At 42.4% G+C, this 51673-nt stretch carries 26 protein-coding genes and 1 pseudogene (1 of these 27 running past the window's edge); 18 read left to right on the top strand and 9 right to left on the bottom strand.

Going from position 1 to position 51673, the window contains the following annotated elements; translation table 11 throughout:
* The 5 genes and pseudogenes from H6G14_RS15980 to H6G14_RS16000 form a co-directional block, all read left to right on the top strand.
* Nucleotides 1–70, top strand: partial view of an alpha/beta hydrolase gene (locus H6G14_RS15980; RefSeq protein WP_190568341.1) — the 3' end only. The gene continues 1571 nt to the left of window position 1, outside the view; the window shows 70 of its 1641 coding nt (coding positions 1572–1641); its start codon lies beyond the left edge, outside the window; its stop codon occupies nt 68–70.
* Nucleotides 71–678: 608 nt separating this feature from the next.
* Nucleotides 679–1560, top strand: coding sequence for an SDR family NAD(P)-dependent oxidoreductase (locus tag H6G14_RS15985; RefSeq protein ID WP_190568342.1), 882 nt, complete (start codon nt 679–681; stop codon nt 1558–1560).
* 171 nt (nt 1561–1731) lie between these two features.
* Nucleotides 1732–3228, top strand: a complete 1497-nt coding sequence (locus tag H6G14_RS15990; protein ID WP_190568343.1) for a glycosyl hydrolase family 57 — start codon at nt 1732–1734, stop codon at nt 3226–3228.
* Nucleotides 3229–3316: 88 nt separating this feature from the next.
* On the top strand, nt 3317–3493 hold the full coding sequence (locus tag H6G14_RS15995; protein WP_190568367.1) for a hypothetical protein: 177 nt from the start codon (nt 3317–3319) through the stop codon (nt 3491–3493).
* 26 nt (nt 3494–3519) lie between these two features.
* Nucleotides 3520–3652, top strand: a pseudogene (locus H6G14_RS16000) (transposase); the annotation flags it as partial.
* A 63-nt stretch (nt 3653–3715) separates the two neighbouring features.
* Here the strand turns inward: H6G14_RS16000 and H6G14_RS16005 are convergent.
* The 3 genes from H6G14_RS16005 to H6G14_RS16015 form a co-directional block, all read right to left on the bottom strand.
* Complete coding sequence (locus tag H6G14_RS16005; RefSeq protein WP_190568344.1) at nt 3716–11158, bottom strand: type I polyketide synthase; 7443 nt, start codon at nt 11156–11158, stop codon at nt 3716–3718.
* 46 nt (nt 11159–11204) lie between these two features.
* Nucleotides 11205–18602, bottom strand: coding sequence for a type I polyketide synthase (locus tag H6G14_RS16010; protein WP_190568345.1), 7398 nt, complete (start codon nt 18600–18602; stop codon nt 11205–11207).
* A gap of 79 nt (nt 18603–18681) precedes the next feature.
* Nucleotides 18682–22323, bottom strand: a complete 3642-nt coding sequence (locus tag H6G14_RS16015) for an AMP-binding protein (RefSeq protein WP_190568346.1) — start codon at nt 22321–22323, stop codon at nt 18682–18684.
* Between the two features lie 419 nt (nt 22324–22742).
* Here H6G14_RS16015 and H6G14_RS16020 point away from each other — a divergent pair, with 419 nt between their 5' ends.
* The 7 genes from H6G14_RS16020 to H6G14_RS16050 all read left to right on the top strand — a co-directional run bounded on the left by H6G14_RS16020 (nt 22743) and on the right by H6G14_RS16050 (nt 36887).
* Entirely contained in the window at nt 22743–23420 is a 678-nt protein-coding gene (locus H6G14_RS16020; protein WP_190568347.1) for a peptidylprolyl isomerase, read from the top strand.
* A 71-nt stretch (nt 23421–23491) separates the two neighbouring features.
* Nucleotides 23492–26428 carry a peptidase domain-containing ABC transporter gene (locus H6G14_RS16025; RefSeq protein ID WP_190568348.1) on the top strand — a complete coding sequence of 979 codons (2937 nt, stop codon included), beginning with the start codon at nt 23492–23494 and terminating at the stop codon, nt 26426–26428.
* A 107-nt stretch (nt 26429–26535) separates the two neighbouring features.
* Complete coding sequence (locus H6G14_RS16030; RefSeq protein ID WP_190568349.1) at nt 26536–28059, top strand: beta-barrel domain-containing protein; 1524 nt, start codon at nt 26536–26538, stop codon at nt 28057–28059.
* Between the two features lie 227 nt (nt 28060–28286).
* Nucleotides 28287–30908: a TonB-dependent siderophore receptor gene (locus H6G14_RS16035; RefSeq protein WP_190568350.1), complete on the top strand. Its 2622-nt coding sequence runs from the start codon at nt 28287–28289 to the stop codon at nt 30906–30908.
* A gap of 125 nt (nt 30909–31033) precedes the next feature.
* Nucleotides 31034–32347: an MFS transporter gene (locus H6G14_RS16040; protein WP_190568351.1), complete on the top strand. Its 1314-nt coding sequence runs from the start codon at nt 31034–31036 to the stop codon at nt 32345–32347.
* A 59-nt stretch (nt 32348–32406) separates the two neighbouring features.
* Entirely contained in the window at nt 32407–33288 is an 882-nt protein-coding gene (locus tag H6G14_RS16045) for an ABC transporter ATP-binding protein (RefSeq protein WP_190568352.1), read from the top strand.
* Nucleotides 33289–33290: 2 nt separating this feature from the next.
* On the top strand, nt 33291–36887 hold the full coding sequence (locus tag H6G14_RS16050; protein WP_190568353.1) for an ABC transporter permease/M1 family aminopeptidase: 3597 nt from the start codon (nt 33291–33293) through the stop codon (nt 36885–36887).
* A gap of 10 nt (nt 36888–36897) precedes the next feature.
* Here H6G14_RS16050 and H6G14_RS16055 read toward each other — a convergent pair whose 3' ends face one another.
* Together H6G14_RS16055 and H6G14_RS16060 are read right to left on the bottom strand one after the other, a co-directional pair.
* Entirely contained in the window at nt 36898–37740 is an 843-nt protein-coding gene (locus H6G14_RS16055) for a DUF6683 family protein (RefSeq protein ID WP_190568354.1), read from the bottom strand.
* A gap of 195 nt (nt 37741–37935) precedes the next feature.
* Nucleotides 37936–38352 (bottom strand): Rpn family recombination-promoting nuclease/putative transposase, encoded by a 417-nt coding sequence (locus tag H6G14_RS16060; protein WP_422394078.1) that lies wholly within the window; start codon nt 38350–38352, stop codon nt 37936–37938.
* Between the two features lie 201 nt (nt 38353–38553).
* Here H6G14_RS16060 and H6G14_RS16065 point away from each other — a divergent pair, with 201 nt between their 5' ends.
* Both H6G14_RS16065 and H6G14_RS16070 read left to right on the top strand, forming a co-directional pair.
* Nucleotides 38554–38775: a hypothetical protein gene (locus tag H6G14_RS16065; protein ID WP_190568355.1), complete on the top strand. Its 222-nt coding sequence runs from the start codon at nt 38554–38556 to the stop codon at nt 38773–38775.
* Nucleotides 38772–39197: a type II toxin-antitoxin system VapC family toxin gene (locus tag H6G14_RS16070; RefSeq protein ID WP_190568356.1), complete on the top strand. Its 426-nt coding sequence runs from the start codon at nt 38772–38774 to the stop codon at nt 39195–39197. Before H6G14_RS16065 ends, H6G14_RS16070 begins: the two co-directional genes overlap by 4 nt.
* 138 nt (nt 39198–39335) lie before the next feature.
* Here the strand turns inward: H6G14_RS16070 and H6G14_RS16075 are convergent, their stop codons facing one another.
* Nucleotides 39336–41036 (bottom strand): ABC transporter ATP-binding protein/permease, encoded by a 1701-nt coding sequence (locus tag H6G14_RS16075; protein ID WP_190568357.1) that lies wholly within the window; start codon nt 41034–41036, stop codon nt 39336–39338.
* Nucleotides 41037–41049: 13 nt separating this feature from the next.
* Nucleotides 41050–41769 (bottom strand): VOC family protein, encoded by a 720-nt coding sequence (locus H6G14_RS16080; RefSeq protein WP_190568358.1) that lies wholly within the window; start codon nt 41767–41769, stop codon nt 41050–41052.
* 652 nt (nt 41770–42421) lie between these two features.
* On the opposite strand from H6G14_RS16080, the gene H6G14_RS16085 reads away from it, so the two are divergent.
* A complete protein-coding gene (locus tag H6G14_RS16085; RefSeq protein WP_190568359.1) occupies nt 42422–43402 on the top strand; it encodes a DUF3102 domain-containing protein in 981 nt (326 codons plus the stop codon).
* 18 nt (nt 43403–43420) lie between these two features.
* On the opposite strand, the gene H6G14_RS16090 is transcribed toward H6G14_RS16085, so the two are convergent.
* Nucleotides 43421–44485, bottom strand: a complete 1065-nt coding sequence (locus tag H6G14_RS16090) for a sucrase ferredoxin (protein WP_190568360.1) — start codon at nt 44483–44485, stop codon at nt 43421–43423.
* Nucleotides 44482–45198 carry a COG4280 domain-containing protein gene (locus H6G14_RS16095; protein WP_190568361.1) on the bottom strand — a complete coding sequence of 239 codons (717 nt, stop codon included), beginning with the start codon at nt 45196–45198 and terminating at the stop codon, nt 44482–44484. Before H6G14_RS16095 ends, H6G14_RS16090 begins: the two co-directional genes overlap by 4 nt.
* A gap of 128 nt (nt 45199–45326) precedes the next feature.
* Here H6G14_RS16095 and H6G14_RS16100 point away from each other — a divergent pair, with 128 nt between their 5' ends.
* From H6G14_RS16100 to H6G14_RS16110, 3 genes are all read left to right on the top strand, one after another.
* Entirely contained in the window at nt 45327–46160 is an 834-nt protein-coding gene (locus H6G14_RS16100) for a sterol desaturase family protein (RefSeq protein WP_190568362.1), read from the top strand.
* 242 nt (nt 46161–46402) lie between these two features.
* Nucleotides 46403–47644 carry a serine hydrolase domain-containing protein gene (locus H6G14_RS16105; protein ID WP_190568363.1) on the top strand — a complete coding sequence of 414 codons (1242 nt, stop codon included), beginning with the start codon at nt 46403–46405 and terminating at the stop codon, nt 47642–47644.
* 636 nt (nt 47645–48280) lie between these two features.
* A partial coding sequence (locus H6G14_RS16110; RefSeq protein ID WP_190568364.1) for an Ig-like domain-containing protein occupies nt 48281–51673 on the top strand: 3393 nt, incomplete at its 3' end.

Consider the following 51673-nt stretch of genomic DNA (forward strand, 5'->3'; position numbering starts at 1 on the left):
TCTGAATCTTAGTATTTTGCAGTCATTAACTGCTGAACAATTAATGGAAATTAGGGGGAGTGGGGAGTAGGGAGAAAAGAATTATTGACTGTTGGATGTTGAATGTTGACACTTCGACAAGCTCAGTGCGGCGCTGTTGACTGTTGACTGTTGACTAATAACAATTTCAGTAATATTGCTGACGACAAACTAAATAAAATTATCCTTCAAGAATATATTTTTTTGTGTCTTATTTGTGTCTTTCGTATAACAAGTTTCTATTAATTCAAAACCTTTGATTTAATTGTCAGGGGATCACCACATTGATGACAAAGTATTCATAAAAACTTATATAGAAAAGGATTGTTTATATATCTGATTGTTAACAAATATTAAGAAATACTTATTAAAGAATATTGCAAGTCCTTGATTTAATTGCTAACGTGTGTAGAAGCAACGATGCTGATGAACGCTCTGATATTAGAAGAGGTAGAACCTATGAGCCATATCGATTCAGCCAAATATGTAAGAACTTGATTGCAATCTGCGAACTACAACCAATGCAGATTAGCCCATATATGTCGTTGCTAGAGGCTAATTGCTGTTGTGACATTGAATGCAACTAAAAATTTGTTTTACCTCACGGTGATTAGTTAACGATGAACTGAGGTAAGACTGGGACTCTGGAGGATAAAATCCATGAATATTCGAGGTAAAGTAGCCCTGGTGACTGGGGCTTCCCGTGGAATTGGGCGAGCGATCGCTTTAGAATTAGCACAACAAGGAATACACAGATTAATTTTAGTGGCACGCGATCGCCAAAAATTAAGAGAAGTCGCCCAGGAAGTCGAGGCGATGGGGGTTCAAGCCACAACATTGGCGATTGATTTAACGCAAGCGACAGAGGTAAACATCGCCATAGCGCAATTATGGCGCAATTACGGCCCCATTCACTTACTGGTTAATTGTGCCGGCGTTGCATACCAAAGTTCATTCTTGCAATCAAAACTTCCCCAGGTGCAAGAAGAACTTTCTGTGAACTTACTGGGAATGTATACCCTCACTAGCCTCATCGCCAAACGCATGGCAAGCCAAAGACAAGGAACCATTATCAATGTTTCCAGCTTAATGGGGAAAGTGGCTGCACCAACAATGGCGACTTATTCAGCCACAAAGTTTGCTATTTTAGGCTTTACTCAAGCCTTGCGCCGTGAACTCGCTGAGTACAACATCCAGGTAAAAGCCTTGTTACCATCCCTCACCGACACGGATATGGTGCGTGACTTAAAACTATTTCGCTGGGTGATTCCCATGACACCCCAGGAAGTGGCCAAAGCACTAATTGCTGGACTAGAAAAAGATGCACCAGAAATTTTAGTAGGATGGCAAAGTCATTTAGCCGTGTGGTGTCAACGTTTAGCCCCTTGGTTACTGGAATTGGTTTTAAAAATTGCCACGCCACCAGCTATTAAACCACAACAATCTGACGAAAACTTGAGCTTTTGGACAAAAATCCAGCGTGTTGGGGATTTCTTATTTTCTGGAAACAAGTTTCCCTTTGTATTCGCCCGCAAAACCTAACGTCAATCTCTAATTAGTTCCCAAATTCCCTCAGTCACAAGCTGATGGAATTTTTTGGCGACATCACACTAATTCAAATTGGTATTACGAATTACGAATTACAAATTACGAATTAACAATGACCCATTACCAATTACCATAATCAATACTCATTGTTGCGGAGCAACTAAAATGCTGTCCTTACAAAATACTCCCTTGCCAGAAATGATTGATGGTTTGCCAAATATATCTGGTTGGGAGGCTGAGGTTCTCTCTGTTGTTAACAATGATGCGCCAGTCTTCTTACCCACAACGAATATTAAGTTAGAAGATGTGAATGCAGTATTTGCGATCGCTCTACATATGCACCAACCAACTATACCAGCAGGTGATGGTGGTGAACTGATCAGCAATCTGCAATATATGTTTGCACATCCCCACGAAGGCGACAACCACAACGCCGGGCCTTTTGCCTATTGTTACAGCCGTATGGGGGAATTCATCCCCGAACTTGTCAGCCAAGGTTGCAATCCCCGCGTGATGTTGGATTACTCTGGTAATCTCCTGTGGGGACTCCGACAAATGGGGCGCAATGATATCCTAGATAGTCTCAAGGGCGTTACAAGCACCGTAGGCGATCGCACATATCAACCTCACGTAGAATGGCTAGGGACAATGTGGGGTCATGCTGTTGTTCCTTCCACACCAATCAAAGATATTAAATTACATATTTTGGCATGGCAACAACATTTTGCAGCAATTTTTGGCTGGGGAGCATTAGCCAGAGTTAAAGGTTTTTCTCCGCCAGAAATGCACCTCCCAAATCACCCTGATACATTATTTCAATTTGTCAAAGCCCTCAAAGAATGCGGTTATCGTTGGTTACTTGTCCAAGAACACACTGTAGAAACAATCGACGGGCAATCTCTAATTGATAGACATTTACCCCATCGTTTGATTGCCAGAAATTCTCAAGGTGAAACTATTAGTATCATTGCCTTAATTAAAACCCAAGGTTCTGATACTAAATTAGTTGCTCAAATGCAGCCATACTACGAAGCGAAAACTTTATCAAAGCGTCGATTAGGCAATGTAGAAATTCCTCCCATAGTTAGTCAAATTGGTGATGGTGAAAATGGCGGCGTGATGATGAATGAATTTCCCAGCGCCTTCAAACAAGCATGGTGGGATATGGTAAATCATGGTGGTGGAAAATCTGGTGTTGTGGGGGTATGTGGCACAGAATATTTAGAGTTAATTGCTGCGGCTGGTGTCAAATCTGAAGACTTTCCCTGTTGTCAGCCAATGGGACAACATCAAATCTGGCAGAAAGTCTCGCCAGACAATCATCAACCGGAAGCTGTGGAGAATGCCATTCAAGAAATCAAGCAAGTTAATCCTAATTTTCATGTAGAAGGAGCTTCTTGGACTAATCATATCAGTTGGGTGAGGGGATACGAAAATGTTTTATCTCCTATGTATGAATTAAGTAGTTTATTTCATCAAAAGTTTGATAATTTATTACTCAATGATTCATCTTCATCTATTACCAAACAAGCTGATTATCGCCAAGCACTGTTATACAATCTTCTTTTACAGACAAGCTGTTTTCGCTATTGGGGGCAAGGTGCTTGGACTGATTACGCCCGTGAAATTTATCAACGTGGTAAGAGTTTGTTGACATCATGATTTTATTTAGATGACTATTTATAAAGTAAATCTAAGAGGATGTTTGAAAAGTCGGAAAGGTGGTAAAAAAGCTCTCTCAGTATAAGCTGTGATTCGTTGGATTGTACAGGTAGTTTTGCGCCCAGAACAAACCAAGGGATTTGTCTTGCTCAAAAAACGTTGGGTAGTAGTTCACCAACCCAAAATTGCTGGGCTAGGGCAAGCAGGGGGAGCAGGGGAAGCAGAGGGAGCAGGGGGAGAAAGAGATTTTTTTTGCTGCTATTAACCTTGCAAAGTTCTCTTGGCAGACTAGTAGTAGAACGCAATGCATGGATGGTTGATGGGCTGTCGCCGTTTGGTCAGAGATTATGAATTATTGCCTGAAACTTCTGAAACTTTTATCTACCTTGCCATGATCCGTATTATGGTTAGGCGACTTGCCTAAATTTTGACTGCCAAAAACTTTTCAAACACCCTCTAAGTCTCTGATTAACTCAGCCCTGCTGGGTCATTTTGCATGGTTTAGTCTAAACTCCAGTAAAGATTCTAGGGCTGCTAATTCTGCTGTGATTGACGTTTCAATTTTCTGTTCAGAGATAACATCTGAAAGGCTTATATCCGGCTGTTCATTCATTGCGGAAATTACAGTTTCCTGTGGTAATAACTGAGTGGCAATATATTCCGCTAAAGCCTGAATGGTCGGATGTTCAAACAACACTGTAGAAGGAATCGTTTGCTGTAAGCTTGTTTCTAAACGACTCCGCAACTCTACCATCATCAGTGAATCCATGCCCATATCAAAAAATCCTAACTGCACATCTGGTAGGTGAGAAGAGGACGCACCTAAAACTTGACTTACTTCTGTTTGTAGGTAATTTCTCAAATAGGAAATACGTTCTTTGATTCCTAAAGATTGGATGTGTTGGATTAGCTGAGATATTTGATTTTCTAATGTAGTATTTGCGGTAGACTGATAAAAATCTGCCAAGAAAGTTGAGGATAATTTCTGTTTAAGCAATTCTGACCAATTAATAGGAATTACCCCTACTTGTATAGAAGATTGAGTGAGGAGAAATTCTAAAATATCTATACCTTGGTCGGGAGTAATTTCACCGATACCCTTTGAACTCATCTGATTAGAAACTTGTCTTTTTGCGGCTGCACCAATATCAGACCATACGCCCCAATTTATACTCAGTGCTGGTAATCCTTGGTGGCGGCGATATTGGGCTAAAGCATCGAGAAAGGTATTTGCAGCTACGTGGTTCGCCTGTCCTGGAGAACCTAACAGGGAAGCTGCGGAGGAAAACATGATGAAATAATCTAAGGGGATATCTTGGGTTAATTGATGGAGATTCCACGCGCCTGTGACTTTGGGATTCATGACACGGTGCGATCGCTCTGGAGTTAATTGCTGTAAAATGCCATCATCTAAAACTCCGGCGGCGTGAATCACTCCCCGTAAAGGAGGATGGTTTTCCTGAACATCTGTCAAAACTGCTGCTAGTTGGTCTTTTTGGCTGACATCTGCCTGAGTTATGATAACTTTCGCCCCGGTTGCTTCTAAGGCTTGAATTTGTTGCTGTGCGGCTATATCTGGTTGGTTACGTCCCAACAATACGAGATGCTTTGCACCTTTTTCTACCAACCAACGGGCTACACGCAAACCTAAACCGCCCATTCCCCCTGTGATTAAGTAAGTTGCTTGGGGTTGTACTAACTCTGTTGGTGTGTGGGTAATGACAATTTTGCCGATGTGTCGGGCTTGTTGCATCATCTGCAACGCTTCTACTATTTTGGTGGCGGGGAAAATGGTTTGAGGATGCGATGACCTACGGTCGGTCGGAGACCAACGCAATTCTCCCCTTTCAAACTCTGCCATGAGACAATGTAACAAGGTTTGGATTGTCTGGGGTTGTTGTTGAGCAACACTCATCAAATCCACCAAATGATAAGCCACATCAGGCTTGACTCCAGCAACTTGTTGTGCATTCCACACTCCCCGTTTACCAATTTCAATAAATTGTCCTTGGGGTTGAAGTACCGATAAACTAGCCGGGATAAATTCACCAGATAGGGAGTTAAATACAATATCAACTCCTTCCCCTTGGGTGATTTTGTGAATTTCCTCAGCAAAATCCAAGGTACGAGAGTTAAAGATATGTTGCACACCTAAAGCGCGTAAAATCTCCCATTTCCCAGGACTAGCTGTTGCAAAGACTTCTAACCCTGCTTGTTGGGCGATTTGCAAAGCAGCCATTCCTGTTCCCCCAGTCGCCGCGTGAATGAGGATGCGTTTTCCTGGTTGAATTTTGGCAACTTCCCGCAAAGCATAGGTAGCCGTGAGGAAATTGGCGGGAATTGTCGCAGCAGCAGCAAAACTCAAGGAATCTGGTTTTTTAATTACATAATTAGCGTTAGTTGTCACATATTGACTAAAACTATCAGCCGCCAGTGCAACAACAGCATCACCCACATTTAAATGTGTGACTCCTTCACCAACGGCGACAACTTCACCGGCACATTCTACACCAAACCAATTACGTTCAAAAGATAGTAATCCTAAAGCGTCGAGAACATCAATAAAATTTAAGCCGGTGGCTTTTACTTGAATTTCTACCTCTCCAGGTTGGGGTTGACGACGGGGTGAAGATTGCCATTTTAAGGATGCAATTACACCACGTTTAGCAATAGTTAAACGGTAAGGTTCATCGGGGAGAATTTGATAATTGCAGCGAGTTAATCTGGCTACCTTACGTTCAGATTTGTGTAAGGTAATTTGTGCTTCTTCCCCAGGATGGGTAATTTCGGTGACGAGGTTTTTAAATTGGGTAAACAGTTCTTGTGTGGGATCTAAATCAACACAACGACAATTTAATTCTGGGTGTTCTAAACGAATGACTTTACCCATACCCCAAACAGAAGATTGATTTAATCCGGTGATGATGTGGGGATTGACAGCACCTTGAGTTACTAACCAAAAGTTGATGGGGTAATGTTGGGTTTTAATTAAGGTTTGGACTATGTGAAGAATATTATTACATTCAGTGATATTGTCTTGACATCCAGCAATATAAATGATGTGTTTGATAGATTGATGCAGAAATTCGCCAATGTTATCTGAAGGTTTCAGGTTAAAAGATGGGAATGATAATTGTTGATTTATAGCTTCTCCCCATGCTGGTAAATCTGTAATAATTAAGCATTCTTTTCCCTCTTCTTTATAAGGGGAGGGTTGGGGTGGGGTATTTTGTGCCACGATGACACTTTGTTGGGCTAATGCTTCTGAGGGAATTGAATCAGGAGCAATATTTACAACGCTGGTAAAGCCATGTTTTTGTAGTAAACTTTGCCAAGCAGTAGTAGAAATCAGGGGATGATGGGGGCGTAAATCTTTATCTTGAAAACGCCACCAACCTTCAGTTAAACCAAAAATTAAATCTATCCAAACACTGGGAATTGTCCCTTCTAAAAGAATGAGCAAACCCTGATTTTTGAGTAATGATTTAGCATTAGTAATTGCGTGACTTAAATTTTCAGTTGCGTGTAAGACGTTAGCTGCAATTACTATGTCAAAACTATGAGGTGTAATATCTTGATTGGTTAAAGGTTGTTCAATATTCAGGGTTTGGTAACTTACAAATTCATACTCTGAAAATTGTTGACGCGCGTTTGCTAAAAATAAAGGTGAAATATCTGTAAATACATATTCTACAGATTTGTTGACGAGTTGGGGTAAAACATAAGCTGTTGTTCCCCCAGTACCCGCACCAATTTCTAAAATTCTTACCTTTTCCCCTGGGGGTAAATCTTTTAAAGCTGATTTTACCGCTTGTTGTACTAAGGTATTCATTACCTTTGCACCAGGGGAGTTTTGATAAAGTTGGGTGAGGGTGGTTAAGTCTCCGTTGGGAAATAACAAATCTATAGGATTACATTCTCCTTGCAAAACTTTAGCTAAATTTGTACCACAACGTTCTATGAGAGTTAATTCGGCGGTTATTTGTGGGTGCTGTGTTGGGGAAAGTTGGGGTTTTTCGTATTCACATTGATTTGTAATGAAAGAAAGTAGGTGTGTATATAATCGCTGATGTTGCGGGGCGATTTCTGGTGATGAAACATCTATATTTTGTAAGGCTTGAGCGATATAATAAAGACTTAAAGCTTCTAGCTCTGGTAGAAATTTAGCATAAGTTGTAATTTCTTCTGTTGTTAATAATTGAGCGAATTTTGGTGCTAATTCTTGGGCGATTTCTGCTGGAGAGGTGAGGGAAATATCAGAGGGGATGCTTAAAGGTTGGGTTCTCCATTCAATTTCATATAACCAGTTTTGCCAATCTTTAATATTTGGCGATTGGATTTTTTTGAGTTGTAATCCTTCAAATACAGCGATTACTTGTCCTGATGGGGACAAAATTTGAATATCTGCTACAAGAACAAAGCCGGTTTTGTCTTGAGTACGTAATTTAACTAAACTCCAAACCGCTTCGCTAATGGGTTGATAAATTGTCAATTTATCTACGCCAATAGGTAAGTAAACAGAGGGTTTAGGTTGATTGTAAAAAATTGCTGCTATGGTTTGCAAGCAAGCATCGAGAATAATGGGATGGAATTGATAGTTATCCCGACAATTACAAGCTAATGGTAAGTGAATTTCTGCTAAAGCTTGGTTATCAAGATACCAAATATTGGTAATCGCTTGAAAGATTTCGCCGTAGTCAATTCCTACTTGGGTGAGGGTTTGATAAAAATCGGTAATATCGATAATTTGGGTGAATTGGTTTTGCAGTTCTCCAAGATTTATCTGCTGGTGTTGAGGAATATTGTTGTGAGGTTTTATTTTACCAGTAGCATGAGTTATCCAATCATGATTTGATGTGGTACTGACAATTTCAAATTCATGATTATTTTTCAAGATGAATTGGATATTTTTGGGATTATCTGGAGTTAAAACACACGTCTCTTGGAAGGAAACTGTTTCTACAGAAATACTATTATTTTTAAATATTGTCTTCGCCGCAGCTAAAGACATTTCTAAATATGCTGCTCCAGGTAAGATGATTTGGTTAAATACTTTATGGTCTTGGAGATAATCAGGGTTATTATTAGTAAGTTGTTGCTCAAAGTAAATATCTGAAGATTTAGCTAAGTTTAATTGCTGTCCTAATAAGGGATGAATGTTATTAGGTGAAGATGAATAGTAATTTTTATTTACTGGTTTAATATCTATCCAAAAATTCTGTCTTTGGAAAGGATAATTTGGTAAGTCTAAGCGTTGATGGTGGTAATTTTGCTCAAATTTATGCCAATCAATTTTTACTCCTCTGCCATAAATTGCGGCTATGCTTGATAGCATTACTTGCCAATCTTGTTGTTTTGGGTGTAAGCTTGGTAGCCATAAATATTTATCGGCTTGGGAGGTAATAGAGCGTGCCATTTGTAATAAAATTGGCTTTGCTCCGACTTCTAAAAATATGCTGCAATTTTGTTGAATTAGCGTTTCGATACCAGCAAGAAACTGTACTGGTTGGCGAATGTGACGACACCAATATTCAGGAGTTGCAATTTCTGAATTAATTAAGCTACCTGTGACGTTAGATATAATTGGATATTTCGGGGTATGGAAATTAATATTAGCAGCAATTTTCTCAAATTCTCCTAACATTGCTTCCATCATGGGTGAGTGGAAAGCATGGGAGACTGATAGAGGTGTGGCTTGAATATTTTGGGATGCTAAAACAGCAATAATTTGCTCGATTGCAGCAGTTTCACCGGAAATTACTGTATTATTAGGTGCGTTAATTGCGGCAATAAAAACTTGTTGATGATAATGTAATAAAAGGCTTTGTAATTGAGATGCACTGGCTGCTACTGCTACCATTTTACCTTGTGGTAGTTGCTGCATTAAACGAGCGCGAGTAGCAATTAGTTTTAAGCCGTCTTCTAAACTGAAAACTCCCGCAATGCAAGCGGCGACATATTCACCAACGCTATGTCCCATGAGGAAATCAGGTTTGATTCCCCAGGATAACCAGAGTTGACAAATGGCGTATTCTAGGATGAATAATGCGGGTTGCGTGTAGAGGGTTTGGGAAAGTAATTGGTGATTATTTTCTTTGTCTTCTTGAAATAATACTGAATGTAAGTCTAAGCCTGAGTTAGCTAATAGTAATTCAAAGCATTTATCTATTGTTTGTTTAAAAAATGGCTCAGTTTGATATAGTTCCCAGCCCATGTTTTGATATTGTGAACCTTGTCCGGTGAAGAGGAAGGCGATTTTGGGACGAGATGGAGAATTTACTTTATTTGTAAATAGATTTGTGGTGGCTTCATTATTGATGAAACAAGTTAATTTTTCTTGGGCTGTGGTGATGGAATTTGCGATGATAGATAGACGATGTTCAAATTGCGTTAGCGAAGCGGCTCCTCTGGAGCTTCGCCCAGTATTTGCACTATAACAAATATCCGCCCAGTTATTATCCTGGAGATGGTTGATATAGTTTTGCGCTAGTTGTTTTAATGCTGTCTCGGTTTTCGCTGATAAAGTTAAAATTTGTAGAGGACGTTCTGTTGTATTTGCTTTGTTTTGATGTTGAATTTCTACGCCTGCCAAGATAATATGGGCGTTAGTTCCACTAAACCCAAAGGAACTCACCCCAGCTAATTTTTTACCATGCCAAGGTGTGCAAGTAGTAGGAATTTGAATTGGAAACTGTTCCCAAGGAATATGGGGGTTTGGTTGTTGAAAATGCAGATGTGGCGGAATTTCTCCATGTTTCAACGCCAGCACTACTTTCATTAACCCGGCTATACCCGCAGCTGCTTCTAAATGTCCGATGTTGGTTTTGAGTGAACCTACTAATAAAGGCGATTTTTGATGACTTTCGCCAAATACAGCCCCTAACGCGCCAATTTCAATGGGATCTCCCAAGGCTGTACCTGTTCCATGTGCTTCTATATAAGTAATATCACTAGGTTCTACAGTCGCATTTTTTAATGCTTGTCTAATTACAGCTTGTTGTGAGGGGCCATTGGGAACTGTTAAGCCGCTACTGCGTCCATCTTGGTTGACGGCACTACCCCGAATTACTGCTAGTATAGGATTTCCGGCGGCTTGGGCATCGCTAAGTTTTTGCAGAATGATGACACCACAGCCTTCACTCCGCACAAAACCGTCAGCTTTAGCATCAAAGGTTTTACATCTTCCATCGGCTGCTAACATCCGCGCTTGGGAAAAGTTGATGGTAAATTCTGGGGAAAGGATACGATTTACACCACCAACTACAGCGAGTTGACATTCGCCTTGGCGGAGGCTTTGACAGGCGAGATGTACGGCGACTAGGGAGGAGGAACAGGCGGTGTCTACGGCTAGGGAGGGGCCTGTGAATCCTAAGATGTAGGAAATCCGACCGGCTGCGGTACTGTGGGAATTACCTGTGGCTAAATACGCATCAATGTCTGTGACTGGGCGATTTAATAGATGGGTGGTGTAGTCGTTGCTACTGATGCCAATGAAAACTCCTGTGTTAGTACTTATGAGTTTTTCGGGTAAGATGTGGGCGTTTTCTAAGGCTTCCCAAGTGACTTCTAATAATAGTCGTTGTTGGGGGTCTAGGGAAATGGCTTCTTTTGGGGCGATACCGAAAAAGTCTGCGTCAAATTCTTTTAGGTGTCCAATAAAACCGCCGTAGCGGGTGGACATTTTGCCAGGGGTGGCGGGGTTGTTGTGGTAAAAGGTTTCTATTGACCAGCGATCGCTCGGCATTTCAGTAATTCCATCATCTCCGTTGCGTAATAATTGCCACAGTTTTTCGGGGGTGTCTGCACCTCCAGGGAAGCGACAGCCCATCCCAACTATGGCTATGGGTTCGGTTTGAGCTTTTAGTTTTTCCCGCAAGTCTTGGATTTGCTTGAGGGCGTTTTGCATTAGGGTGTGGTAGTCTTGTGTCATTATGTTTTTCTCACGCAAAGGCGCAAAGGCGCAAAGAAGAAGATTGTTAAGAGTTGAGTTGTTCTAGTTCTTGGGCTAGTAGTTGGGCTATTTCTGCTGTGGAAAGTTCGGTTTGGGGTTCTGGGGTTGGTTGTAGTTCATTGTTTAGGTGGTGGGCTAATGTTTGAATGTTGGGATAGTCGAAGGCGATTGTTGAGGGAAATGTGATTTTTAGGTCGGTTTGCAGGCGGTTTTTAAATTCGATGGCTGTGAGTGAGTCCATTCCTAAGTCGAAAAATCCGGTTTGGGGGTTGATTTCATGGGGGGCAAAACCTAAGACTTTGGCTATCTGTTCTTGAAGATAGGTTTCTAGTAGTTCGTAACTTGCTGTTTTGTCTAGTTGGGATAGTTTTTCAAGTAAGTCTGTGTTGGGGGGTGGTGTTTGGTGGGTTTCTGGGTTGTTGGTTGGGTAAAAATTCTCGAAAAATGGTGAGTTAATCGGGAATTTTTGCCAATTAATGGGTACTACTCCTACTTGGGTGAGGGGTTGGGTCATGAGGTGTTGTAGAATTTGGATACCCTCATTAGGTGCGATCGCTTCGATTCCTCTTTGCTGCATTTGCTTGGTGGCTTGGGTGGCTGAACCAATTTCTGACCAAATTCCCCAGTTAATACTCAGTGCGGGTAAGCCCTTGGTGTGTCGGTAATGGGCTAGGGTATCAAGAAATGTGTTTGCAGCAACGTGGTTTGCTTGTCCAGGTGAACCAAATAAGGCGGTGGCTGAGGAGAAAAGGACGAAGAAGTCTAGGGGTAGGTGTTGGGTTAATGTATGCAAATTCCAAGCCCCCATGACTTTCGCCGCCATGACTTTTTGAAAGCGTTCCCAGTTCATTTGTAGTAACGCGCCATCATCTAATACTCCCGCCGCGTGGATAATTCCGGCTAGGGGATATGCAGAGTTTTCGATTTCTGTCAAGATGTTGCTTAAAGCTGCGGTTTGGGATACATCTATTTGGGCGATCGCTATTCTCGCACCACTAGCTTCTAATTCCTGAATCTTTGATATTGCGTCATCTGTAGGCGCATTGCGTCCCAATAGCAGCAAATGACAAGCCCCCATTTTCACCAGCCATTCCGCTACGAGTAAACCTAAACCACCCAAACCACCAGTAATTAAATAAGTACAATTCTCTTTGAGAGGATAGAGAGAATTTCCCAGTCCCCAGTCTACTACCACTTTCCCAATATGCTTACCTTGCTGCATATACCGGAAAGCATCTACTATTTGAGTCATGGGGAATACTTTTGCAGCTAGGGGTTGCAAGCGATGTTGCTCAAATTCCTCCACTAACTGCTGTAACATATTCTGTATCAGTTCGGGTTGTTGCTGGCACAAGTCAACTAAATCTACTAAAAAGTAGTCTGCATTTGGTTTAACTTGTTTTACCTGTTCCTCTGTCCACACATCTATTTTGCCAATTTCTACAAATCTTCCTTGGGGTTTGAGAACGGCGAAACTCGCAGGGATAAAATCACCACGGAGGGAATTGAGGACGATATCTACACCTTGTCCTTGAGTTTGGGCGATAATTTCTTCAGCAAAATCTAGGGTGCGTGAGTTGAAAATATTGGTTACGCCTAAGTTTCGTAGGGTTTCCCACTTTTGGGGACTGGCGGTAGCAAATATTTCTGCACCTGCTAGTTTAGCTATTTGAATGGCTGCTTGTCCGACACCACCCGCAGCAGCATGGATGAGAACTTTGTCACCGGGGCGAATTTTTGCGAGATGGTGTAGGGTGTAAAAGGCGGTGAGGAATGCGGCTGGTATGGTTGCGCCATCGATGATATTTAAGTTTTGGGGTAGAGGAATTGCGATCGCTGCTTTGACGGTGACATACTGGCTAAAGCTACCACTGGCTAAGGCTATAACTGTTTGTCCGATTTGTAGATGGTGTACGTCTCTACCGATGGCTACGATTTCGCCGACGCACTCACAGCCTAGCATTCCTGGTTCGCCTGGGTATAAGTCTAAGGCGTTTAATACGTCGCGGAAGTTTAAGCCGGTGGCTTGGACGCGAATTTCTATTTCTCCTGGGTTGGGAGGGGTGCGGTTAACTGTTTGGAAGGTTAGGTTTTCTAGTGTTCCTCTTTGTTGGATGGTTAGGCGTTGCATTAAGGAATTATTTTTCTCACGCAAAGGCGCAAAGGCGCAAAGAGAATTGTGGCTGAGTCTTGGGGTGTATCGGGTTTTGGTGCGCCAAGCAATTTGTGTTTCTCTTGAGTTGCTGAGGAGTTCTTTGAGGAGGATATCTATCTGTTCTGTGGCAGTATATGTGGTATCTAGGTCTAAACAGCGACAATTGATCTCTGGATGTTCTAGTTGTATTACTTTACTGATTCCCCATAATGTTGTTGCTGCAAGTCCTTTTAGAGAAGTGTCCTGACCTGTGTTTACTGCTCCTTGGGTGACTAGCCACCATTGATGTAATTGCTGAGATTTGCTATTGTTTTGTAGCGAATACAACAGGCTTTCGTAGAGGATCTGTTGTTGTTTAATTAATTCTGCGGTGGTTAATTCGTCGGGGTGGGGTACGTCTAAACCCCAGAGGTTTATTAGGTGTGATGCTGCTGTGGGAAGGGTGGGAAGTTGGGAGTCAGCAAAAATTAGATGACAAGTTACTCCTTGGGTTTGTAGATGGGTGGCGAGTTTTTCTCCTAATCCTTGCTTATCTGCTAAAATTAAGTATTTATCTGGTAAGTTTGAGGTTCGCGCTGTAATTACTGCTTGGTTTCCTATGGTTTCGAGTAAGGTTGGAGATTTAAAACCCTCTTGTGTTAATAATTTCTGCCATTGTTCACTGGAAATTAGCGGATGATGGGGACGTAAATCATAGTCTTGGAAACGCCACCAGCCTTCAGTTAACCCAAAGATTAAGTCTAGCCACCATACAGGCTGTACTCCTTCTAATAAAACAAGTAAGCCGCCTTTTGACAAGAGTTGCTTAATGTGTATTAGGGTTTGGCGTAAATCTTGGGTGGCGTGGAGTACGTTAGCGGCGATGATGATATCAAAGCTATTTTCTGTGAAGCCTTGGGTAGCGGGAGGTTTTTCAACATCAAATAATTGATATTGTACACAGGAATAATTGGCGAATTGTTGCTGGGCTTTGCTGAGGAATAAGGGTGAAACGTCGGTGAAGAAATATTCGATGTTTCTTTGTGCGAGTTCTGGTAACAGATGTGCGGTAGTTCCCCCAGTTCCCGCGCCTATTTCCAAAATTCGCAGGGGTTGTTCTGGTGGAATGTCGGCTATGGCTGTGGTAATTGCTTGTTTTACCAAGGTATTCATCATTTTGGCAATGGGTGAATTTTGGTAAAGGTGCGTTAAGTCGCTGAAGTCTCCATTGGGAAACAATAATTGTAGTGGATCTGTGTTTCCTTGTAAAACTTCTGCTAAATTACTGGTGCAGCGTTCGAGTAAGTTTAATTCGGATGTGGCGTTGGAATATGTTTGACGTAATTGGGCAAAGTTGGGGGGTGTTTCTCTGTTTTCTTGGGTTTGGAGAATTTGCAGTAAATGCTGATATAGTTTTTTATGTTGGTTTACTATACCAAATTTTTGCATTGTTTCTTTTACTGACAATTCTTCACTAGCTTGTAATGGTAGTTGTAGTTTTTGGAATGTCTGTAAGATGCAAGCTACACTCAGCTTTTCGAGTTGGGATGATAGGGATAAATAATTATCTAATTCTGACTGATTTAATATTGATGAGTTTATGGTAGGAGTTAGTAAGTGATGGTGAGTTAGGGGGTTTTCTTGCCATGCAATACTATATAACCAATCTTGCCAGTTATTTAATTGTTGGACTGGCTGAACTTTTAAGCCTGTGATAGTGGCGATTAGTTTATTATCAGCATTGAAGATTTGAATATCGGCGAGATATTTTTCTCGTAGTTTAACGTAACTCCAAAGGTGTGTTTGGTGTTTTTTTCCATACCATTGGAATTGTTCTATGGCTACGGGTAGGTAAGCTGTGAGTGGTTGGGAGTCGAGGAAAATTGCTCCCGTTACTTGTAAGCAAGCGTCTAAGATTATGGGGTGAATTTGATAGGGGGTTGTGTCGATTTCTGGTGATAGTTTGATTTCGCCTAATGCTTGGTTTTCTCCTCGCCACAGTTGTTGAATGGCTTGGAATGATTTTCCGTATTTTATTCCTACTTTTTCGCAGGTTTGGTAGTAGGTGGTGGGGTCGATTTTTTGGGTGCAGGTTGTTGGGAGTTGGGGGGAGTCTGGCAGGAATGAGGGGGTTTGGATGATTCCGGTGGCGTGGGTGGTTTCTTTCTCACGCAGAGGCGCAGAGGCGCAGAGAGAGAGGATTTCAAATTGGTAGGTTTGTTTTTCTAGAGGGGTGAGGATTAGTTGAAGGGTGGTTTCGTTGGTGGTGGGTAAGGGTTGGATGATTTGGATGTTTTGTAGGTTGTAGGAGTTGGTGGGAAATATTTGTGTTGCGGCTGCAATGGCTATTTCTATATAGCCGGCAGCAGGCATGATACTATTACCCATTACTTGATGTTGCTGTAGGAAGTCTGGGTTGTTTGGGGAAATTTGACTTTGAAAATATATGGTTTCTAATTTGGCTAGTTGTAGTTTATGTCCCAGTAAAGGATGTAGGTTAGGAGTTGGGGAGGGTGGGGTAAATTCAAGTTTGTCTACCCAAAATCTCTGGCGTTGAAATGAATAGGTGGGTAAAATTACTCGTTGATGTGTTTGGTTGTTGTTGAAGTTTTCCCAGTTGATATCTATACCTTGCATATATAATGATGCGAGGCTAGATAAGATTGTTTGTCTGTCACTTTGTCCGGGACGTAAACTGGGTAGCCATGAGTAATTTTCTGCATCTGGTAAGTAGGTTTTACCAATACTTAGTAAGGTGGGTTTTACGCCAATTTCGAGAAAGATTTTGCAGTTCTCTTTGGCTAATGTTTCTATCCCCGCCGCAAATTTTACTGGTTGTAAAATGTGATTACACCAATACTCGGCGTTCGCAATTTCTGCACCAATCAGTTTACCTGTGATGTTAGAAATTATTGGTGTTTTGGGAGGATGAAAGGTGATACTCTCGGCGACTTGTTGAAATTCTTCTACCATTGTCTCCATTAAGGGAGAATGGAAAGCATGGGAAACGGATAAGGGTGTCGTTTTGATTCCCTGATTTTGCAAAATTTCTGCTAGTTGTGCAATGGCTGTCTGTTCACCGGAAATTACTGTATTATCTGGAGCATTGATGGCAGCAATACCCACTTTTTCTGAATAGGCTTGAATATATTCGGCGATTTCTGTGACTGATGCACTCACAGCTAACATTTTGCCATTCTCAGGTAATTGTTGCATCAACCGAGCGCGGTTAGCTATTAGTTTGATTGCGTCTGGTAGTGTGAAAACACCAGCAACACAAGCTGCTACATACTCCCCTAAACTATGTCCTATGAGAACATCAGGTGTAATTCCCCAATGTCGCCACAGTTGAGTTAAGGCGTATTCGATGACGAATATGGCGGGTTGAGTGTAGATGGTATGGGATAATTCGTAATTTGTAATACCGCTACGCGGAAGCAAGCTACGTAATTCGTAATTACTACTATTTGGCGTTTCTGGTGTGAATAAAATTTCACGTAAATCTACATCTAAGTAAGGATGTAATAACTCACAACATTTATCAACTTGTTGGCGGAAATAAGGGTGGGTGTCGTAAAGTTCTCTCGCCATGTTGAGATATTGGCTACCTTGTCCGGTGAAGAGAAAGGCGATTTTGGGTACTTGACTAGGTGATGTTTCTGCGGTATTGTGCAGGTAATTAAATAATTGCTCATAAACTGAATTATAACAATTGGCGGGTATCGTCACGCGGTAAGGGAAGTGCGATCGCCCGACGTTAGAAGTAAAGCAAATATCACCTAAGTTATCTTCCGGCTGTGAAGCAAAGTATTTAATGTATTCTTCTACAAGTCCCCGCAATACCTGGGGTGTTTTGGCGGATATGGTTAGTAGATGATATCCGGTGTCTGGTTGGGAATGTGGAACAGGGGTAAATTCTTCTAATATTAGATGTACATTCGTCCCACTCATCCCAAAGGAACTCACACCGGCGATGCGTTTACCGTTTTCACTTTGCCACGGAGTTAACTGAGTCGGGACGGTGACGGGTAATTTCTCCCAGGGAATGTAAGGATTTGGTTTTTGGAAGTTGACATGGGCTGGGATTTGTTGGTGTTGCAGTGCCAAAATGACTTTAATTAACCCCGCCACCCCAGCAGCACCTTCTAAATGTCCGATGTTGGTTTTTACCGAACCAATAGATAAGGGTTGATTTTTACTTCTACCTTCACCTAGTACCTTAGCTAATGCTAAAACTTCGATGGGGTCGCCGAGAACTGTACCTGTCCCATGCAATTCACTATATTGGACTTGGTGTGGTGCGATTTGGGCATTTTGTAAAGCTTGGCGAATGACGGCTTCTTGGGCTGTGCCGTTGGGTGCTGTTAAACCGTTGCTGCTACCGTCGTGATTAACTGCCGAACCACGAATGACTGCTAAGATGGGGTCACGGTGAGCGATCGCATCTCGCAATTTTTTCAAGACGACAATGCCACAACCTTCACCCCGTCCATAACCATCCGCCGTTGCATCTAAGGTTTTACAACGTCCATCTACTGCTAAGGCTTTCAATTTACAAAAGCCAATCATCGGTTCTGGGGATAAAATTAAGTTGACTCCTCCCGCCAAAGCCATATCAGACTCACCATTCCGCAAACTTTGACAAGCTAAATGTACTCCCAGCAAAGAAGAAGAACAAGTTGTATCTAGTTGCATCACCGTACCTTGCAACCCTAAAACATAGGCGATACGTCCGGCGGCGATGCTGCGAGTGTTACCTAAACTGCTGAAAGCATCAATTTGTGTGGGATGAGCAAGGCTGTGTTTGGCGTAGTCATCAAAACATAGTCCTATATATATAGATGTCTGACTACCTTTGAGTTTTTCGGGAGATTGTCCAGCACGTTCTAACGCTTCATAGCTAACTTCTAATAATAGACGTTGTTGGGGGTCGAGACTTTGGGCTTCGCGGGGAGAAATGCCGAAAAATTGAGCGTCAAACTCATCTACTTTTTCGAGAAAATGCCCGTAGCGAGTGTACATTTTCCCTGGGGTGTCGGGATTGTCGTCGTAGTAGTTCTCTATATCCCAACGTTGGGAGGGAATTTCACCGACTGCATTCACCCCATCCCGCAACAATTGCCAAAAAGCTTCGGGGTTATTTGCACCACCGGGAAATCTACAAGCCATGCCAATAATAGCGATGGGTTCAGTTTGTTGTGCTTCCAAAGCTGTGATTTCGGCTCGTAGTTGTCGCATTTCTACGAGTGCGTCTTTGAGCAATGTTTGGTAGTTGGGTGAGTTAGTCATAGGATTTTTTAAACGCAGATGGACGCAGATGGACGCAGATGGACTAAAAACTTTGCGTCTTTGCGCCTTTGCGTGAGGCTTATTTCATCTGAGGTTTACGGTGACGAGCGATCGCAATTTCTTGGCTTAAGAGTTGTGCTATATCTGTAGTAGACAAGTCATCCAAGTTGTTATCCGAAGGTACAGGATTTTCCTGGGAAACTTCCCCCAAATAATTAGCTAAGGCGTTAATGGTGGGAAAATTCCAAGCGATAGTTACATCCAAAGGTTGGGAAATCTTTAACCAATCTTGTAAATCTTGGGTTAATTCTACCGCCGTTACTGAATCCATACCGTAATCAGCGAAGGCTTTATTTACATCTATAGTAGAAATTGGTTGACGTAATTTTTCCGCTATCCAATTTTTTAACCAATTTTGAATCTCTGAGGATGCGGGTAACTCTGTTGTTGTGGGAATAAACTGGGGACTTTCTCCAGACTGACGGAGTAATTCATCTAACTTCTGCGCTTCCCCAGCTAAACTTTGTTCAATGTCACCGATGGTTTTTGTGTATTCGTTGAGGTGATGAACTAAACTTTGACCATTGAGAAATAGTAAGTTATCGGTGTTAAAACTCAATATTTCTTGCAGTTGTTCATCAAAGCGATGTTTTACCCAATTTATTGCAGATTTATCGTCTAATACTGCCCATAATATCGCCTCAGTTGCGAGTTTACCGACTTGATGATAAACCCAACGCTGCACTGTGATATTAGCACCATCAAAACAGCGTCCTCTAATTTTATCAACCGCATCCCTTAACCTCGTACCGACTTCCACCGCACCCAAAGTTTCACAGAGGAAATTTTGCAATGTCTCCCCCTGTTTCAACACACGCGCACCCAAAAACCCACACAAAGTTTCTGTCGGCCCTTCAAATATCCTGAGAACTCGTGCATCTCTAAGAATTTGCGGTGCAATATTACTTTCTATATATCCTCTTCCCCCTAATGTTTGTACCAATAAATCTGCTGCTTGCCAATAAAATTCCGGTGCAGAAATTTTACAAGCTGCATAAACTTCTGCCGGCACAGTCTCACCAGTGTCGAGTAATTTTCCTACCCGCATCACCAAACTCTGCACGGCTGTAATTGCATTCGTCAATTCTTGCAGACGATGTAAAACTATGGGATGGTCGAGTAACTTCCCTGTAGCGATTTGTCGCCGTTGACTATAACGCCACATTAATTGTACACAGCGTTGCATCCCACCGACACAAGCAGATGCGATCGCTAATCTCCCATACATCATGGCATCTTGAGCAACATTCATCCCCTTCCCGACTTCACCCAAAACTTGCGCGGATGTCACCGGAATATCTTCCAAATAAACCGTATTCTGTACCATTCCCCGCATTCCCATCGTCAACGCTTCCGCACCTTGACGCAAACCAGGAGTACCACGACGCACCACAAAACCGCTAATACCCTGCTGATGTTTGACAAACACATTAATTACACCAGCCCAAGCCGCCGAACCACTCCAAATCTTTTCCCCCCGCAACAACCAACCATCACCATCACCAATAGCCTGGGACTGGATAGCTTGCGGATTCGCCCCAGCACCCGTTTCCGTCAATGCAAAAGCCGCCAATTCCCGCCCCGTCGCCAAAATCGGTAAAAGTTCCGCCTTTAAAGCATCCGTCCCGTACATTAATATCGGACGCACCCCCAAAACATTATTCAACCCCACAAACAAAGCCAAAGTCGGATCAATCGCCCCAAGCTGTTGTAAAATCCTGATGGTGTCCGTATTTCCCAAACCCAAACCACCATAACAACACGGGACTTGCATCCCCAACAAACCCTTATTCCCAAAATCCAAAACCACATGAGGCGAAATACAACGCCGTTCATCCATCAACCGCGAATTAATATGATGATTAGCATAATCCCGTAACCACCCAATCAACCCATCTACCTTTTCCTTCTCTTCTCCCCTCTCCTCTTTGCGCCTACCCTGCGGGAACGCCAAGGGCGAATGCGCCTTTGCGTGAGCTAATTCCCACCCAAACACCACATCCAACCCCTGATTAACAAACCCCTCCCGACAAGCAAAACGCTGCACCTTCCCACTAGAAGTCTTCGGAATACTCCCAGGCTTCAGCAAACAAACCCCATACACCTGCAACCCAAACTCACGGGAAATAGCCCCCCGAATTGCCGTAATAATCCCATCTTCATCAAGCCTACGCCAACTATTACGCTCAACCTCCTGCACCACCACCAACCGTTCTTCCCCGTCTACTTCCACAGCAAACGCCGCACCCCAGAAAGGACTCAAAGCCGGATGACACTGGGAAACAGCCGCTTCAATATCATGAGGATAGTAATTTTGTCCCCGAATTATCATCACATCTTTTATTCTGCCGGTGACAAACAACTCACCCCCAACCAAATACCCCAAGTCCCCCGTGCGTAAAAACCCGCCACCCCCCGAAGCCAAAGTTGCTTCAAAAGTTGCTTCCGTCTCCTGGGGACGTTGCCAATAACCTTGGGCGACACTTGCACCTTTTAGCCAAATTTCCCCTTCTTCCCCATCAGCACAAAGTTGCCGAGATTCAGGATTAACTATAATTACACTTTGGTCATCACTAGGAGAACCACAACTGACTAAAGATTTATTAGATTTATTTAATACAAACTCTTCCTTACTTTTACCAGTAACAAATAAAGTCGCCTCAGCCAAACCATAACAAGGATAAAATGCTTCTCGGCGAAACCCATAAGCTGCAAACTCAGTAGCAAATCTTTCCAGTGTATCCCGGCGAATTGGTTCTGCACCTGTAAACGCCAACTCCCAGCTACTCAAATCTAAACCTTCGCATTCCTCTTTCCGAATATTGCGGACACACATTTCATAGGCGAAATTCGGTGCGCCGCTAGTGGTAGCTTGAGTTTGAGAAATTGCTTGCAACCAACGCAGGGGTTTTTGTAGAAAAGCTACAGGAGACATCAAGGTGACGGGAAAACCACCATACAACGGTTGCAAAATTCCCCCAATCAAACCCATGTCATGATAAGGTGGCAACCAACTGACAACGTGGGTACTAGAATCATGTCCAAAGCGTTGATAAATTTGCCCTAAGTTATGCAGCAAATTACCATGACTCAGCATCACGCCTTTGGGTGTGCCGGTTGAACCAGATGTATATTGTAGTAAAGCTAGACGATCAGCTGTCAGTCGAGGATTCTGCCAAGCTTCACCTACAGATAAAATCATGGCATCTGTAGCGACTTTCGGCAAAGCTTCAATTAAAGTATCTTTCGCTACTTCTGCTAAAGAATGTTCTAAGGATACTGTGGTTAAAATACACTTGGCTTGGGCATCTGACGTAATTGCCAACAACCTCGCCATGTTGTTATTGCGACGAGGTGGATAAACCGGCACTGCCACCACACCCGCATAAAAGCAACCCATAATAGCTGCAATCAATTCTAACCCTGGCGGATACATTAATAATACACGTTCTCCCTGCCAGCCCATCGCTTGTAAATGCACAGCGATCGCTCGCGCTTTGTGGTCTAACTCCGTGTATGTAAGATGTACCTGTTTGTCATCTTGCCAAAAAGCAAAACCGAGAGAATCACCTCGTTGTTGCGTCCATGCGCGTAAGACATCCACAAGTGTCGCTGCATGGTGTGGAGTTAATGACAATTTTTGTCGTTGGCGGTTAATCATTATGCACCAATTCGCGTTGGGGGAATGAAATTAGCTAAAAGGGTTTGTGAAAAATTTGCACTTTTCAACTGCGCTTCTTGGCAGTGAGATTTTGGTGTGGACTCAATCACCAACACCTGATTGATCAAGATTTCACTGAAGGTTAGTATACCTGATCGTTGATGATTTTACTAGCAGCTAGAGTGGCTATATTTAACCTTCCTAATTTTGTTACAGATAAAAACATAATTTTTTTACAATCTAACCTCTGTAATCTAAGGTATATTATTTTTAATAAATTTTCTCAATAATTTGAGCGCCATAGCTCTAGTAATTGAGCCGTAATTTTTATTGAATGTTATCAGCCTGATCAATCAATTTGCATCAGCAATTACTGTTGCAAGTATTACGTCATACCAAACTGTCAACTTGATTTTGCAATGAACGATTCTTATCTAGAAAGATTGTGTCAGCAAACCATCACTGCACCAGAGTTAATCTCTCTGTTGGCAGGTTATCAGATGCTACCTCAACTATATCGTGAGTTGTTAATTGACCAAGCTATAGCCTCTATAGAATGTACTCCAGAAGAAATAGAACAGGCAAAACAGGAAGATTCCCAACAGATAGAGACACTAGCAACCAGAAAATTACGGTTAGAAAAATTTAAACTAGCGACATGGGGACATAAAGTAGAGTCTTATTTTCTCACCCAAAAAGCCCAACTAGACCAGGTGACTTATTCTCTGCTACGAACCCGTGATATGGCACTTGCCCAAGAGTTATACTTTCGGATTAAAGCCAAAGAGCAAAGTTTTGCAGAAATTGCCCGTCAATACTCCCAAGGGCCAGAAGCACAGACAGGCGGATTAATCGGCCCCACACCCCTTACCCAACCCCATCCCCAGTTAGTAGCCAAACTCCGCGCCAGTCAACCAGGACAACTATTACCCCCCACACGGCTAGGGGAATGGATAGTCATTGTGCGGTTAGAACAGATAGTTCACGCCAAATTAGATGAATCCACCAGGAAAAAACTCCTGAATAAACTCTTCCAGGAATGGTTACAAGAATCATTACAAGCAACTTTAAATAAAACTCTGTGTACCTCTGCGTGAACCTCCGCGATACTACCCGCAAGGTAGGCGCAGAGGCGCAAAGGTAAAAAGACTTGACCTATAGAGATGATATGACTACTTCTATACCCTCAATATCCGATTTCCTGACGATAACGCCACCTTTCAACCTTCTATCTACCGCCGCTATTGAGCAATTGACGCAGAAAGCACAACTATTGCGCTACCGTATGGGACAAACAATAGTTGTTAAAGAAACAATGCCTGCTCATGTAGCAATTATTTATGAAGGACAAGCGCGGCTAATTGGTTACAATTATAATTCTGCTGTTCCCGATACCATTGAATTACTGCAACCAGGGGCGATTCTCGGTTGGGTAAGTTTGCTCAGGGGTGTGGCTTGTGAAACTGCGATCGCCTCTACAGAAGCAGTATGTTTAACTATCCCTTCTGTTATTTTTCAGACTTTATTTAAAAAAGAAAAAGCTTTTACTGATGCCTTGATTAAAAACTGTGCTACCTCTGAGTTAGTTGATTTACTGAGTTTAGAAATTCAACGTCGCGCCTTGGGAGAGGTGGAATTAACAGCTTTAGTTCCCCAAATTCTCCCCCAAACTGTCGTTTTGAATCTACCCAAGGGGAAAACAGCCCTCAGCCAACTAGATCCCCATCGGCTTTGGTTGTTAAGTAGTGGTAATACTAACTTTGCCATAGGCGATCGCATAGAGCCATATCCAGACAAGCAAAATCTCAAGGTAGAAAGCGGTATAGCGAGGTTAATCGGCATTCCCCCGGTATCTTTTCAACCCACACCCACAGAAATAGAACCAGAAATAGAGACAGTCACAGACGATATCCCCTACGCTTCTGAACAACCTCCAGCCTTAGAAAGTAAAGATAGACAGGGTAAATATCCTTACGTGGGCGGGAAAGGAGTATTAAATGAAACCCTGGCTTGCTTCCAGATGTTGAGCCAGTATTGGAATATGCCTTTCCGTCGTGATGTCATCCGCCGGGTATTGCAAAATCAGCAACAGAGATTAGGTAGTGTTTCCTTACAATTATGCGGTTCTTTAGCCGAAATGTTGGGTTTACGGGCGCAATTAGCCGTAGTTCCCGCCATTGCTATCAGTCGCTTGCAAACCCCAGTCATGCTGCAATGGCAAAACTGCTTTGCTATCCTTTACAAAGCTACCGATAGCGAACTGGTGTTAGGTGTCCCAGGAAAGGGAATACAACGCCACAAACCCAAAGCCTTCATTGAAACTTGGGGAGAACAAGGCGAAATTCTCCTCCTCCAACCAACCAAGGAAACCCCCCGTAAACGCTTCGGCTTAAGTTGGTTTTTACCCTTCGTTTCCCAGTATCGCCGCGTCTTGAGTGAGGTATTAATTTCCTCCTTCTTTGTCCAGTTGTTCGGCTTGGCGAATCCCCTAATTACCCAGGTAATTATCGATAAAGTCCTAATTCAAAACTCCCCCGCCACCTTGAATGTGTTGGGGACATTGTTAGTTGCTACAGCCTTATTTGAAGCCGTCCTCACCACCCTACGGACAAATTTATTTGTAGAAACCACCAACCGCATAGACATGGCCTTGGGGTCAGAAGTCATTAACCACCTGTTACGGCTACCCCTGGGTTACTTTGAAAAGCGTCCTGTAGGCGAACTCTCAACCCGCATTAACGAACTAGAGAACATCCGCCAATTCCTCACAGGTACAGCCTTAACAGTAGTCCTAGACGCGATATTTTCCGTGATTTACATCGTCGTCATGCTGTACTACAGTTGGCTATTAACCTTAGTCGCCTTAGCCACAGTCCCCCTATTTGCACTGTTAGGCGTAATTGTCGCCCCCGTCATCCGCCAACAAACCCGCACCCGCGCCGAACGCAACGCCGCCACCCAATCTTATTTAGTTGAAGTAGTTTCCGGGATTCAAACAGTCAAAGCCCAAAATATTGAATTGCGATCGCGTTGGCAATGGCAAGACCGTTATGCTCGTTATGTAGCCGATAGTTTCAAAAATGCCCTCACCTCAACTACAGCCGGTTCTATCAGTAAATTTCTCAACCAACTCTCAGGGTTATTACTCCTCTGGGTAGGCGCATTTTTAGTATTACAAGGCACACTTACCCTCGGTCAATTAATCGCTTTCCGCATCATCGCCGGTTACACCACAAGCCCCCTATTGCGGCTAGTACAACTGTGGCAAAACTTCCAAGAAACAGCCTTATCACTGGAAAGATTAAGTGATATTTTAGACACACCCCAAGAAGAAGCAGTGCGTCAAGATATCCCCTTACCAGATATTCAAGGAGCAGTTAAATACGACCATATCACCTTCCGCTTCACCAATAGCCCCACCCCCCAACTAGACAACATCAACCTTGATATTCCTCCTGGTAAATTCGTCGGTGTAGTCGGACAAAGTGGCGCAGGTAAAAGCACCCTCACCAAACTCCTAACCCGTCTCTACGATCCCGAAGCTGGACGCATTCTCATCGACGGTTACGACATCCACAAAGTTGAACTGTATTCCCTGCGGCGACAAATCGGCATGGTATTACAAGATACCCTGTTATTTGATACCACAGTTCAAGAAAATATTGCCCTAAATAACCCCGAAGCCACACCAGAAGAAATCATCAACGCTGCCAAAATTGCCTACGCCCATGACTTTATCATGAGCCTACCGATGGGATATAACACCCGTGTCGGGGAAAGAGGCTCAGCACTTTCTGGGGGACAAAGACAAAGAATTGCGATCGCTCGTACCGTCCTGCAAAACCCCCGCCTCCTAATTATGGATGAAGCCACAAGTGCCTTAGACTACAACAGCGAACGCCAAGTCTGTCAAAACCTCCAACAAGCACTAGAAGGGCGAACAGTCTTCTTCATCACCCATCGTTTAGGTACTATTCGCCATGCTGACATTATCTTAATGATGGAACAAGGACGTATTGCCGAGCAAGGTACACATGACGAATTAATGGCTCTCAGAGGGCTTTATTACTGTTTATACCGTCAGCAAGAAGCCGTAGTGGTGTGAGTAATGAGTAATGAGTAATGAGTAATGAGTAATGAGTAAGAATTTCTTCCCCTGCTTCCCCTGCTTCCCCTGCTTCCCCAATTCCCAGTCCCCAGTCGCTAAATAATATGACATCCAACAACGGTAACGGTCGCCTGACAAGCATAACACAGGATAAGAATATCAACCCCACACCCCCAACAACACCTCACCCAGAAGTATCTTCCTTTGAACATCCCCTGATGCTCAAACAGTCTTCTAAGTGGTCACGGGGGATATTATGGACATTGATGTTTGTCTCAATTGCAGCAGTAGCTTGGGCTAGTGTCTCCAAAATCGAACAAGCAGTTCCAGCCCAGGGAAAACTCGAACCCCAAGATAATGTTAACGAGGTGCAAATCCCCATTGAGGGTGTTGTCAAAACTATTCACGTCAAAGACGGACACCGTGTTAAAGCCGGGGATTTACTTGTGAGTCTTGATCCCACCGTTTCCCAAGCGCAGGAAACTTCCTTCCAAAAGGTTCGCACAGTTTTAGAACAAGAAAATCAATTTTACCAAGCACAATTAAGTGGTAGAGAGGACACCTCACCTACAGTATCCATTCCCGCGCAATTTGTCAGCTTAACCAGAAGCCGGGCGGTATTACTTGCCGAAAATCGTCTGTTTCAAGCCCAACTTGATGGCAATGCTTCGGCTATGTCCTTGAGTGCCGAACAACAACAACGGGTAAAATCTGAGTTGGAAGAGTTAACATCAAGGGTTACAGCAGCCCAGTTAGAAATTGACCAATTACAAAAGCAATACAGCCAAGCAGACATTAGACTTAAATCCAACCAAGAAAAATTGAAAGTTAATGAGCAAATTCTCGCAGATATCTCCGAATTGGCGTTAGAAGGGGGAATTTCTCGCATTCAATACCTCAACCAACAGCAGGAAGTAGAATCCAATCGTGCAGAAATTGCACAATTGCAAGAAGAAAAGATCCGCTTGCAAGCGGCTATAGCCCAAGCCCAAGCCAAAGTTCAAAACACCAAAGACATTGATAGACGGGATTTAACCGCCCGTATTGGCAATAATAGCCAGAGAATCGCTGAAATTGATAGCCAATTAAGCAAAGCCATTGTCGATAACAAAAAACGCATCGCCGAACTTGACAGCCAACTCAGTCAAACCAATCAGGCATTAAGGTATAGTGTAGTGCGATCGCCTGTTGATGGTGTAGTCTTTGACCTGAAAGCCCACGCCCCCGGCTTTGTGGCTAAATCCACCGAACCTGTGCTGAAAATCGTTCCCCAAACCAACTTAGTCGCAAAGGTTTCCATCACCAACCAAGATATAGGCTTTATCCGAGAAGGAATGCGCGTTGATGTCCGCATAGATTCCTTCCCCTACAGCGAATTTGGCGATATCAAAGGTACTTTAACCTGGATTGGTTCTGATGCCTTACCACCAACCCAAATTCAGCCATACTACACCTTCCCAGCCACAGTCACCCTTGACCAACAATACCTCCTCAGCAAAAACCGCAAAATTTCCCTACAGTCGGGAATGTCATTAAACGCCAACATCAAAATTAGAGAACGTACTGTCATGAGCATCTTTACTGATTTCTTCAATAAAACCGGAGAAAGCCTGAAATTCGTTCGTTAATACTCAGTTCGTAGTAAGGACTTTAGTCCTTAGAATGAGAGGACTAAAGTCCTCGCTACAAACAAATCTGTAGAAGTATTGAAAAGTCAGATGAAGATTATAGAAAAAATGATAGTATTCTATTCCAGTTAAATAACTGAGCATAAAAATTTCCCTTTCCACACATTACGACATTCTTCGCTTGATCTGTAAGCGTCTACATCAGTAAATTAGGACAATCGGTATTTATGACATGGAATTATTGGCAACCCGCCATTGGTGTTGCTAGTGTAATCACTGTTCTCGTCTCCCAACCAGTTTGGGCTGCTCCTGTTCCGGTAACGGCAGTAGAACTCTATGATACAGATCAAGGTTTAGAGGTCGTTTTAAAAACTTCGCCAGGAGTAACCCTAACTACTCAAACTAGCACCGAAGACAAGACCTTAATTATCACCGTCAATAATGCTCAACTGCAATTGGTAGAAGGAAAACCCCCTATCACTACCAATAATCCCATCCCTGGCATTGCTGAGATTTTTGTGGGACAGTCTGACCCTAACACTATTGAAATTGAAATCACCGGTGTTAATGCAGTCCCGCAATTTAATCTACGTCAGGACGGACAAGAATTTATTGTTAGTCTTCCTTTTGTTACTACCAGTCAAACTCCACCAACTACACAAACCCCAACCCCAGAAACACCTACCGCAGAAACCACAACTCCAGAGACACCCACAACCCCAGAGACACCAACAACCCCAGAAACACCCACCGCAGAAACCCCAACCCCAGAAGAACCAGACGAACCCATCGAACTAACAGTTGTCGGGGATCAATTCCGTCCAACGTATCAAGTTCCTAATTCTTCCGTAGGAACGCGCACAGATACTCCCCTAATTGACGTACCCCAAGCTATTCAAGTCATACCCCAAGAAGTTATTAAAGACCAAGGAACTCGCAGCCTTGGCGAAGTCTTAAAAAATACTAGTAGTGCTAGTAGCGGTCGGACATCTTCCCAAGCACCAGCATTAACTCCAGTAATTCGGGGCTTTGAATCTCGTAACTTATTACGCAACGGTTTAAGGGATGATAGCTTACGGTTTCAAAGTGAAATTGCTAACGTTGAACGCGTAGAAGTTCTCAAAGGGCCAGCCTCCGTCCTCTTTGGACAAGGTGATTTAGGTGGGGTCGTCAACCTAGTTACTAAACAACCTCTAAATACACCTTACTACTCTATTGGCTATCAAGTAGGACAATTTGGTTTACATCGTCCCACCATCGACTTTTCTGGCCCCCTAGATAAAGATGGGATTGCTTATCGTTTGAATGCGGCTTATCAAACTGCTGAAAGCTTTAAAGACTTCGAGAATAGTGAATCCTTTTTTATTGCGCCTGTTGTCAGATTAATAGGTAACGAAAATACAAATTTAACAGCAAGCATAGAATATCTAAAATACCGCAGTTTTGAAACTGCACCAGACTTACCAGCGTCAGGAACAGTTATTTCCAACCCTAATGGTAGAGTTTCACGAGAGACTAACTTAGGTGAACCATCATTATCTGAAAGTGAGTCTTTAGTTACTCGTTTAGGCTATCAGTTAGACCACCGCCTCAATGAGAACTGGACAATCAAAAGTGAATTTTCTACAGCCTTTTTAGATGTTCCAGAGAGTACCATAGTGCTGCCTATCGCTAACTCTAGTACATCAAATGGACTAAATAGAGATGGTCGTACACTCCGACGCTTTTTAGTAGAAAACCCATCTAGTACCACCAGTTTGACGTTTAATAATAGCCTCTTAGGTAAGTTCAAAACAGGCAGTATAGAACACAGTCTACTCTTTGGTGTAGAAGTTGCTAGAGAAGAGACAGAAGATAGACTAGATTTTAGACAACTCAGAGACATTGATATTTTCAATCCCGTCTATCGTCCTGAGAGTGTGTCATCATTTGCCATTCCTTTCGGTAATACTAATACCAAGAAAAATTCTTTGGGAATTTATGCCCAAGACCAAATTTCCCTATCCAAGAATATTATTTTAGTGTTGGGTGGAAGATTGGATTTTGTTAACCAAGACTATGAAGATTTACTCTCAGCAGAAGAAAGTTTTGAACGTAACGACACAGTTTTTAGTCCCCGTGTCGGTATTGTTTACAAACCTAGTGAAAACCTTTCTTTGTATGCTAGCTATAGTAAATCCTTTACACCTGTTGTTGGTAGAACCAGGGTTTTAGATCCAAACACAGGAATAACAACAGTTGGCGAACCCTTTGAACCAGAAAGAGGAACTCAGTATGAAGTGGGTTTAAAGGCAAATTTATTAGGCGATCGCCTCACCACCACCCTAGCATTTTATAATCTGGAACGCACCAATGTTGCAGCCCAAGGATTAAGCGAACCCCTCTCCCAAATCCAAATCGGCAAGCAACGCAGCCAAGGTATAGAATTAGACGTAGCTGGGGAAATTCTCCCTGGTTGGAACTTAACAGCCAGTTACGCCTATACAGATAGCAAAATCACCGAAGATAGTCGCCCCGAATTTCAAGATAGACAATTACAAAACGTTCCCAGAAACTCCTTTGGTTTGTGGAGTACCTACGAACTGCAATCAGGCAGCCTCAAAGGGTTAGGATTCGGCTTAGGTGTTTTCACGCAAGGAGAACGCCAAGGAGACCTACGCAACACCTTTACATTACCTAGCTACTTGCGTACAGATGCTTCCATCTTCTACCGCCGTGACAAATTCCGCGCCGCCATTAATATTCAAAACCTATTCGATGAAAATTACTACGAAGGTGCGCGGGACATTGTGCGTGTAATTCCAGGTGCGCCCTTTACTTTGACAGGTAGTGTCTCCTTTGAATTTTAATTCATGGCGGCAGGGGGCAGGGAGCAGGGGGCAGGGAGCAGGAGGAGAAAATTCCATACCCAATACCCAGTCCCCAATTTTGAATTTTGAATTTTGAATTTTGAATTGATTTGTCCCCAGAAATTATGCGAACCTTTTTGATCATCTGGCTAGGACAGATAGTATCTACCATCGGTAGTTTTATGACAGTGTTTGCCCTGACGATTTGGGTTTGGGATCAAACTGGTTCAGCGACAGCTTTGGCGTTAGTCGGCTTCTTTGCCCAACTGCCGAAAATGTTGATTACTACCTTTGCGGGTATTGCTGTCGATAGGTTTAATCGTCGCTTGCTGATGATTGTAGCGGAAGTTGTAGCGGTGTTGTGTACCCTAGCAATCGCAATTCTCTACCTCAACCAACAATTACAAGTTTGGCATTTATATATCATCGTTCTGCTGTACGGTGGCTTTGGACAATTGCAGGTTTTGGCTTATTCTGCCTCTATATCCCTATTAGTTCCCAAAGCAAAATTCACCCGTGCGGAAAGCTTAGGGGCTGCGGTGAACTACAGTGCGGCGATTTTTGCTCCCGCCTTAGCTGGGTTTATTTATCCCCGTTTGGGGATGCAATCTATATTTTGGATTGATCTAACAACCTTCATTGCAGCATTTATTACATTAATTATCGTCAAAATTCCTCAGCCTACCGTTCAAGAATTTAACAGTGATAATACTGAGAGCTTATGGCAAAAATTAACATTTGGATTTCGTTATATTTGGGCGAATCCATCATTAACAGCAATGGCGATCGCTTTCACATTATTCGCCATTCCCAACGATATCAGTAAAGCCCTCTACAGCCCCATGATTCTTGCCCGCACAGGTGGAAGCTCAGAAATTCTCGGCACAGTCACCACGGCTGCGGGGATTGGGGGTGTCATTGGAGCGATCGTCCTCAGTATTTGGGGAGGATTTCAGCGTCGTATCCACGGAATGTTAATCGGTTTCATTGGACACGGCATTTTTAGAACCATGTTAGGACTTGGGCAAACATTACCAGTGTGGATGGTAGCGCATTTTTGCTCATCCACACTCATTCCCCTGTTCTACAGTTCCAGTAACGCCATTTGGTATGCCACAATTCCCCCAGGCTTACAAGGGCGAGTTTTAGCAGCAGATCAACTCATAGGCGTAACTGTAGCCGCCATCACCCCCTTAATTGCTGGTTTCCTAGCTGATAGAGTCTTTGAACCCGCCATGCGTCCCACAGGGATTTTAGCCCCGATTTTCGGCAACATCTTTGGGACTGGGACGGGCGCGGGGATGACTTTACTATTTGTCAGTATGACTATATGCACTGTTTTAGTAGGAATCTTTGGTTACACTTGGCGGGCTTTAAGAAAGGTAGAAGATTTAATTCCAGATAATAAGCTTCCTGAAAACTCTGGCGTTGTTGATTGATCAGATTTTATCTCACGCCAAGGCGCAAAGACGCAAAGGAAAGAAGAAATTAAAAAACTATGCTTACCATCCAAAAATTAAACAAAACATACCCCAACGGTATCCGAGCTTTACACAACATATCCTTAACTATAGATTACGGCATATTTGGATTACTCGGCCCCAATGGTGCAGGAAAATCTAGCCTGATGCGGACATTAGCTACCCTCCAAGATGCTGATTCCGGCACAATAGAATTAGATGACATCAACTTCCTGAAGAATCCTCAATCTGCTCGTAGTATCTTAGGTTATTTACCTCAAGATTTCGGCGTTTACCCCAATGTTTCTGCCGCAGAATTATTAGATCAATTAGCAGTTTTCAAAGGATTTATTCATCAAAAACAACGGCGAGAAATAGTTGCACAACAACTGCAACTTGTGAATTTATACGAACAGCGTCACCAGAAATTAGGTACTTTTTCCGGTGGGATGCGTCAACGTTTTGGCATTGCTCAAGCTTTACTCGGTTCACCTAAACTTGTAATTGTCGATGAACCCACCGCAGGTTTAGATCCAGCAGAACGCATCCGATTTCATAATTTATTATCAGAAATCAGCCAAGACAGAATTTTACTGCTTTCGACGCATATTGTGGAAGATGTCGCTGAATTATGCCCGAATATGGCAATTATGAATCGGGGGGAAATTATTCGCAGTGGTAGTCCACAGGCTTTAATTAATGCTTTAAATGGTAGAGTTTGGACTGCGCCACATTCCCAGATAAATAATTCTGAAGAATTGACAGTAATTACTTCCCGAATGTCTAAGGGAGAAAGATGGGTGCGGGTGTTAAGTGATTCGCAACCAGGACAAAATTTTCAACTTGGTGAACCAGATTTGAATGATGTTTATTTCCTGGCGTTATTAGATAAATCAGAACCTCAAGCTATTACTGTTTAATTATGCAATCAGCCTTTTCTGCTATTTTCAAATTTGAAATATTTTATCATCTGCGTCGCCCGACATTTTGGTTAATTGCTATCTTATTTTTCACCATTGGATTTACTGATATAGTTGCTAAAGCTGGGCCGGGTAATGCCTTCTTTTTTGTCAATAGTCCGGCGGAAATATTTCAAGTGACTATTTGGTATACGATTTTTGGGATTTTGGCTGCATCGGCTTTTGTGGCGGAAACTTTTGTGCGGGATAGCAATTACCGGATGGAAGCTTTAATTCTGGCTACTCCCATCCGTAAACGGGATTATTTAACCACCCGTTTTATTGCTGCATTTGGGGTGACGCTTTTGGCATTTTCTACCTATATACCAGGGATGCTTTTAGGTACTATCATTCCTGGGTTAAATCCCTTTGCTTTGGGTGCATTTCGCCCTGAAGCTTATGTGGCTAGTTATGGATTTTTTGTCTTACCAAATCTATTTTTAGTAGCTGCGATCGCGTTTGCTATTGCCTCCAAAACCAGAAGTATTATCATTACCTATGCTGGGGCAATTGTTCTTGTTATGCTCTACCTGGTTTCTCTGATGCTGGTGGGGGTAGATGTCATCGACTTTGAATTATACCGCATCTGGGCAATGTTAGATCCCTTTGGCTTTTATGCTTTTGAAGAAAAAACCCTGACTTGGACAGTTTTTCAGCATAATAATTTGATGCCATCTTTAGGAGGAACACTGTTTTGGAATCGTCTACTTTGGATTACCATTGCTGTAGCTGGTTGGATGTGGAGTTATCACACCTATTCGATGAAGGTGATGGAAAAATCTCCTGTGAAAACCAAAGTGAAGACTACAAAGTCTCAACCAATTAATATCAATAGAAATTATTCCCCCGCTTATTCTCCTGCATCTTCCTTACTATGGCAACAATGGATTAACCGCGCTTGGTTTGAAACTAACTTAATTTTACGAGGACGAGCATTTATCTTACTAACTGCCTTTGGCTTAATTAGTTTGATTGTCTCAGCAATGGGAACTCGTACTTACAACTATTCTAACCCTAGCACCGACATCTTAATTCATGCCGCTAATATTTATTTAGAATATATTCTTTTCGCCATTATCATCGTCTATGCTGCTGAGTTATTTTGGCGAGATAGAGAATTGCGTCTACAAGCGGTGATAGATGCCACACCTATTTCTAACGCCGCTTTATTATTATCAAAACTCACTGCTTTATTTATCATCATCACTATTAATCTACTATTAGCAATGGTGGTGATGGTAGGATATCAAGCTATTAATGGTTACTACAATTTTGAGTTTACCTTATATTTGCAAATGCTCTTTGTTGAGCATAGCCCATACTTTTATTTAACGGCTGTTCTCGCCTTATTTACGCAAATAGTCACTCGCCATAAATATGCGGGTATGGCGTTGGCAGTGTTAATTTCTCTCTCAAAAATTCCTCTTCATGCCCTGGGTTTATATCATAATCTCTACCGTTTTGCTGCTACCAATGATATTGAATATTCCTTAATGAACGGTTACGGACATCTGTTAACTGGACATCTTTTGTGTAGCCTTTATTGGGCAATTGGGGGAGCAATTTTAATGATGCTGGCATATATTATTTATCCCCGTGGTAGTTTTGATCAAAGTCTTGTGAAAGATTGGCGAAGAGGTTGGCGAAATACTAATAAAAAAGTCAAACGTGCTTTAGCAGCTTTAGTATTCATGTTTGCAGGTGTGGGAGGATGGATTGGTTACAACACAATTATTGTTAACGCATACAAACCACCTACCAGCGAAGAAACGGCGGCGGAAGTTGAAAGGCGATACAAAAAGTATGAAAATCTGCCAATGCCGGTTGTGACTGAAACTCGGCTAAATATTGACCTTTATCCAGAGCAGCGTTATTTTATTGCTCAAGGTGAGTATTTATTAGAAAATCGCACCCAGTCACCGATACGAGAAATTCATTTATTGACTTTCATTAATTTGAAAATTGATGATGTAAAATATCCAGGTTTAAAGTTACGTTCATCCGATAAAAAACTAGGATATCACATCTATGACCTAGAAAAACCTTTGATGCCGGGAGAGAAACAAACCATGCAGTTTGTCACCCGCATTGAACGCCCCCAAGGATTTCGCAATGAGGTTGATAATGATGATATCTACATGATTTATCCTAACGATGTGGTAGGTAACGGCACTTATTTATATAGTCCTTTTATCTTACCTTTTGTGGGTTACACCAAGATGGTAGAAAATAAAAAAGCTTGGTTACGTCAAAAGCTAAATCTACCACCCCTGGAAGACAGAATGCGAAAACATGATGATCCGGTGGGTTTATCCCAAGGGCTGATGTTAACTCATTTAAGTTGGGGTAAAACAGATATTACTATTGGTACTTCTGCTACTCAAACTGCTATCACATCGGGGAAATTAATCAAAGAATGGACACAAGGAGATAGAAAATACTTCCGTTATCAATCAACTACTCCCAAGCGGGGTGAATTTACTATTTATTCTGGACGCTACAAAGTTTATCGAAATAATAATTATCGCGTTCCTATTGAAATCTATTACCATCCACCCCACGAAGAGAATGTAAAACTCATCGCCACTCAAATTGGCGAAGCTTTAGAGTTTTATGAAAAAACTTTTGGTGTCTATCCTTTTCCACAAGTGCGGGTGACGGAGTTTGTTTTTTACAATGGTATGGTATTTTCTGATGCTGGGACAATTGGCATTCCTGAAGTCTTAGTTTGGAAAAGTCAAGCCCAAGGTTTAGGTAAGGAAAATATCATTGATTGGTTGTCATATCTCTTGGCTCAAGCTTGGTGGGATGAGCAAATTATGGCGGCTGATGTTGCAGGTGGGATGACAATTAATGAATCTTTGAGCGCTTATGCTAGTTCACTTTATCAACGTTCTCGACGCACTCCTAAAGAACAAGTTTTAGCAAGAAAACAGTTGATGCGGGATTTCTTCCGTCAGTTAGGAAAAATCGATTTTAAAGAACCTCCCTTAACTGATGTTTATAATGAAACTCCTATCGCTCGTTATAAGGGTGGTATGGTGTTGGAATTGGTGGAAGATATCATTGGTAAGGAGGCTTTATTATCTGCTATTCGGGACTTTTTAAATAAGTATCGCCATAAATCTGCTCCCTATGCAACGGTGATTGATTTACGGGATGCAATTTTAAGTAAGGCTGCGGCTGAACGGCGAGAGGTAATTAGTGAATTGTTTGCTCAAGTTATTACCTATCAAGTATCTTTAACTGATGCTGTTTGGCAAAACTTACCTGATGGGAAATATAAAATTAAATTGAAGGTAGAAGCCCAGAAGCTTTATACAAGTAATCTGGGAGAACAAAAATCAGCAGTGTTAAATATCCCATTTACTGTGTCTTTGGAGGATGCTAGCGGAAATAGGATTTATCAGCAGAAACATCAAGTTAATCAACAACAAGCAACTATTGAGGTTGTGACAGATGAACTTCCTACTTATGCGGCGGTTGATGGGAGTTATATTTTACCTTCTGCTGTCTTACAGGATAATGTTAAGCGTCTGCGTGCTGATGTGGAACGTTAACAAAAAGCGATCAACGTGCGGTGACAAAGCCTTGGCTAGTGAGTTTCAGGCGATTGAAGTCCCATCCCAGAACCCGCGCACTGCGAATAATACCTTCACGTAGCTTTGCTATACCAGCACTATCACCGCGACGCTTGAGATCATTCAACACAAGCACAGACATCACTGCTTGATATGCCATAGAATCGGCAACGATTTGCTTGTCAGTATTGCTCATACCACCCAGCAGTGAGCTAGTCCGTAATGCTTTGGTAACTTGTTCTACTGTACCCTCCATCTGGGGACGTTGGGCTTGATTGTCGGTAAGCACTTCCCACTGTAATATTAGGAAAGCGGACATATTGTGGGCAAGATTATCAGGATCATAGCCATAGCGTTTGATTAAGCGGCGAAATTCACCGACAACATCAGCCTGATTGAACTCACTGCGAATCTGTGCGGTTTTTTCGGGAGACTGTACTGCAAATTTCTCGGTAATTTGCTCGCGTACTCGTGTTGTGATCTGTGGGGAGTGGCGAAAACTCAGCACGCTCACCGGCTGAGTCTTGGTAGTTGTTCTCTGAGATGGATTTTTTTGTGGACTGAGTTCGGTGAACACCTTTGCTGTTGGAGTACCGATGCCAATTGTAGCTGCATAAGTACCTTGATGATCGTAAAATGACATGAATGGGATATCAATGTTGGATATCTGTGCAGTTACTGGTAGCGGGATGAAGATTGGTGCAAGTAGCAGGGTAGCTTTAAGAGCCAGTTTCCAGTTAGCTAGTCGATGATACGCCAAAGGACGCTGATCTCTATATTTGTCTAATCTCAAGGTTTGCCATTGGGCTATCAGTTGATTGATTTTCAGCATATAATCAGGTGTAATTTGCGATTTTAAATTTATTTGTCCCTGATTCTACCTCAATAGTGATATGAGGGTGTGATTACGGTACGTTACGGCAATTTATACTGTCGCTCATATTCAAATCCCCGCATTGCCGTCACACACCCTACTGCTCTAGCTTTGTGTAGCAAAGAGAAGTTATCTCTCTTGTTATGCTAATTCTTAGACTTGTGCAGCATCTAAATCTAAAGCCTGTGCTATCTGTTCTACAGTTAAACCCAGTGCTAACAGTTTAGGTACAGCTTCTAATTTGGCTTTTTGTTTACCTTCCTGTTCACCTTCTAGTTTGCCTTCTTCTTTAGCTTCTTGATAAACTCGCGTTTGCTTTAACTCACTTAAACCAAACATTGCTTCTATCTCCTGGCGACTCATTTGGGGAAATTTATAAACTAAGATTGTCTCTATTAATTCTAGTAACTGTTGTTGTGGAAGTTGCAAATTTTGTGCTTTTTGGGTGCGGTTGATTAATTTCTTAGCCATGTTAATGGCTGTATCTTCCGCCTCAATTACTAATTTTGGCGATAAAATATGCTGTCGGTTTTCACGCAGAGATTTCAGCTGATTTTTGGCTATGGTGATTTTATCATGAGTGATATTATTTATGTTGGCTTGGTGCGTGACGGCAAGTTAAATATATGGGTGATATTATAATGTTATCGTTACCGTCATACACTCTACGTGAATAATGCACCAACTATAGAGAAAATATTTATTATATATCCCAATTGGCGATGCTATAATTAGTAGTAAATAAACTTGTTTTTTAATAGGAATATTAAAATGAGTAACTTACCTGTGAAAGAGTTATTAAAAGAAATTGATAATTTAAGCATAGAAGACAAGATACAATTAATCCATTATTTAACTAAGCAAACAGAAAAGAAAGACTCCAAAACCGAATCAGAAAATTTAGTTGAATTATTTCAAAATTCTCCTCTAGTTGGTGTGGATATAGATTTAGAACGTCAAAGAGAATTTGACAACCGCCAACTAGAATTATGAACTACATTTTAGATACAAATATTATTTCTGAATTGATATCTACTCAGCCTAATCAAAAGGTAATCGAGTGGCTAAAAGGTTTAGATGCCAAACGAACTTTTTTGAGTGTAATCACCATTGGAGAAATTAGAAAGGGAATCGAAAAGCTACCTGAATCATTACGAAAAAAGAATATTCAAGATTGGTTTGATAATGAATTACTTGTGCAGTTCGAGAGGAGAATTTTACCTTTAGATTTATCTGTAATATTGTTATGGGGTGAGTTGGTAGGAGAGTTAGAGAAAAAGGGGCGAAAGTTACCTCCTTTAGATTCTCTTATTGCTGCTACAACAAAATATTACAACTATACTTTGGTTACTCGTAATGAAAAAGATTTTGATGGGATAGAGATTGTGGTTTTTAATCCTTTTAAAGAAACCTAGCTACGGTGCTTTTATTATGATCTGTTTGGTGCGTGACGGCAAGTTGAATATATGGGTGATGTTTTAAATCTTATCGCTGCCGTCACACACCCTACGTTACTGATTTAGAGGAGTTTTAAACGCAGAGGAGCGCGGAGTTCACGCAAAGGTGCGCGGAGGGTTTGAGGAGAGATTATAATTTGCTGTAGGTAATAATTGCCAGTTTTGCTCTGCTAGTTCTAAAACCAATTGATGATAGTTTAATAATGCACTACGATGTCCGACGCTGATATAGGTGATTGATGTTTGTTGCAGTTGTTGATATAAACTGGCTTCGGTTTCTTCATCTAGCGCACTTGTTGACTCGTCTAAAATGGCGTATTTTGGTTGAATTAAGAGCAATCTGGCGAAGGCTAGTCTTTGTTGTTCTCCTAATGATAATACTCTTGACCAATCAATTACAGTATCTAAGCCTCCGTGGCGTTGGGCTAAGTCTGGTAGGTGTACTTGTTGGAGGGTTTTGAGGAGAATTTCAGAGGGGATATTAGTGGCTGTTTGGGGGTAGGTTAGTTGTTGTCGCAAGCTTCCCCAGGTGATGTAAGGACGTTGGGGGAGAAATAACAGGCTATCGTTGTTTGGACGCTCAATTATGCCTTCTCCATGTAACCATAGTCCTGCGATCGCCCGCAATAATGATGTCTTCCCTACGCCACTCTCTCCGACAATGATTAATGATTCCCCTGGTTTGACTGTGAAAGATATATCTTGAATTAAGTTGCCTCGTTGGGGAATTTCTAAGGTAAAATTTTTAATATTAATCTCTGTATTTTCCGTAAGCTGAATTTTCCCTTGGGCTTCTGTTTTCATTCCCTTGGCTAGTTCTGAAAGTCTCTCAATTCCGGCTGCTAAGGCACTGATTTGATTAAATTGAGTAATAATTAATCCTAGTGCTAACCCGACTCGCTCAAAGGCTGCTTGGGATTGGGTGACTGCACCTATTTCTAGTTCACGGGAGAAAATTCGGGGGGCTAAAATCAGAAAGGGTAAGATGAAGGTGAGAAACTGATACCCATTTTGAAAGACATTCAGCCGAAATTGCCAGTTAATTAAACGCTTGATATTGGCAAATACTTGACTAAATCTCTGTTTGAGTTGTTGTGATTCCTGGGTTTGTCCGTTGTAAAATGCGATCGCTTCCGCATTTTCTCTAACTCTGACTAAACCATAGCGAAAATCCGCTTCCCGCTTGATCTGCTCTAAGTTGATCCCGACTAATACCTTTCCAAATACCAGCGTTGTCACCACTGAACCGACGATAGCGTAAGTCACCAAGGAGTACATCAAGAAGGGAGAAATCAACCACAGTACGCCGATAAAACCAATCAACTGCACTAAAGAATCGAGAAAGATGACAAATAGTGCTAGTAGCCTTTGGGTAACATTTTTGATATCTTCCGCTAACCGTTGATCTGGATTATCAACCTCAGAGTTTACTTGTAATTGATAAAAGGATTGTTGGGAAAAATATTGCTGGAGATAGTGAGATGTCAGACTTTTGCGCCAATCGAGGCTAATTTGGGCTTGGATATAGTTTTTGAGAGAGATAAATACAACGTTAATAATGACAACACCGCTAAAAAACCAAAATGTTTGGTAAAAGCGATTGACGTTCTGCGCTGCTAAGGAAGAAGTGATTTCACCACGTTGGAGAATTTCAAAAATGATGAAATAACTACTTCCCAAGGATAAAATCACCAGCATGATTAACTGGATGATTATAGTTTCACGCCCATGTAATAACCAGTATGGTTGAATAATCTGCCATAATTGCTGCCAAATCTGACGATTTCGCCTATCCATGATATTTATGCGCCTAAAACTTCAATATCAGAGGAATATCTATTTTGCGAGCATCAATCATTCCTCTCTGGACGCGATTATCAAAGGTTAACTGGACACATGGCGAACCGGACTCAATTTGTACTACGCCATCTTGTGATAAAAGAGACAGAGGTTGAGTCAAATGATCCCCGCTCACAGCCGAAACCTCGATTCCTGTCATCTTTTTCAACCCCAACGCATGAGACATCCACTGCTGTTGCAAGTTGGGAAAGTTTCTTTTTAGTTTGGGTAAAGCGATCGCATCGGGAATGACAAAACACAGAGGTTCTGTTTGCGTAACCAAATTATCACTAGAAAAACTCAATAATAATTCTGATCCCCCTGGCGGTGAATACCTAAACTCATACTCGTCTAGAGATTTTCTTGTCCGATGTTGCTGACGGAGAGCCATCCCAAAGGGGGAAATTTTGGGATCATCACGACGCGATCGCGCTAAAAAATCTATCCCTGTCCGCACTGCATAAATTTCCGCCGCAACTTCATCCTCAACCCAAATAAATTCTAGATAAAAATTCTCAAAAAAAATGATTTGTGAGGCTGTACCCCTCTCCTGCTGTCTCACAGGAGTTTTTGCAACAGTTAGTCCCTGTTTAGCAAAGAACTCTAGTGCTGGTGCTGTCTCAACACAAATAAAAATATGATCAACTTCTAACAAGGAACTATTTACCGAAGGTAGCAACTGAGTTTTCATAAATTAGCTCGTATGGCTTCAGATAGGGAAAAATTATTTCTGTAATTACTGATTTTCATCGGTGATAGTTGAGGATTTCAGGCTTTATTCTGGTAAAAACTCGGAAATCTGCTGTTTTGCTATCACAAATGTCAAATTAGGCCTACTTCATAACTTAGAAAAAATCGCTCCAATAGATCCAACCCTGATACAACATCCACATCAGCATTTTTACCAACACTCAAATCTTTTAAGAATTATTCTCAATAAATCAATAAATGGGATACTTTGTCAAGTATTTTGGTGATCGCTGTAATTAACAGCAACACTAAAACACCTGTGAAAAATGCTAACTATTTGTTATGAGATATTGGGCAAGAATACATCAAATTATTTAAATTACCGTGATATTGCGTAGGATAATTAAATTTAGTGCGGTTAGAATAGCCCTAGCTACCTGGGAGTTGATGCTGAGTAGGTATTGCCCGGTTAAAGTAAAGTATTTATGCCCCTCAATGCAATAAGTGTCCATCTTCCCATAAGATAAAAGTATCGTGTATCTACTAGCATAGGGATTATACCTGTATCTGACTAAAACAACATTATTCTTTGTCCTATCAGCCATCCGAGGTAGCTGAATTCTTTGCTCAATGGATTTAAAAACCCATAACTTATGATTAATTCCAAGCGTACAAATCCACAAGAGAATATTGTGACGAGTTTTGATTACAGCATTCTCTCTCCTGAGCAGCGATCGCTAGTTGAGCAACGCACCAGCGAGATTAGAGAACAGTTACGACGGACAGCCCAAGATATTTGGGAAATAGGACAAAGTTTGGCAGAAGTCCGCGCTCAATTGAAGCATGGTCAGTTTGAGACTTGGTTGAAAGCCGAATTTGGTTGGAGTCGCCGCACAGCTTATAATTTTATTAATGTTTACGAAACCTTTGGGAATCGTGCAAATCTTGCACAAATTGACATTGCCACCTCAGCCCTTTATCTTCTAGCTGCACCTTCGACACCCCAAAATTTGCGGGAACAGTACATAGAGGAAGCAAAAGCAGGTAAACGCATCACCCATAAAGAATTAGTCCAAAATATTAAGCACCAACAAGAAAAAGTCGCAGAAAAACCAGAATTAACTCCCACCAGCCCATCAGAAATCATCGCCATCATACCTAACTCTATAGACAAAATCAATTCTGATCATGTTAATAAGTCTATAGTTGAAGTACCAATCACCGCGCAACAGATATCAGAAAATACTCCCGCATCAAGTCGCCAGTGGTTACGTTTAGATAAACAGCATTTGATATTTCATGGTGACACAGCCTCAAGAGAGTTTTTTGCTAACATTCCTCCTATCGCCCTAGCTGTAGCCGTAACGGCGGATGATTGGGATCATGAGTGGTTGATTGAGGAAGCAACAACAGTGATTGTTCTTCAACCCTCTGGTTTAAAAGCAAATACTTTAGAGCAATTAATTACCATGTTTTCTCAGCCAGGGGACTTGGTAGTATTTCCCTGGTTACCACAAGCGGATATGATTGCGATCGCTCATCGTCTCCAGCGACGAGTCATAGCCGGTGATCCCTCTATAGATTTGTGTCAGCAAGCCGTTATTGCTTCGGGGTTGAGTGTCGAACAGATTTAATTCGTAATTCGTAATTTCTTATTTCCCTAACTCCTCAACACCATACTGATTCACCCTCGCCAAGGGTACATCATCGCCGGATTTGAGTTTTGTGGTGACTGTTCCAGTTTGCTTGACTAAGGCTGTGTATGTACCCCAATTGTCGCCTTCTTTATGTGTATAGTTAATTGCCAACTTCACCCAGGTAGCTTGCTCATTCCACCGTTCCACTAAAAGTTTTAATTTGGGACAGGGAAGACGCTTAAAAATGATTTTCAGGAGCTTTTTTTGACTCCCCCCTTCATCTTGCGCCAAAATGCGTCCAGTTTTTTCGTAGTTCAACCATTCCCAACCCATCTGCATCCAAATTTCCCGTTCTGCGATTTGCTCAAACTTGCTTAATCCTGTCCAACCGCGATAGTACGGGCGTAACTGCTCAACATCACCCAGACGATAAATTAAACAATCTAAAATATCAACTTCCAAATGTCCCCAAACTTGTCCGTAAGGGAAATCAATTAATGTCGGTGCAAATTGATGTCCGCCAAAATGATTAGTTTGCCACAGGCGCAAATTTTCGGTAGCATACTGTTTGCGTAGCTGTTGGTAAAGGGGATAACCAAATCTTCCGCAAGCTCGATCATAGTTCGCATGGGTACAGATGAGAATTTCCCGAATGTGTTCTGTGGGTTGCTGGTAAGACACAAAATTGATGAGTTGCTGGGGTTGGAATAATAAAGCTTCTGTAAGGGGTGCAAGTTGCGTCAGGGGAAGTAAATATTCCCATTTGGTATATTGAGCAAATAACTTGGCTGGACGCTTGTAGTGAAAGACGCGGACGAGTTCTGGGTTAGTGTAGGTTTTATCGGGAGCGATCGCCAGTAATCTAGTTTTAAAATATCGTATAGGCTGAGATGCTAACCTTTCAACAACTTTTAATAGTGGTTGAAATTCTGGTTTTGCTTCCCAAAGATTGGTTTTCCAAGGTTGGGGTACTTCCACAAGTAACCATTCATCTACTGTCCCTGCTGTTCCAATGGGGTCTTCTCGGTTAGCTTTAGAAACTACAGAACAGTAACGACAATCATCATCTATTTTTCTCATGTTACAGGTTGATTTTTGAACCAATACACGGAAATTCCGGCTGTTAGACTATATAAAGTCATTAAAAGCAAAATTGAAAACTCATCAAAAGGGAATTCTATCCCCATACCTTCCCCTAACCAGAAAGTACCCATTGCACTGAGCATAATTCCTGCACCCAGTTTGATTAACACTTCTGGCAGTTTTACCAAATATGGATGTAGAAAAACTACCACAACTAAAGATAATAATAAAGCCAACCCTGTGGCAGCGATCGCCTCAGACCATGCGCTGCTTGCTAAACCCAAAGTCATCACAATCACAACGATTTCCAAGGCTTCCAGAGCTACACTTTTAGTCATAATCAGGAAATTCAGTTTGCTAAATCCCACAGATTCCTGCTCTAAAACAATACCCTCTTTTTCCAGAACATCATCATCAATCCAACCTGCGCGCCTTCCCGTAGCCAGTCGCCGTACAGACTTCTGCACCCATCCCCAACCAAACCACAATAACAACCCACCAATCAAAATTTGTAATGGTTGTAATGGTAAGAATTGTAAGCCATTGCCGAGAGCGATCGCCACCGACAACACAGCTATTAACCCGACGATAGCACCCGAAACGGCTTCTTTAACATAACCAGAACTACCAACAGCATAGGCGATCGCTACCACCTCGAAAAACTCCACACTCGTACTACCAAGTGCAGCCAAGAAAATACTCCAATTCATCTTGTTACCTCAGAAAATAAATTGAGATAAATTTGCAACTAATTGAGTCGGACTTGTGGTAAATTAATACAATACACCACAAAATCATCAAATTCATTTTCTCTACACAAAAAATAGGTTAATTCATCATGGAATGGATGGATGCTATCTTCAGCTTTATGGAATATGTGCTGAAGGGAATGCTAATGTATGGCGTATTTATTGTAATAGAAAGAGTGCGTCCAGCAGAACCAAATCAACCATTTCGCCATATTATTTTCAACTTAAAATGGTATGTTGTCTATATTTTATTGGCATTGGGAATGAATGCTCTTGGTTTAGCTACACTAGTGGGATTAACACGCAGTTGGTTAGGTGGAGCTTATATTAATTTCCCCGCACCTCGCAACTGGATAGAAACAATTATTGGCATAATTATTTATTTCTTAATAGTTGACTTCTTCTACTATTGGTTTCACCGCTTACAGCACACCAATTCATTTTTATGGGGACAACATAAATTTCATCACAGTGAAGAATCCTTAAATGTCACCAGTTCCAGAAGAGTACATTGGCTAGAAGAACCGTTAATTCTCTTCTTTATAGTTCTCCCTATGAATTTATTATTTAATCTTCAGCCGATAGCAGCCGGATTATTAGCATTTATAGAAATCTTGTGGTTGCAATTCATCCACATGAATTTACGCTTAGGATTTGGTGTATTCTCAACCATAATTGTCAGTCCACAATATCACAGAATTCATCACTCATTTCAACCCCAACATATTAATAAAAACTATGCAGTATTCTTCCCAATTTGGGACATAGTTTTTGGTTCTTATTGTCATCCCCACCCAGGGGAGTTTCCAGCCACAGGACTAACAACCAAAGAAAACTATAATCATCTGTGGGAAGCATCTATTTTACCTTTTAGAGAATGGTGGAAATTAATCAAAATCAACCGTAGTTGTAGGGTGCGTTAAAGCAAAGCGTAACGCACCGCATGATTATGGTGCGTTACGGCTAGCTTATAATCTTTCCAAACCTCAAATATTTACATTGCCGTAACACACAGCTTTATATATCTGATATCTTGCGCCAGCATTTTATGCCACCGAGAAATAAATTTGTGGTCTGCATAACTAAAATTAGATAAATTTAGCTTGAAAGTGCTGAGTAAAAATCCTAATACCCATTCCCTATTCCCTATTCCCTCTTTACGAATATGCTATTGAAAATTATTCGCATAACCATTCTGACATCAGCCATATTATTTACCCCAGCGATCGCCCAAGCTGCAACCTTAACAACTGAATCAAGCCAGTCCATTACCTTCAGAAATACAGTTAATAGAGACTTAGAACAACAACTACAAACAGCCTTAGATCAAGCACGGGGAGACATCCCAGGTGCGGCTGTAGCAATTATCAGCCCGAAAGGAAATTGGTTTGGGGCTAGTGGGGTAGCAGACATAGCCACAGGTAGAGTATTACAGCCAAGCGATCGCTTTGAAATTGGTAGTATTACGAAAACCTTTGTCGCTACAACTACACTACAGCTAGTAGAAGAAGGCACCCTCAATTTAGATGATAAGCTAACAGACAGACTACCAAAATCCGTAACCGATTGGATTCCCAACGCTCATCAAATTACCCTCCGCCAACTCCTCAACCACACAAGCGGCGTTCCTGATTATACAGATGTATTATTTAGATGGGCTGCCGTTAATCCAGGGGTATTTTTCAATTCTTGGCAACCAGAAGAATTAGTCAGTTTTATCGATGGCTTAGAAGCGAGTTTTCAACCTGGAGACTCTTGGCAATATTCCAACACCAACTATTTGCTGTTAGGTATGGTGGTAGAAGCCGCAACTAACAATAATATTGCCCAAGAAATACGCGATCGCATCCTTGAACCCTTAGCCCTCACCAACACCTTTTTTGCTGAAGAAGAAGCCATCCCAGGCGGCTACGTCAGAGGTTATTGGGACTTCGACCAAAATGGCACACTCAACGATATTTCCGTCGCTAATCTATCTTGGGCTTGGGCTACCGGCGCAATGGTTTCCAACACCAGCGACTTAGCTACCTTCATTCAAGCCCTCATAGGCGGAAGCTTACTAGAACCCGACACCCTCAACCAAATGCTCACCACCATCAGCCCCATCACCTCCCCAAACTATACTACCTACGGTCTAGGCATCGGTACTCTAGAATCCCCCAATCGCTTTTGGTACATTCATCGCGGACAAACCCTGGGTTATCGTTCCAATATGTGGTATTCACCCTTAGAAAACATCACCTATATCGAATTAGCTAACGCCCGTTCAACCCGCAATCTAGCTGGTGCAACACTCACCACCCTCAGACGTTATGAACCCCCCGCACCAGTTCCCGAACCAGAAATGATCCTTAGTGTGCTGTTAGTAACAGTCGGTATGCTGGGGTGTAAGGGTGTGAGGGTGTGAGGGTGTGAGGGTGTAAGAGAAGTAAATTCTCCCTTGTTTTCCTCATGCCCAATGCCCCATGCCCAATCCCCAATCCCAAATTCGTGCAAAATTTGCACAAACTATTTATCTCTACGAAAATATATTGAGATAAATAGACTTTACAGAAAATTTATAATTCAGATATCCGATTAATTACGGATGTGTTATTATTTAGGGTGTGATTCCAATTATCGAGAATAAATCGCAATAAAGAATCACTAATTTTATTCATAGTTGTAATCAGAGTTGCCGAAACTGGTTTTAATATCCAGTATCCAATCACTATGAGAGCAACGCTATCTGAATATTTTCTCAATTTCATAACCCTAGTTTTCATCTAGGAGCGTTGTATTTAGCTTGTTATTAAGCTGTCAATATCATGACTAGATAGCATAATCAACGTAATAGCTTCATTCATTTAGCTATGTAATTGAAATTTACTGAATGCCAGAAGTATATCTACCTGGCACCGTTTTGATCGTCAAAATATTCAGTTGAATGAGACTGCTTTAAGTTTTTTACAAGATGTGATCCTAGTTAAGACTTAGGAGGAAAAGTAACGCAGTTATTTCTGTCGATCAGATTTGAGACTGACCCATCTGTAGCAAACTATTTATGACAACAGTTAAGTTTACAACCAATACAACAACCATCATAGAGACTCAAGATACCGTACTTACCTTTAGATTTGAGTTAAGTGAGCCGCCACCCGCAGGAGGTGTGAGAGTTTATCTCTTAGGTAACGTACCCCAGTCCCTAACGCAACTAGATTTATTTGCTATCAGCTTCACTGGTGGTGGTGTTCCACAGGGAGACTTTGACTTTAGTGGGTTTTTCTTTAACATTACGTCCCAAGTTGCCACCGTTAGCGTACCTATTTTTCAAGATGGCATTCCAGAAGGACAGCAAAGCGTAGTTTATACTCTACAATCAGGCACAGGATATACAGTTGATCCTAGTTTCAGTGCGGTAACAGTTAACTTCTACGACAATCCTAGTCAAGTTCCGCCACCGCCACCACCCAACAATCCACCAGTCACAGTCAACGATAGTTACAGTACACAAGCCGGTCAACAGTTGGTAGTAGGTGCGACTAACGGTGTATTGAGTAATGACACAGATGCTCAGTCAGACCCACTGACAGCCGCAGTAGTACAAGCACCCAGCAACGGTAGCGTCACCCTGAATGCAGATGGTTCATTCGCCTACACACCCAACGCAGGGTTTGTGGGTACAGATAGCTTTACCTATTTAGCCAACGATACTAAAGCCAATTCTGCACCTGCTACTGTCAGCATCACAGTTACTGCACCACCGCCACCACCCAACAATCCACCAGTCACAGTCAACGATAGCTACAGCACAGAAGCGGGTCAACAATTGGTAGTAGCGGTGGCTAACGGTGTATTAAGCAACGACACAGATGCTCAGTCAGACCCGCTAACAGCCGCAGTAGTGCAAGCACCCAGCAACGGTACTCTCAGTTTCAATGCTGATGGTTCATTCGCCTACACACCCAATGCAGGGTTTGTGGGTACAGATAGCTTTACCTATTTAGCCAACGATACTAAAGCTAATTCTGCACCGGCGACAGTTAGCATTACAGTCACTGCACCACCGCCACCACCAAACGACCCGCCAGCTACAGTCAACGACAGTTACAGCACACAAGCGGGTCAACAATTGGTAGTAGCGGCGGCTAACGGTGTATTGAGTAATGACACAGATGCTCAATCAGACCCGCTAACAGCCGCAGTAGTGCAAGCACCCAGCAACGGTACTCTCAGTTTCAATGCTGATGGTTCATTCGCCTACACACCCAATGCAGGGTTTGTGGGTACAGATAGCTTTACCTATTTAGCCAACGATACTAAAGCTAATTCTGCACCGGCGACAGTTAGCATTACAGTCACTGCACCACCGCCACCACCAAACGACCCGCCAGTTACCGTCAACGACAGCTACAGCACAGAAGCGGGTCAAGCGTTGATAGTAGATGCAGCTAATGGTGTATTAAGCAATGATACTGATGCTCAATCAGACCCACTCACCGCCGCAGTAGCGCAAGCACCCAGCAACGGTATTGTGACCTTCAACACTGATGGTTCATTTACTTATACACCCAATGCGGGGTTTGTTGGTACTGATAGCTTTACCTATTTAGCTAATGACAGCAAGACAAATTCTACACCTGCTACTGTCAATATCACAGTCAACGCAGCACCGCCACCACCAAATGACCCACCAGTCACAGTCAACGACAGCTACACCACAACAGTCGGTCAAGAACTGATAGTGGACGTAGCTAATGGTGTATTAAGCAATGATACAGATGCTCAGTCAGACTCACTCACCGCCGCAGTGGTGCAAGCACCCAATAACGGTAGTTTGACCTTAAACAGCAATGGTTCATTTAGTTACACACCCAATGCAGGTTTTTCAGGTACAGATAGCTTTACCTATCGAGCCAACGACAGCAAAGCAGATTCTACACCTGCGACAGTTAACATCACAGTTAACCCACCAACAACCATGCCAACAATTAGTTTTACCGCGAGTCCAACTAATTTAGTTGAAGCCAATAACGACAGCATTGTTTTAACCTTTCAACTAAGTGAACCACCCCCAGAAGGAGGGTTAGAAGTCACATTTGATAGTGGCGTAGAGCGATCGCTGGCTGAATTTGATGTTTTTAGTGCAGCATTTGATGGAGTCCGGTTTTTAAGAGCCAATGCTACATCCAGTGCTGTTACTGTCAGATTACTCCAGCAAACCGCAACCATCACTTTACCTCTATTTAGAGATGAAGTTGTAGAAGGTGCAGAAACCTTTACCTACACCCTTAGCCCCGTACCTGGATATGACTTTGTTCCTGGTGAAAACGCAATTACCTTCACAATTAACGATACTGCTCCATCTACCCTACCAGTAGTCAGCCTCACAGCATCACCAGATGTAGTCAGCGAAGCAGAAGGAACAGTCTTAACATTAACCTTCAACACCACAGGCGATATTCCCCCCGAAGGTATTACCGTGCGTCTACAAGGTGATGTCGCCAATATTCTCCGACAGTTCACGGCGGCGCAAGTACGATTTGATGCCGAAGCAAATGTTTTCTACCGCTTTGACCGTCCCTTGGTAGAGACTGGAGTCACAGGGGGAACATTGGATCTGTTTGCCCTCGAAACAGACCTGAGCAGCTTCACCTTTACCATCCTCGAACCGACGGCAACAATTAACCTGCCTGTCTTAAACGACATCTTAGAAGAAAGCGACGCTACCTTTACCTATACCCTCCAAGCAGGAGAAGGTTACACAGTAGATCCCGCCGCCAGTTCTGCCAGCTTCACCGTCACTGATGGAGTACCCGGAGGAGTTGGGCCAGTAGTTAGTGTTTCTGCTACTCCCACCACCCTGTTTGAGTCAGAACAAACAGTCCTTACTATCACCTTTACCCTCGACAGCCCACCCCCAGAAGGCGGTGTTGTCGTCTACCTAGATAGTGGTGTACCCCGCTCCATTGCTCAATTTAACGTAACGGTGGATAACCCCCGTAATCCTGAAGATACTCTCAACCCTGTTGGTTTAACTACCACAGGCGGCGCGATCGCAGGCACAAATGAATTTGTCAGTGCCGTACTTCTCCGCATCACCGAGCAGACTGCAACGATTACAGTACCGGTGTTTAATAACGGGGAAGTAGATGGGCCACGGACTTATACCTATACCCTCCGCGATGGGGAGCAGTATCAAGTTAACCCCGAAGCAAACCAAGTAACCATAACAATTGACGACACTATGACTATTGAACAGCCCGTAGTAGGATTCACCGCCAGCCCCGTAGTAAGTGAAGTAGATGGGCCTGGCGTAGTGCTGATATTCAATGCCCAAGGCATCATCCCAGCAGAAGGCGTAGTAGTCAGCGTCGGTGGAGATTTCCGCACCTCGGCGGTGGAGCAAGGGTTGCAATTCCGTCAAGTGGTTGAGTCAGAAGGCGTGGAATATCTT

The organism is Nostoc parmelioides FACHB-3921 (assembly GCF_014696625.1).
GTDB lineage: Bacteria > Cyanobacteriota > Cyanobacteriia > Cyanobacteriales > Nostocaceae > Trichormus > Trichormus parmelioides.

What these genes read in the sequence shown, in the direction of transcription:
- H6G14_RS16035 (WP_190568350.1), top strand. Translation starts at nt 28,287, where the DNA reads ATGACATGGAATTATTGGCAACCCGCCATTGGTGTTGCTAGTGTAATC.
- H6G14_RS16055 (WP_190568354.1), bottom strand. Translation starts at nt 37,740, where the DNA reads ATGCTGAAAATCAATCAACTGATAGCCCAATGGCAAACCTTGAGATTA.
- H6G14_RS16070 (WP_190568356.1), top strand. Translation starts at nt 38,772, where the DNA reads ATGAACTACATTTTAGATACAAATATTATTTCTGAATTGATATCTACT.
- H6G14_RS16010 (WP_190568345.1), bottom strand. Translation starts at nt 18,602, where the DNA reads ATGACTAACTCACCCAACTACCAAACATTGCTCAAAGACGCACTCGTA.
- H6G14_RS16015 (WP_190568346.1), bottom strand. Translation starts at nt 22,323, where the DNA reads ATGATTAACCGCCAACGACAAAAATTGTCATTAACTCCACACCATGCA.
- H6G14_RS16080 (WP_190568358.1), bottom strand. Translation starts at nt 41,769, where the DNA reads ATGAAAACTCAGTTGCTACCTTCGGTAAATAGTTCCTTGTTAGAAGTT.
- H6G14_RS16020 (WP_190568347.1), top strand. Translation starts at nt 22,743, where the DNA reads ATGAACGATTCTTATCTAGAAAGATTGTGTCAGCAAACCATCACTGCA.
- H6G14_RS15990 (WP_190568343.1), top strand. Translation starts at nt 1,732, where the DNA reads ATGCTGTCCTTACAAAATACTCCCTTGCCAGAAATGATTGATGGTTTG.
- H6G14_RS16090 (WP_190568360.1), bottom strand. Translation starts at nt 44,485, where the DNA reads ATGAGAAAAATAGATGATGATTGTCGTTACTGTTCTGTAGTTTCTAAA.
- H6G14_RS16045 (WP_190568352.1), top strand. Translation starts at nt 32,407, where the DNA reads ATGCTTACCATCCAAAAATTAAACAAAACATACCCCAACGGTATCCGA.
- H6G14_RS16095 (WP_190568361.1), bottom strand. Translation starts at nt 45,198, where the DNA reads ATGAATTGGAGTATTTTCTTGGCTGCACTTGGTAGTACGAGTGTGGAG.
- H6G14_RS15985 (WP_190568342.1), top strand. Translation starts at nt 679, where the DNA reads ATGAATATTCGAGGTAAAGTAGCCCTGGTGACTGGGGCTTCCCGTGGA.
- H6G14_RS16065 (WP_190568355.1), top strand. Translation starts at nt 38,554, where the DNA reads ATGAGTAACTTACCTGTGAAAGAGTTATTAAAAGAAATTGATAATTTA.
- H6G14_RS16105 (WP_190568363.1), top strand. Translation starts at nt 46,403, where the DNA reads ATGCTATTGAAAATTATTCGCATAACCATTCTGACATCAGCCATATTA.
- H6G14_RS16050 (WP_190568353.1), top strand. Translation starts at nt 33,291, where the DNA reads ATGCAATCAGCCTTTTCTGCTATTTTCAAATTTGAAATATTTTATCAT.
- H6G14_RS16075 (WP_190568357.1), bottom strand. Translation starts at nt 41,036, where the DNA reads ATGGATAGGCGAAATCGTCAGATTTGGCAGCAATTATGGCAGATTATT.
- H6G14_RS16005 (WP_190568344.1), bottom strand. Translation starts at nt 11,158, where the DNA reads ATGACACAAGACTACCACACCCTAATGCAAAACGCCCTCAAGCAAATC.
- H6G14_RS16030 (WP_190568349.1), top strand. Translation starts at nt 26,536, where the DNA reads ATGACATCCAACAACGGTAACGGTCGCCTGACAAGCATAACACAGGAT.
- H6G14_RS16100 (WP_190568362.1), top strand. Translation starts at nt 45,327, where the DNA reads ATGGAATGGATGGATGCTATCTTCAGCTTTATGGAATATGTGCTGAAG.
- H6G14_RS16085 (WP_190568359.1), top strand. Translation starts at nt 42,422, where the DNA reads ATGATTAATTCCAAGCGTACAAATCCACAAGAGAATATTGTGACGAGT.
- H6G14_RS16025 (WP_190568348.1), top strand. Translation starts at nt 23,492, where the DNA reads ATGACTACTTCTATACCCTCAATATCCGATTTCCTGACGATAACGCCA.
- H6G14_RS16040 (WP_190568351.1), top strand. Translation starts at nt 31,034, where the DNA reads ATGCGAACCTTTTTGATCATCTGGCTAGGACAGATAGTATCTACCATC.